A 57671-nucleotide genomic window follows, 5' to 3' on the forward strand; every position below is an offset into this window, starting at 1 on the left:
ATGGCTGGACATTCATCCAGCAAAAAGCAAACTGCGACTCGGGCCGGTATTCTGGCCTTCATCACAACATCTGGACTCCCCCCACCTTACGGCCAGGTTCGTCAAAGCAAGAAATGGTTGAGATTGACGGGTCAGCCTGAGCCTTCCCGTGTCCCAACAAAGGTCGATGCTCCTAACGTTGGAGCTACCCGGACACGAAGTGCGTGTCGCACGATTCCCGGCATTGTAGCGGAATCGCCTCGTGCCAACGGTAACGTCTTGTATGCTCGCAAAATGAAAAAGCGCCCCGATAAGGGGCGCTTTTTTGACTATCCAGGCGCATCACGAACCAAACGCAGCGGATTCAGGACTGGGCCATCTTCAGCCCGCCATCATCATGCAAGGCGTTGCCGGCAGCGGCTGCCGGCTTCGCCTGGCCAGGCGCGGTCGCATGACCCGCACCAGCCGTAGCGCCATGGCCATTACCGGCGCCATGGGTGCTGCCATTCGCACTGCCGTTGCCAACGTGACTTCCATTGGCATTGGCGCCCGTGCCGCCGCTACCTGCCTGCGGCAGCGCCGGGCTGCGATCGACTCGTTCACGCAACTCCTTGCCCGCCTTGAAGTGCGGCACCCGTTTCTCGGGCACCAGCACACGTTCGCCGGACTTGGGGTTGCGTCCCACGCGCGGCGGACGCCGGTTCAGACCAAAACTGCCGAATCCGCGAATCTCGATGCGGTGGCCATCGGCCAGCGCTTCGGACATCGCGTCGAGGATCGTCTTCACCGAGATGTCCGCATCCCGCAGCAACAGCTGCGGGAACCGGGCAGCCAGTTTTTCGACAAGCTCGGACTTGGTCATGGGCATCCGCTAGCAGGCGTAAGAACCAATGCTTACTGGTTGTCCTGGCCGAGCTTGGCCTTCAGCAGCGCGCCCAGGTTGGTCGTGCCAGCCGTGCCGGTGTCGGCAGCGAACTTTTGCATGGCTTCTTGCTGCTCGACGTTGTCCTTGGCCTTGATCGACAGGTTGATGTTGCGCGACTTGCGGTCGACGTTCACCACCAGGGCGGTGATTTGTTCGCCTTCCTTCAGCACGTTGCGAGCATCTTCCACGCGGTCAGCCGAGATTTCGGATGCGCGCAGGTAGCCTTCGACGTCATCAGCCAGTTGCACGACAGCGCCCTTGGCATCAACAGTCTTGATCGTGCCGTTGACCAGGGAACCCTTGTCGTTAGCCGAGATGAAGTTGTTGAACGGGTCGCCCGACAGCTGCTTGATACCCAGCGAGATGCGTTCCTTGTCGACGTCGATGCCCAGAACCACGGCTTCCACTTCGTCGCCCTTCTTGTACTTGCGCACGGCTTCTTCGCCGGTTTCTTGCCAGGACAGGTCGGAAAGGTGCACCAGGCCGTCGATGCCACCGGGCAGGCCGATGAACACGCCGAAGTCGGTGATCGACTTGATCTGGCCGCCCAGCTTGTCGCCCTTCTTGTGGTTACGGCTGAAATCGTCCCACGGATTGGCCTTGCATTGCTTCATGCCCAGGCTGATACGACGCTTGTCTTCGTCGATATCCAGAACCATGACTTCGACTTCGTCGCCCAGCTGGACAACCTTCGACGGAGCGACGTTCTTGTTGGTCCAGTCCATTTCGGAAACGTGGACCAGGCCTTCGATGCCGGCTTCGATTTCAACGAATGCGCCGTAATCGGTCAGGTTGGTCACCTTGCCGAACAGGCGGGTGCTTTGCGGGTAACGACGCGAGATGCCGACCCACGGATCTTCGCCCAGTTGCTTCACGCCCAGCGAGACGCGGTTCTTCTCTTGGTCGAACTTGAGGATCTTGGCGGTGATTTCCTGGCCAACCGACAGCACTTCGCTCGGGTGACGCACACGACGCCATGCCAGGTCGGTGATGTGCAGCAGGCCGTCGATGCCACCCAGGTCCACGAATGCGCCGTAGTCCGTGATGTTCTTGACGATACCGTTGACGATGGCGCCTTCCTTCAGGGTTTCCATCAGCTTCTGGCGCTCTTCGCCCAGGGTCGCTTCCACAACGGCGCGGCGCGACAGCACCACGTTGTTGCGCTTGCGGTCCAGCTTGATGACCTTGAATTCCAGGGTCTTGCCTTCGTACGGCGTGGTGTCCTTGATCGGACGCACGTCGACCAGCGAGCCCGGCAGGAACGCGCGGATGCCGTTGACCATGACGGTCAGGCCGCCCTTGACCTTGCCCGTGACCGTGCCCGAGATGATTTCGCCGTCTTCCAGCGCCTTCTCGAGGTTCAGCCACGATGCCAGGCGCTTGGCCTTGTCGCGAGAGAGAATCGTGTCGCCATAGCCGTTCTCGAGCGCGTCGATGGCCACGGAGACGTAGTCGCCGGCCTGCACTTCGAGTTCGCCCTGGTCGTTCAGGAACTCCTCCACCGGCACAAAGGCTTCCGATTTGAGGCCGGCGTTGACGACCACGAAATTGTGGTCGATGCGCACGACTTCAGCGGAAATCACTTCGCCAGCCTTCATATTGGAGCGGGCGACGGATTCCTCGAACAGTGCGGCAAAGGATTCGTTAGTTTGCAGGTCGGACATAAACTTGAGTATCAATCCGCAGTACTCGGGCCGGCGCGTGGATCGCGCTCAGTCTGCACCGGGCAGCGGGGTCAGGTTGAACAACACCGGCGGATCTGCGCTTGCAGGCTCTGCCGGCACTTCGGTGTTGCAGCGGCTGGACCAGCGCGGGTCAGGAACCCGGCGCGCCATACCATTGCAGCACCTGCGCCACCGCCTGATCCACCGTCATGTCGGAGGTATCGAGCAAGTGCGCATCCTCTGCGGGACGCAGAGGCGCGGCCGTGCGGGAGCGATCCCGCTGGTCGCGCGACTCAAGGTCTCGCAAAAGGTCTTCGATATTAGCAGAAATTCCCTTATCAATCAATTGTTTATAGCGCCTGCGAGCGCGCGCCTCGACACTTGCCGTCAGGAACACCTTCAGCCGGGCATCCGGGAAAATCACGGTGCCCATGTCGCGGCCGTCGGCAACCAGGCCGGGCAGCTTGCGAAAACCGCGCTGCAGCGCCGTCAGGGCGTCGCGAACCGGCTGGTGGACGGCGATCGCAGAGGCCCGGTTGCCGGTGGCTTCCGCGCGGATGGCCAGGCTGACCTCCTCTCCGCGCAGCCAGACACGGTCAGGCCCGAACTTCACATCGAGGCGGGTAGCCAGGCTGGCCAGCCCCTCCACATCCTGCATGTCGATGCCCGCACGCTCGCTGGCGAGCGCCACCAGACGGTACAACGCACCGCTGTCCAGCAAATGGAAGCTGAGCGCATCGGCCACCTTGTGCGCTACGGTGCCCTTTCCCGACGCGGTGGGCCCGTCGATGGTGATGACGTCGACGATAGTCATTGTTTATTAAGACAGAACAAAATATTGATTTCTTAAATCAATTGAGAATCATTAGCATGTAGTTCATGACAGGCACCGGACAAGATCGCGGGCCCAAGCAGCAAACGACCGACATCTTCGCGAGGCAATCTACCATGGCTAAGACCCTGTCGTTTGGCATCATGCACGTTGCCATTGCCTTTGGCGTCACTTATGCGCTGACCGGCAATCTGGCTGTCAGCGGCGCCGTGACGTTCATCGAGCCGGCAGTCAACACTGTGGCGCATTACTTCTTCGACCGCTACTGGGAACGGCGCGAACCCGGGGCGAAGCACGAGACCCTGCCCCAAACCGGGTGCGGCGGCGATAGCCTGCCACTGGCCGCGTGATCAGCGCGCCACCGCGCCAAACACCTCGAAGTAATCCGGGAACGTCTTTGCAACGCAGCCAGGCTCGTTGATGCGCACCGGCAGCGGACCGAACGCGGCCAGCGAAAAGCACATCGCCATGCGGTGGTCATCGTAAGTATCGATGCCGGCGGCCGGGGTCTGCCAGGCGGATTGGGCCGGTGGCGTCACCTTCAGGTAATCCGAACCCTCCTCCACTTCGACGCCTAGCTTGCGCAACTCGGTGGCCATGGCGCTGATGCGGTCGGTTTCCTTGACTCGCCAGCTGGCGATATTGGTTAGCGTGGTAGGCCCCTCGGCGAACAGCGCCGCCACCGCCAGGGTCATGGCAGCGTCCGGAATATGGTTGCAGTCCAGCTCGATGCCGCTCAAGCGGCCATCGTCGCGCTCGGTGCCGCGGACCTCGATCCAGTTGGCGCCGGCCATCACGTTGGCGCCCATGCGGTTAAGCGCCTCGGCAAACTTGACGTCGCCCTGGATGCTGGCCATGCCCACGCCCTCGACCCGCAGCGGGCCGCCGCCGATGGCGCCCGCAGCCAGGAAGTAGGAGGCCGAGGACGCGTCGCCCTCGACAAAAATCTCGCCTGGCGAGCGGTATGCCGCGCGAGCCGGCAGGATGAAGCGTGACCAGCCCTCGCGCCGGATCTCGATGCCAAAGCGCGCCAGCAGGTTGAGCGTGATCTCCACATAGGGCTTGGAAATCAGCTCGCCCACCACTTCGATCTCGATGGTGTCGCCAGGCGCATCGGCCAGCGGCAAGGCCATCAGCAACGCCGTCAGGAACTGGCTGGACACGTCGCCACGCACGCGGATCGGCGCATCGATGCGAATCCGCGCGGGAGAAATCTGCAAGGGCGGATAGCCCTCGGTGCCAAGGTAGGCGACGCTCGCGCCAATCTGGCGCAGACCATCGACCAGATCGCCGATCGGCCGCTCATGCATGCGCGGCACGCCGGACAGCTTGTAGCTCCCGCCCTGCAGCGCCAGCGCCGCGGTCAGCGGGCGAATGGCCGTCCCCGCATTGCCCATGAACAGCTCGGCTGCCTTGTTGGGAAATTTGCCGCCCACGCCGCGCACCACGCAAGCACCTTCCTCCTGGCGCCATTCCACGCCCAGCGTGCGCAGCGCCTGCAGCATCACGCGCGTGTCATCCGAGTCGAGCAGGTCGCACACGCGGGTCTCGCCCTCGGCCAGCGCCGCCAGCAACAGGACCCGGTTCGAGATGCTCTTGGAACCCGGCAGGCGAACCGTGCCCGAAGCGCGAGTGAAGGGACCGAGCGTGAGATGTTCCATGGTTTCCATGCTAGTTGGCGGGTGGCTTTCGATGAAAGGCGCGCCGCTTTCGTTGGTGACGTGGCGTTCGTGTAGCGCCGGATTGCGTGGCGATCAGGGCTCGGCGTTGACAGCCGGCGCGCGCTGCGCGCCCCATTGCTGCCGCACTTGGCTGGCGCGCTGGAAAATACGCTCCAGGCCCTCGCCGTTGCTGTTTTCGATCAGGGTCTTCAGATGCGCCAGCATGGCCTGGTAGGTGCTGAGCTCGCTCAACATCGCCTCGCGGTTGCCAACGCAGATATCGCGCCACATCTCCGGCGACGACGCCGCGATCCGGGTGAAATCCCGGAAGCCGCCGCCCGCGAAATCGAGCTTGAGCGCCGCGTCTTCGGCATTGGCCACCTGGGCCACCAGCGCATAGGACAGCAGGTGCGGCAAATGGCTGACGGCGGCGAACACGGCATCGTGCTGCACGGCCGACATCACGCTGCACTTGGCGCCCGCGGTCTCCCACATGGCGCGCACGGCCGCAACGTCAATGCGGCTATTTTCCTGCAGCGGGCACAGCACGACTTTCTTGCCAACATAGAGATCGTCCAGCGCCGCTTCCACGCCATGCAGCTCGCGCCCGGCAATCGGATGCGCTGGCACGAACTGGGCCGCCTTGTCGCCCAGCGCGGTCTTGGCCGCCATGATGACGTCGGACTTGGTGCTGCCGGCATCCGTGATGATCGTAGCTGGCTCCAGATGCGGCTCAAGTGCATGGAGCAGCGCAAAGGTCTGCGCCACCGGCGCGCATAGCACGATCATGCTAGCGCCCTTGGCGGCGTCTTCCAGCGTGGCCGCCTCGTCGATCACGCCCAGCTTGAGCGCACGCTCGAGCGAAGCTTGCGAGCGGCCGACGCCGACCACCGTGCCGACCGCACCCGCACGCTTGAGCGCGAGTGCCAGCGAGCCGCCGATCAGGCCGACGCCGACAATGACGACACGGGAAAAAAATGGAGCGGACGCAGGAACGGTCACGGGGATACGCTGCCAGGCAAGGAAGTTCGGGAATCCGATATTGTAACTTCTCCGCCGGAGGGCGGCGCCGCCATTGCGCCTTTGCGTGAGCTTGCATGGCGCCGGCCCGCAGAGGGCCGGGACATTGCTTGCAACAGCGCTTACTTGAGGGCCTTTTCCAGCGCCGCGATAAACGCCGCGTTTTCCTCGGGCAGGCCGATGGTGATACGCAGCCATTGCGGCAGGTTGTAGTTGCCCACCGGCCGTACGATCACGCCTTGCTTGAGCAGCGCCAGGTTGACGCGCGCGCCGGCGCCATCATCCCGCCCCACGCGCACCAGCACGAAATTGCCCGAGGACGGCACGTATTGCAGGCCAAGCCGGTCGAACGCCGCCACCAGTTGTGCCTTGCCGGCACGGTTCAGCTCGGCGCTGCGCTGCAGGAAGGCCGCATCGCCCAGCGCCGCCACCGCCGCTGCCTGGGCCAGGCTGTTGACATTGAAGGGTTGGCGGATACGGTTGAGCAGATCGGTCAGCGCGGGCTGCGCCACGGCGTAGCCAATGCGCAGCCCGGCCAGGCCATAGGCCTTGGAGAAGGTGCGCGATACCAGCAGGTTGGGATACTTGCGGACCCACGCGATCGAATCGTACTGCTGCGCGTCGTCCAGGTATTCGTTGTAGGCCTCGTCCAGCACCACCACGACATCGGTCGGCACCTTGGCCAGGAAGGCCTCGATCTCGGCGGCCGGCAGGAAGGTGCCGGTCGGGTTGTTAGGATTGGCGATAAAAACCAGGCGCGTGTCCGGGGCGATGGCCTCGGCCATGGCATCGAGATCGTGGCCGTAGTCGCGCGCCTTGACCTCGATGGCACGCGCGCCGACTTCCTGCGTGGCCAGCGCGTACACCGCGAAAGAATGCTCGGCATAGATGATCGACTCGCCCGGCTTGACCAGCGCATGCGCCGCGATTTCCAGGATATCGTTGCTGCCGTTGCCCAGCGTGAGCCAGTCGGCCGGCACGTCGAAGCGGGCCGACAGCGCGCCCTTCAAGGCGAAGCCGTTCGCGTCCGGGTAACGGCCCAGGTCGGCCACGGCGGCAGCGATGGCAGCCCGGGCCGATTCGGGCATGCCGAGCGGATTCTCGTTCGAGGCCAGCTTGACGATAGTGGACTCGACCAGGCCAAACTCGCGCGCCACTTCGGAAATCGGCTTGCCCGCCACGTACGGGGAAATCGCCCGCACATACTCGGGACCGAACTGCTTGCCCTGCTCTGCCATGTTCATTCCTTCTCTGAAACGTTGTTCGCGGATCGCCGATCCTGTTACCGGCTGGACGGATACGAGCCCAGCACCTTGAAGTAAGCCGCGTTGCGGCGCAGCTCTTCCAGCGCGCGCGCCACTGAAGCATCGTGCTGGTGGCCTTCGACGTCGACGTAGAAGTAGTACTCCCACGCGCCGCTGCGCGCGGGGCGCGACTCGAACCGGCACATCGACACGCCGTTGTCGGCCAGCGGCGCAAGCAACTGGTAGACCGCACCGGCCTTGTTGGGCACCGAGAGGATCATCGAGGTCTGGTCACTGCCGGAGGGCTCGGTCTCGTAGCAGCCGATCACGGCGAAGCGCGTGCGGTTATGCGGATCATCCTGGATGTGCGTGCGCACCAGATGCAGGTGGTAGCGATTAGCCGCCGACTCGCCGGCGATGGCCGCCACGGTGGGATCCTCGCTGGCCATGCGTGCCGCTTCCGCATTGCTTGACACCGCCTGGCGCTCCAGGTGCGGGTAGTTGGCCGTGAGCCAGTGCTGGCACTGCGCCAGCGCCTGCGCATGCGCGCGCACCACGGTCACGCCCTTCATATCGGGCGACGACGCCATCAGGTTGTGGTGCACCTTCAGCGCGATCTCGCCACTGATCTTCAGCGAGGTCTGCAGGAACAGGTCCAGCGTGCGCGAGACCGCGCCCTCAGTGGAATTTTCCACCGGCACTACGCCGTACTCAACAGTGCCGGCTTCCACCGCGCGGAACACCTCATCAATGCTGGGGCAGGGTACGCCGCTGACCTCGTGGCCAAAGTGCGCGTACAGCGCCTGCTCCGAGAAGGTGCCTGCCGGGCCGAGGAATGCCACCTCGAGCGGCTTCTCCAGCCCGCGGCAGGCCGACATCACTTCACGCCAGATTGCCGCCACGCTGTCGTCTAGCAGGGGGCCGGGGTTGGCCCCCTGCACCTTGCGAATCACCTGCAGCTCGCGCTCGGGGCGGAACACCGGCGCGCCGTACTTCTTCTTGACCTCGCCCACATCGAGGGCAAGTTGCGCGCGGCGGTTCAGCATCGCCAGCAGCTCGCGGTCGAGCGTGTCGATCTGCTCGCGCAGCGGCGCCAGCTCGACGCCCAGCGCCTTTTCGGCCGCGCCATTGTCCTGCTGCGCCTCCCCCTGCGCGCCTTGCTTGTCTTGATTTGTCATTGTATGAATCCGCTACGCCACGCCATTGCGCAGTGCCAATGGCAGTGAAATGGCCTTGGGAAAAAACCGAATCGGCACCGCTGCGGCATCGCCACGCGATGCCGCAGCGAACAAAGGATCAGGCCGCGGTCCGCTCGAACTCGCGCATGTACTCAATCAGGGCGGCAACGCCCTCGATCGGCATGGCGTTGTAGAGGCTGGCGCGCATGCCGCCGACCGACTTATGGCCCTTCAACTGCACCAGGCCATTGGCACGCGCACCCGCCAGGAAGGCGTCGTTGCGGGATTCGTCGGCCAGGAAGAACGGCACGTTCATGCGCGAGCGGCTGCCTGGATCGATCTCGTTGCGGTAGAACGCGCTCTGATCGAGGAACTCGTACAGCGCGTGCGACTTGGCAATGTTGCGTTGCTCGATGGCGCCTACGCCGCCCTGCGCCTTGAGCCACTTGAAAACCAGCCCGGCGATATAGATGGAATAGGTCGGCGGCGTGTTGTACATCGAGTCATGCTCGGCCACCAGGCGCCAGTTGAAGGCGGACGGGCACAGGGGATGCGCGTGGCCCAGCAGGTCCTCGCGCACGATCACGATGGTCAGGCCGGCCGGCCCGATGTTCTTTTGCGCGCCGCCGTAGGCTACCTGCACGCGCGACCAGTCGACCGGGCGCGACAGGATGTGGCTGGAAACGTCAGCGACCACGACCGGTCCGCCGTCGCGGTGCTGGCCGATGTCGGGCACGTCCTGGAACTCCACGCCAACGATGGTTTCGTTGGTGCACAGGTGCACGTAGGCAGCATCGTCCGACAGCTTCCAGTCAGCCACATCCGGGATGCGGGCGAACTTTTGCGCGGTGCTGGTGGCTGCGATATTCACCTCGCCGTAGCGGCGCGCTTCCTGCTCGGACTTGACCGACCAGGTGCCGGTGACGACGAAATCCGCCTTGGGACGATCCGCGTTCACGCGGCGCATCAGGTTCAGCGGCACGATGCCGTTTTCGCCGATGGCACCGCCCTGCAGGAACAGGATGCGGAAGTTCTTCGGCACCTGCAGCAGCTCGCGCAGGTTGGCCAGCGCCTCGGCCTGGATGCTCTCGAACTCGCGGCTGCGGTGGCTCATTTCCATCACCGACACGCCGGATCCGTGCCACGACAGCATCTCGTCGGCTGCCTGCAGCAGCACTTCGGTCGGCAGGGCCGCCGGACCCGGCGAGAAGTTATAGACACGCTCGGCCACGGCGCGCTGCATCATGGCGGCAAGTGCTGGATTCTGGGGTTCGTTCATGGATCGGGATGGAAATGAAAAATGGCTGCCGGATTACCCAAGCAGCCATTATCCATCAAACCCGCGCCAGATTGGGGAGGCGAGGACAGTGCCCCGCCCGCCCAGCCTGCCCGCCGGTGAATTACTTCGCCGCGGCGGCGATTTCCTTCTCGGCGGCGTCGCGCATCGACTTGCCGACTTGCGGGCCGTACTTTTGCATCATCGAGCCCCAGATTTCCTGGGTCGCCTTGCCCTGGTTAGCCATGAACTTCTGGCCGGTCGGCGACTTCAGGAACGTGGTCAGGTCCTTGATTTCCTGGGCGCTGTAGTACTTGCCGAAGGCGTCGTAGTGGGCCTTCATGGCATCGGTCTTGAAGCCATCGGTGGTGAACGCCGTGCCGGCGCCATCAACCATGCGCTGCACCGCGCCGTTCTTCTTGAGCTTCTCGACAGCAGCTTGCTTTTGCTTGTCGTTGAGCGTCTTGTTCTCGACCAGTACCTGCTCCAGGACCATGGGCGCTTCCTGCTTGGCGCCTTGCTGCCAGTTCTCGGCCTGGCCCTTGACGGCCTGGTCGGCTTGCATCACGGTCAGTAGTTCCTTGATGGCAGCGGTCTTGTCGGCGTCCTGGGCATGCGCCGCGTTGGCCAGCATCATGGCCGGTACGAAGGCAGCCAGAACAGCGATACGTCGATAGGTTTTGAGCATTGTGACTCCCTTGTAAATATGTCCGTTTTAGTCCCGCAGCCGGCAATCGAGTTCCGGATAACGGGTCAATGTTGCAACAACTTACGAATTTGATCCTGTGTCAGGCGTGCCAGCGTCGGTGCCGTCCTGCGCACCTGCCTGCTCACCGTCGGCAGCCGGAACCGCCGCATCCACCGCGTCAGCCCCTTCTTCGAGTTCGTCGCCCGCCACACCGTTGTCGGCATCGCTTTCGACGATTCGCTGCAGGCCGGACAGCTTGGTGCCCTCGTCCACATTGATCAGGGTCACGCCTTGCGTGGCACGCCCCATCTCGCGGATTTCAGACACACGTGTGCGGATCAGCACGCCGCCGGTCGTGATCAGCATGATCTCGTCCTCCGGCGACACCAGCGCGGCAGCCACTACCCGGCCGTTGCGCTCGCTCGTCTGGATCGCAATCATGCCCTTGGTGCCACGGCCGTGTCGAGTGTACTCGGCGATCGGGGTGCGCTTGCCGTAACCGTTTTCGGTGGCGGTCAGCACGCTGCCCACTGCGACGGCCTGCTCGCTGGTCTCAGCCGGGGCCACCAGCATGGCGATCACCGTCTGGCTTTCTTCCAGATTCATGCCGCGCACGCCGCGGGCCTGGCGGCCCATCGGACGCACGTCGTTTTCGTCGAAGCGCACGGCCTTGCCGGAATCCGAGAACAGCATCACGTCGTGCTGGCCATCGGTGACGGCAGCGCCGATCAGGTAGTCGCCCTCATCGAGGTCGACAGCGATGATGCCGGCCTTGCGCGGGTTCGAGAACTCGGTCAGCGCCGTCTTCTTGACAGTGCCGCGCGCGGTGCTCATGAAGATGAAGTGCTCGGCGTCGAACTGGCGCACCGGCAGGATGACGTTGATCTTCTCGCCATCGGACAGCGGGAACATATTGACGATCGGCCTGCCGCGCGAGTTGCGCGACCCCTGTGGCACCTCGTACACCTTCAGCCAGTACAGCCGGCCGCGATTCGAGAAGCACAGGATGTAGTCGTGCGTGTTGGCGACGAACAGCGTGTCGATCCAGTCGTCTTCCTTGGTGGTGGTCGCCAGCTTGCCGCGGCCGCCGCGCTTTTGCGCGCGGTACTCGGAAATCGGCTGGCTCTTCATATAGCCACTGTGCGACAGGGTCACCACCATGTCCTGCGGGGTGATCAGGTCCTCGGTATCGAGCTCGGTCGCGTTGAGCTCGATATGCGAGCGGCGCAGGTCGCCGAACTCGGCGCGGATGGCGGTCAGCTCGTCGGTGATGATGGTGCTGATGCGCTCCGGGCGCGACAGGATGTCGAGCAGGTCGGAGATGACCGCCATGACATCGCGGTATTCCTGGACGATCTTGTCCTGCTCCAGGCCCGTAAGGCGCTGCAGGCGCATCTGCAGGATTTCCTGGGCTTGCGAGTCGGACAGGCGGTACAGCCCGTCGGTTTGCATGCCGAAGATGGCCGGCAGGCCGTCCGGGCGGTAGGACGCCCGGCCGCCGGCGGTGTCGCCTTCAGCGCGTGCCAGCATTTCGCGCACCAGGCTGGAATCCCAGGCCTTGGCCATCAGCCCTTGCTTGGCGATGGGGGGCGTGGGCGCGGCCTTGATGATCGCGATGAACTCATCGATGTTGGCGAGAGCCACCGCCAGGCCCTCCAGCACGTGGCCGCGCTCGCGCGCCTTGCGCAGCTCGAACACGGTGCGGCGGGTGACGACCTCGCGCCGGTGCGACAGGAAGCAATCCAGCATCTGGCGCAGGTTCAGCAGGCGCGGCTGGCCATCGACCAGCGCCACCATGTTCATGCCGAAGGTGTCCTGCAGCTGGGTGTGCTTATATAGATTGTTAAGCACCACTTCCGGCACTTCGTTGCGCTTGAGTTCGATCACCACGCGCATGCCGGATTTGTCGGACTCGTCGCGGATATCGGAGATGCCCTCGACCTTCTTGTCCGTCACCAGCTCGGCGATGCGCTCGAGCAGGGTGCGCTTGTTGACCTGGTAGGGCAGCTCGTCGACGATGATCGCCTGGCGCTGGCCACGGTCGATATCCTCGAAGTGCGTCTTGGCGCGCATGACGACGCGGCCGCGGCCGGTGCGGTAGCCTTCGCGCACGCCCTGGATGCCATAGATAATGCCGGCGGTCGGGAAGTCTGGCGCCGGAATCAGCTCGATCAGTTCGTCAATCGTAGCTTGCGGATTACGCAGCAGATGCAGGCAGCCATCGACCACTTCGTTAAGGTTATGCGGCGGGATATTGGTGGCCATACCCACCGCGATACCCGACGAACCATTAATCAGCAGATTCGGGATACGTGCCGGCAGAATCAGCGGCTCATGTTCGGAGCCATCATAATTCGGCCCGAAATCGACAGTTTCCTTATCGATATCGAGCAGCATCTCGTGGGCAATCTTGGACAGGCGGATTTCGGTATAACGCATGGCTGCCGCGTTATCCCCGTCCACTGAACCGAAGTTACCCTGGCCATCGACCAGCATGTAGCGCAGCGAGAAATTCTGCGCCATCCGCACGATCGTATCGTATACAGCAGTGTCGCCGTGGGGGTGATACTTACCAATCACATCCCCTACGATACGGGCCGATTTCTTGTACGGCCGGTTCCAGTCGTTGTTAAGCTCATGCATCGCATAGAGCACACGCCGGTGTACCGGCTTCAAGCCATCCCGCACATCGGGAAGCGCGCGCCCGACGATCACGCTCATGGCGTAATCGAGATAGGAACGGCGCATTTCCTCTTCGAGGGAGACCGGAAGGGTTTCTTTGGCGAATTGATCCATTGCGGCGTGGGTTATCCGGCGAATTTAAACAGAAGGCACCCAGGTGAATCGCCATTCGCCAAAGCGGCGTCTGACAGGTGGGCAACGTGACATTCTAACATGCGCGGCTGCCCTCTCCCGCAGCCGCGGCGCCCCCCTTGGCAGGGGCTTCGGCAGCGCCCGGAAAGCACGCGCAAGGCCGAGTCGAAAATCCTGCAAGCACGGCCTGGCAAGGGTTTGCGGGCATCGCAAGGGCCATGTTGCACAAACACCACAGGCCTAAAACCCATTGATGGAATCGAATATATTTACTTCTTAGGAAACGACCCTTGTGGCACAATTCCCCAGCGAAGAGCCAGACATTGTTCGAAGTGGAGCATACACCGCATCGAGAATGTTATACTCCGAAGAATGTATGACTTGTTTCCGTCCATTTGCTCGCAGTAACCCTGCGGTGATCTCATCCTGAGAGGAGAAATATGAAAAAATTTGCCAAGCTCGCGCTCGTTGCAGCTACCGCAGTAATGGCTGCATCCGCTCAAGCCCAGTCCGTCCCCTACGAAAAGAAGGCTGTGAACGATAACTGGGGCAACGGTACGAGCGAGTACGTGTGGAAGAATGGCACGAACGAGCTCTGCTGGCGCGACAGCTCGTGGACCCCGGCCACCGCCAACGCCCTGTGCGACGGCGCCCTGGCTCCGGCGGTCGCTCCGGTGGCAACGCAACCCCCGGCAGCTGTTCCCCCGGTTGTTTCCAGCGAAAAGGTCACTTTCGCTGCTGACACCCTGTTCGATTTCGACAAGGCCGTGCTGAAGCCGGAAGGCAAGGCCAAGCTGGACGACCTGTCCTCCAAGCTGTCGGGCATCACCCTGGAAGTGATTATCGCAGTTGGCCACACCGACTCGTTCGGTTCGGACAAGTACAACGATCGCCTGTCGATCCGTCGTGCTGAAGCCGTCAAGGCCTATCTGGTCAGCAAGGGCGTGGAAGCCAACCGTGTCTACACGGAAGGCAAGGGCAAGCGTCAGCTGAAGGTTGACCCGAAGTCGTGCAAGGGCAATCGCAAGGCACAAATCGCTTGCCAGCAGCCGAACCGTCGCGTGGAAGTCGAAGTGGTCGGCACCCGCAGCGCACGTTAATCGGAACCTTTCCGATGAAAGAAAGCCCAGCGCAAGCTGGGCTTTTTTTTTGATACAGTCGCGGCATACCCTCCGCCTTCACGCTGCCGCACTGGTGGCGCGCCAAACTCCATGACGCAGATATCCTCCCCACTCCACCCAACCGTTGAAACCACCTTGATCGGCAAGAACGCCGACGCGCGCGAAATCGACAAGTTCAGCGAGCTGGCCCATCGCTGGTGGGATCCTGAAAGCGAGTTCAAGCCGTTGCACGAGCTCAATCCGCTGCGGCTCGGCTGGATCGACGGCATCGCCAGCCTCAAGGGCAAGGACGTTGTCGACATCGGCTGCGGCGGCGGCATCCTGGCGGAGAGCATGGCGCGCACCGGTGCCACGGTGCGCGGTATCGACCTGTCCACCAAGGCACTGAAGGTCGCCGACCTGCACAGCCTGGAGTCCGGCGTGACAGTGACCTACGAAGAAATCGCTGCCGAAGCGCTGGCGGCGCGCATGCCCGCCAGCGTCGATGTGGTGACCTGCATGGAAATGCTGGAGCACGTGCCCGACCCGCAATCGGTCCTGCGCGCCTGCGCCACGCTGGTACGCCCAGGCGGCTATGTGTTCTGCTCCACGATCAACCGCAACCTCAAGGCCTATCTGCTGGCCGTGGTTGGCGCCGAATACGTGCTCAAGATGCTGCCGCGCGGCACGCATGACTACGACAAGTTCATCACGCCGTCCGAGCTCGCCCGCTACGCCCGCAACACCGGGCTCGAGCTGGTCGAGATGCGCGGCATGACGTACAACCCGCTGACCCAGGTCTACTCGCTGGGCCGGGACACCGATGTGAACTATATGATGGCATTTCGCCGGGCCGCCTGAACATGCGCACCTACGACGCAGTCTTCTTCGATCTCGACGGCACGCTCGCCGACACCGCCCCCGACCTGGCCGCGGCAGCGAACCGGCTCGTCACCGAGCATGGCCGCCCGCCCGTGGACTACGAAAAACTCCGTCCGGTGGCCTCGCACGGCGCGCGCGGGCTGATTGGCGCCGCCTTCGGCAAGAGCCCGGCCGACCCTGAGTTCCCCGCCCTGCGCGACACCTTCCTCGATTACTACGAGGCCGACATCGCGGTGCATACGCGCCTGTTCGATGGCATGGCCGAGGTGCTTGACGCGCTGGAAACCGCCGGCATCCGCTGGGGTATCGTCACCAACAAGATCACGCGCTTCACCGCGCCACTGGTCGCCGCCATCGGGCTGGCGCCGCGCGCCTCGGCCGTGGTCAGCGGCGACACCACGGCGCATGCCAAGCCCCACCCCGCACCGCTGCTGCATGCCGCCGAAGTCAGCGGCGTGGCGCCCGGGCGCTGCGTGTACGTTGGCGATGACGTGCGCGACATCCAGGCCGGCAAGGCTGCCGGCATGATCACCATCACCGCTGCCTACGGCTACTGCGGCGACGGAGAGCCGCCCGAGGCATGGGGCGCCGACTACCTGGTGCGCCATCCCAGCGAGCTGATCGCGCTGCTGGCCCCTGGCGCACAGCGCTGACGCGGGAGGCGGCGCGACAGGCATTTACACCTGAAGCCGCCAACGGAGTACAATCTCTCTTCTTGACACTGTTCACACAGTTCACGCAGGGGCCGACCTGGTTTCGACGTGGGTTACAAAGCAGTGGAGGGCATACCGAGGACCCGTCACCTCGTTAATCAATGGGAATGCAATAACTGCTAACGACGAACGTTACGCACTGGCCGCTTAATTGCGGCCGTCCTCGCACTGGCTCGCTGGCGGGCTAGAGTCGCAAGACTACGCGAGGTCATTAACGCCAGATAAGCCCTGAGTTTGTCACGGACCTAGGGACGAAAATTTAGTGACTCGCCGTTGTAGAGCGTGTCCGTCCGCGATGCACCGGTTAAATCAAATGACAGGACTAAGTATGTAGAACTCTCTGTGGAGGGCTTGCGGACGCGGGTTCGATTCCCGCCGGCTCCACCAATATTCAGTCCCGGTTATTTCCGGGACTACCGAAACCCCGAGGATAAGCATTCTCGGGGTTTTCTTTTTTCCGGCTTTGATAATGAGGGCGGTGCCCCCCATCCCCCGAGAAATTGCTAGAAATGCGGGAAATTTCCACCGAATTAAGATTTGTCCGATTCACATAACACCCCCAAGCCTGCATCATCTACACAAGCTGCCTCTGCAGAGGCAGACTTCCCGACGCGAGCCTTCGTAGCTTCACGTCCGGAGTTACCCTCCAGCGCCCGCTCAGTCCTGTGCGGGCGTCTTTTTTTGCGCGCTCGAACAGGCTCAGCCCGGGCACAGACGCAAGGTCATCAGCAAATTGTAATCATCTGTTACAGTCGAGATTTTTTCGGCAACCGAAAAGCGGCGCCAGCGGCGCCCATGCGCACCGGAGCGGGCAAAGTACAAATGAAGAAACTGATTGGGGCTGCAAGCATTGCGCTGGCCCTCGCAGGCTGTGGCGGATCGGGCGACAACAGTGACGGACTGGCGATCGTGCGCACGCCTCCCGCCGCCGTACCTACAACACCAACGACGCCGGCGACGCCAGTGATCCCGGCAGCACCCGACACCATCGCGCTCGGCTCCGGCTTCTACATCGGCACCTCCGCCGCAGGCGAGCGGTTCAACATCCTGGTACTGGACGAAAACGTCTATTACGCCTTCTACGCGATGGCAGGCATACCGGACGTATCAGCCGGAGTCCTGACCGGCAACTACAGCTCGGGCAGCGGCGCGCTCACCACCAATAACAACGGATTGGATTTCAATCAGGAGGCGGCGGGCTACAGCCTGACCGCAGCGAACCTGATGGCGGCCTACGTGCCGGGCAAGTCGATCCAGGCACAGGTCACCTATCGCAACGGCAGGAACACGGTCGTCAATGCCGCCTACAGCACCGACTACAACTTCATCGCGACCACCGACGGCCTGAAGGGGACTTACTATGGCACGTCGAACATCATCGACACGACCGGAATCACGGCGGGTGCTGTAAGGCTGGCCATCGACGCCAGCGGTAACCTCACGCTAGACGGCAGCAGCTCGGGCTGCAGCTTTACCGGGACCGCCACGCCGCGGCGCCAGGGCAAGGTCTACAACGTCGCCTTGCAGCTGACGGGGCCGACTTGCCCCTACGCGAACACACCCATGACCGGCATCGCTTACTACGACCCCACCACCACGCATAGCTTGCCCACGCCCGGCCAGATCTACCTGATTGCGATGCGCCCCGACCGCCAGGTCGGGGTGATCTTCACTGGCAAGCTCTGAAGCGCAGCCTAGAGAAAGCGGTCGAGGATCTTGCGGCTGCCCTTGTCCAGGCTGGCCAGGTTGCGCACCAGGTAATGGATGCCGTGGCTATCGGAGATCAGCAACGTAGAGCCGGCGAGGCGGCGGATGTCTTCCTCGCCACGCAGCACCAGCGACGTGAGGCCACGATCCGTCTCCACCTCCCAGGTGCTGGGGGTGGCGTAGGTCGATACCGAGCGGATGCGGCGGATCTCCGGCATGAATTCGCGGCTGGCCAGCTCAGCCTCGATCATTTCGCGCACCGGGGCGGGCAAGGTATCCAGCCGGGGCAGCCAGGCCAGCTCGCGGCCATCGGCACTGACCAGGCCGACACCATCGTCGGGCGCGGCGATGGGGAAGGCGCGCACGGGAACGACACCATCATGCACAACGCCATCCGCCGTGGTCATCACCAGGCGGCCAAGGGCATTGCGGGAGAGCTTGAAATCGACTTGCTGCATGTGGGCTCCCATCCTTATTGCACGTTGACCGCATCGGCGGAGGTGAGATCCGCGTCGGCATCGACATTGCGGGCCTGCGCCTGGTAGAGCTTGTAGTAGGCGCCTTCGCGCGCCAGCAACTCATCGTGGTTGCCAACTTCCACGATCTGTCCGCGGTCCATTACCACCAGGCGGTCCGCCTTGCGCAGCGTGGACAGGCGGTGGGCGATGGCGATGGTGGTGCGGCCTTGCACCAGGTTGTCCAGCGCCTTCTGGATTTCCTTCTCCGTCGTCGTATCCACCGACGAGGTGGCCTCGTCCATGATCAGGATGCGCGGGTTGATCAGCAGCGCGCGAGCGATGGAGATACGCTGGCGTTCGCCACCGGACAGCGCTTGCCCGCGCTCGCCCACGAGAGAGTCGTAGCCGTGCGGCAGGCGCAGGATGAACTCGTGCGCATGGGCGGCGCGCGCCGCGGCGATGATCTCTTCGCGCGAAGCACCTGGCTTGCCGTAGGCAATGTTCTCGGCAATCGTGCCAAAGAACAGGAACGGCTCCTGCAGCACCAGCCCGATATGACTGCGGAACTCCGAGACCGGCAGCGAGCGGATATCGACGCCGTCCAGCCGGATCGCGCCTTCGGAGACATCGTAGAAGCGGCAGATCAGGTTGACCAGCGTGCTCTTGCCCGACCCGCTGTGTCCCACCAGGCCAATCATCTCGCCCGGTGCGATCGACAGGTTGAGCCCGCGGATCACGGCACGGTTGCCGTAGCGGAAGCCCAGCTCGCGCAGCTCGATGGCGCCCTCCACACGCTCCAGGTGCACCGGCCGCGTGGGTTCCGGCACGCTGGAGACATGATCGAGGATATCGAAGATGCGCTTGGCGCCAGCGGCGGCCTTCTGCGTGACCGAGACGATGCGGCTCATCGAATCCAGGCGTGTATAGAAGCGGCTGATATAGGTGAGGAAGGCCACCAGCACCCCGACCGTGATCGCGTTGTGCGAGACCTGCCAGATGCCGAAGATCCACACCACCAGCAAGCCGATCTCGGTCAGCAGCGTGACGGTCGGGGTGAACAGCGACCACACCGCATTGACCCGGTCATTGATGGCGAGGTTGTGCCGGTTGGCTTCGCGGAAGCGCTCCACTTCGCGCTTTTCCTGCGCGAAGGCCTTGACCACGCGGATGCCCGGGATGGTATCGGCCAGCACGTTGGTGATCTCCGACCAGATCCGGTCGATCTTCTCGAAGCCGTGGCGCAGCCGGTCGCGCACCAGGTGGATCATCCACGCGATGAACGGGAGCGGCACCAGGGTCACCAGCGCCAGCCACGGGTTGATCGAAATCAGGATGGCCGCCGTCATGACGATCATCAGCACGTCGGTGGCGAAATCCAGCAGATGTAGCGACAGAAACACGCAGATGCGATCGCTTTCCGAGCCGATGCGGGCCATCAGGTCGCCCGTGCGCTTGCCGCCGAAGTACTCCAGCGACAGGCGCAGCAGGTGCTCGTAGGTGGTGGTGCGCAGGTCCGCGCCGATGCGCTCGGACACCCGCGCCAACAGATAGGTGCGAGCCCAGCCAAGGCTCCACGCCACCAGCGCAGCACCCAGCAGGCCGGCCAGGTACAGCTTGACCCGGTCGTAATCGATGGGCAGCCCGTTCTGGTATGGGATCAGCACGTTGTCCATCAACGGCATGGTCAGGTACGGCGGCACCAGCGTCGCGGCGGTGGACAGCAGCGTCAGCAGGAAACCGGCCAGCAACTGGAAGCGGTACGGCCGGGCAAACCGCCACAGGCGCAGTAAGGCCCAGGTCGACGGCGGCGTTTCCAGGTCACGGCTGCATTGCGGGCATTGGTCGTCGTCCGGGGGCAGCGGGGCCTTGCAGGTCGGGCAGACCGCTTCGGCATCCAGATCCAGCTGCCCTGCCCGGCCCGAGGCCGACAGGTCGCGCTGCGCGTGGAACTGGTCGATCAGGCGCAACGCGGCCGGGTTGTGGCCCAGCGTGTAGCGCCAACTGGCCAGCAATCGCCCGTTGTCTTGCAACTCCAGCGTGCCGACCCCCGCATGATCGACGTGATGCAGCGATAATCCGGGCTGGATCGCCCATTCCTGCCAGTCTTTTTGCTCCGGCATGCGCGCCAGCAAGCGACGATCCGTCACAAGTACCCAGCCTTGGGTAAAATGCAGCTTTGCGTCAAGGTCGACTTCGAGCCAGGCAAGCACGGCTTCGCCAGGTTGCAGGCGGGTGCCGAGTTCGTTACGCCACGGCTCGTTCTGGGCGTCGCTGTCAATCACGGGCAAGGAAGGTTGGGTCATCGTTGGTACGGCATGCTGCGTCCTTGGGCTATGGACATAACTTGAAACAATTTAGAGCGGGCGCGCCCTGGCGGCCCGCCGATTTGCCCGCAGTATACATAAGGCCAAACACACGGGCGTCCCTGATGCACTGCACAATCGCTTTTTAATCAAGAAAGTCAACCGGCTGACCGTTGTAACGTTACTGAAAGGTTAGGCTTCTATTTCTCGGGCACTCGCCCACTGCCTCAAGCTAAATCAATGAAAAAGAAGGACATTGAGATTTTCGATGTCATGTCGCTGCGCGGCCCGAATATGTGGACATATCGGCCTGTGCTGGAGGCGTGGGTCGATATCGGGGAACTGGAGGATTTTCCCTCCAACACGATTCCGGGGTTCTACGAGCGCCTGTCGGCATGGCTGCCCTCGCTGGTCGAGCATCGCTGCAGCATCGGCGAGCGCGGCGGCTTCCTGCAGCGGCTCAAGGAAGGCACGTGGCCTGGCCACATCCTGGAACACGTCACGCTTGAGCTGCAGAACCTCGCCGGCATGCCCGGCGGCTTCGGCAAGGCGCGCGAGACCCCGATCCGGGGTGTCTACAAGGTGATCGTGCGGGCCTGGCACGAGGATGTCACCCGTGCCGCCCTGTTCGCCGCCCGCGACCTGGTGATGGCTGCCATCGAGGACCGCCCCTATGACGTTCAGGAGACGGTGGATCACCTTCGCCGCCTGGTGGACAAGCACTGCCTGGGTCCGAGCACTGCCTGCATCGTCGATGCAGCCGACGACCGCGACATCCCGGCGCTGCGCCTGTCCGAGGGCAACCTGGTGCAACTCGGCTATGGCAGCCGCCAGCGCCGCATCTGGACCGCAGAGACCGACCGCACCGCCGCCATCGCCGAGAGCATCTCGCGCGACAAGGACCTGACCAAGAGCCTGCTGGAATCCTGCGGCGTGCCCGTGCCCGAAGGCCGGCTGGTGGAAAGCGCCGCCGACGCCTGGGACGCCGCCGAGGACATCGGCCTGCCGGTGGTGGTCAAGCCCTATGACGGCAACCACGGCCGCGGCGTGTTCACCAACCTGACCACGCGCGAAGAAGTCGAGACCGCCTACGGCGTCGCCATCGATGAAGGCAGCGGCGTCATCGTCGAGCGCTTTGTGCTGGGCAATGAACACCGCCTGCTGGTGGTGGGCGGGCGCCTGGTGGCCGCCGCCATGGGCGAGACCGCCAGCGTGACCGGCGACGGCAAGTCGACCATCGATGAGCTGATCGAGTCGCAGATCAATTCCGACCCGCGCCGAGGCAGCACCGAAGACCACCCGCTCAACAAGGTGCGGCTGGATTCGGCCGCGCGCCTGGAACTCAAACGCCAGGGCTTCGACGCCACGTCCGTACCGCCCGAGGGCAAGCATGTGCTGATCCAGCGCAACGGCAACGTGGCCTTCGACGTGACCGACCGCGTGCACCCGAGCGTGGCCGCGCATGCCTCGCTGGCCGCCCGCATCGTGGGCCTGGACATCGCCGGCGTCGACCTGGTGGCGCAGGACATTTCGCGGCCGCTCGCCGAGCAGCGCGGCGCCATTGTCGAGGTCAATGCCGGCCCCGGCCTTCTGATGCACCTGAAGCCCTCCAACGGCGAAGCCCGCCCGGTGGGCCGTGCCGTGGTGGATCACCTGTTCCCGGCTGGCGAAGGCGACGACAACGGCCGCATCCCCGTGGTCGGCATCACCGGCACCAACGGCAAGACCGTGGTGGCCAAGCTGGTCGCGCGCCTGCTGCAGCTCTCGGGCAAGCACACCGGCCTGGCTTGCAGCGACGGCCTCTACCTGGACCGCCGCCAGGTGCAGGGCGGCGACCGCGCCAACTGGGACGCGGCCCGCCGCATCCTGATGAACCGCGCGGTGGATGCCGCCGTGATCGAGAACGACAGTGGCGCCATCCTGTCCGAAGGCCTCGCCTACGACCGTTGCCAGGTCGGCGTGGTGACCAATATCGATGTGCCCGACCACCTTGGCCAGTATTACGTCGAGGAAGTCGAGAAGATGTACAACGTGCTGCGCACCCAAGTCGACGTGGTGCTGGACGGCGGCGTGGCGGTGCTCAATGCGCGCGACCCGCTGGTCGTGGAGATGGCGGAGCTGTGCGATGGCGACGTGATCTTCTTCGGCATGACGGCCGACCTGCCCGCCATTGCCGCGCATCGCGCGGCGGGCCGCCGCGCGGTCTACGTGCGCGACGGCAAGGTGGTGCTCGCCACCGGCAGCCGCGAGGTGCCGCTGGCCGATGTGGCCGCGATCCCCCTCACCTATGCGGGCCGCGTGGCCTTCCAGGTCGAGAACGTGCTGGCGGCTGTGGCCACCGGCTGGGCGCTGGGCATCTCCAACGACCTGATCCGTGCTGGCGTGGTGACATTCGATGTGGGCCAGGTGGATGTGCCCGGACGCTTCACGCTGTTCGAGCGCAACGGTGCCATCGTGGTGATCGACGACGCCCACAATGCACCCGCGCTGGAGGCGCTGGTGGCATCGCTGGAACGCTTCCCGAGCGAGCGCCGCGTGGTGGTGTACGGCGCCGGCGCGCCGCGCCGCGACGAAGACATGGTCAAGCAAGGCAAGGTGCTGGGCGCCGCGTTCGACCGCGTCTTCCTGTGCGAAGACACCTCGGTCAAGCGCGCGCTGCCGGACGCCGAGGCACGCGCGCTGCTCAAGCAGGGCCTGTATGAAGGCCGCCGCGTGACCAAGATCATCGACGAGGGCTCGCGCCGCCAGGCGATCGAGGCCGCGCTCGCGCAAGTAGTGGCCGGCGACCTGCTGGTCCTGCAATGCGATGAGGCGACGACCCTGCCGACGATCGACCTGGTGCACCAGTGGATGGGCCAACCGGGCCGCCGCGCCTGATCCGCAAGGAAACTGATTTCATGGAAGTCTCACGTATCCGGGCCCTGCGCGGCCCTAACCTGTGGTGCCGCCACACCGCCATCGAAGCCATCGTTTCTTGCTCCGACGAGGCCCACACGCTGGCACAGCTGCCCGGTTTTGAAGAGCGCCTGCGCGCGCGCTTTCCCGAGGTAGGCCCGCTGCGGCCCGATGACAACGAAGGCGTGGTGTCGCTGGCGCACGCGCTCGAATGCGCGGCCATGCGCCTGCAAGCAGAGGCCGGCTGCCCGGTCAGCTTCAGCCGCACCGCACCCACCGTCGAACCCGGCACCTATCAGGTGGTGGTGCAGTACAGCGAGGAAGAAGTCGGCCGGCTGGCGCTGGAACTAGCCGCCACGCTGTGCCGCGCCGCGCGCGATGACATGCCGTTCGACCTGGCCGATGCACTGCATCGCCTGCGCGAGCTCGACGAAGACGTGCGCCTGGGGCCGAGCACCGGCTCCATCGTCTATGCGGGCGTGGCACGCGGCATTCCGTATCGCCGCCTGACGCAAGGCAGCATGGTCCAGTTCGGCTGGGGCAGCAAGCAACGCCGCATCCAGGCCGCCGAAACAGACATGACCAGCGCGGTCTCGGAATCGATCGCGCAAGACAAAGAGCTCACCAAGAAGCTGCTGCACGCCGCCGGCGTGCCGGTGCCGATGGGCCGCTCCGTCTCGGACCCCGACGAAGCCTGGGCCGCCGCGCAGGAAATCGATGCGCCGGTGGTGGTCAAGCCGCGCGACGGCAACCAGGGCAAAGGCGTGGCGGTGCGCATCCGCACCCGCGAGGAAGTCATCGCCGCCTATGAAGTCGCCGCCGAGATCAGCTCCGACGTGATCGTCGAGCGCTATATTCCCGGCCACGATTTCCGCCTGCTGGTGGTGGGCAACCACCTGGTCGCCGCGGCCCGCCGCGATCCGCCCCAGGTCACCGGCGATGGCAAGCACACCGTGCGCCAACTGGTCGAGGAAGTGAATCGCGACCCGCGCCGCGGCGAGGGACACGCCACCTCGCTGACCAAGATCCGCTTTGACGATATCGCGCTGGCCACGCTGGCCAAGCAGCATCTCACCGCGGATGCGGTGCCGCCCAAGGGCACCCGCGTGGTGCTGCGCAATAACGCCAAYCTGTCSACSGGCGGCAGCGCGACSGACGTSACCGACGAYGTSCACCCGGACATSGCMGCCCGCGCCGTGGCGGCCGCGCGCATGGTTGGCCTGGACATCTGCGGCGTCGACGCGGTCTGCGAGACCGTGCTCAAGCCGTTCGAGGAACAAGCCGGCGGCATCGTCGAAGTCAATGCGGCACCAGGCCTGCGCATGCACCTGCAGCCCTCCTACGGCAAGGGCCGTGCGGTGGGCGAAGCCATCATCTCCACGATGTTCGGCGACGGCGACGATGGCCGCATCCCCGTGGTGGCGGTCTCCGGCACCAACGGCAAGACCACCACGGTCCGCCTGATTGCCCACCTGCTGGCCGGCAGCGGCCTGCGCATCGGCATGACCGGCACCGACGGTGTCTACGTCAAGGGCGAGCGCATCGACACCGGCGACTGCAGCGGCCCGCGCAGCGCCCGCAATGTGCTGATGCACCCCGATGTGGACGCCGCCGTGTTCGAGACCGCGCGCGGCGGCCTGCTGCGCGAAGGCCTGGCCTTCGACCGCTGCGACGTGGCGGTGGTCACCAATGTGGGTGAAGGCGATCACCTCGGGCTGTCCTTTATCAGCACCGTGGAAGACCTCGCCGTGCTGAAAAGCGTCATCGTGCAGAACGTGGCACCGCACGGCATGGCCGTGCTCAATGCCGCGGACCCCATGGTGGTGCGCATGGCCGACGCCTGCCCGGGCGCCGTGACATTCTTCGCGGCCGACCTCAACAACCCCGTGATGGCCACGCACTGCGCGCAGGGCAAGCGCGTGGTGTACGTCGAGGATGGCCATATCGTGGCCGCCGAAGGCGAGAACCAGGTGCGCATCGCGCTGTCGAGCATTCCGCTGACGCGCGGCGGCTCGATCGGCTTCCAGGTCGAGAACGCCATGTCCGCCACCGCGGCGGCGTGGGCACTGGGCATCGACTGGGAAGTGATCCGCCGCAGCCTGGCGACCTTCGTCAACGATGCAGCCACCGCCCCCGGCCGCTTCAACGTGTTCGACTACAAGGGCGCAACGCTGATCGCCGACTACGGCCACAACCCGGATGCGATCCAGGCGCTGTGCAACGCCATCGAAGGCATGCCCGCCGAGCGCCGCTCGGTGGTGATCAGCGGCGCCGGCGACCGCCGCGACGTCGATATCCGCCGCCAGACAGAGATCCTTGGCGATGTGTTCGACGAAGTGATCCTGTACCAGGACCAGTGCCAGCGCGGACGCGAGGACGGCGAAGTGCTGGCCCTGCTGCGCGAAGGCCTGGAGGGCGCGAAACGCGCCAGCGCGGTGGAAGAGATCCGTGGGGAGTTCCTTGCTATCGATACTGCGTTGTCGCATTTGCAGTCGGGGGATCTTTGCTTGATTTTGGTGGATCAGGTGGAGGAGGCGCTGGCGCATATTGAGCAGAGGATTGCTCAGGGGTGAGTTGGGTAGCCTCGCGGTAAACAAGAAAGCCAGCCTCATCGGCTGGCTTTCTTGCATTCTGATTTTGATTGGCGTTGGTGTCTTGTACCCAAAGACCGTAGGACGGCGCTCTGCGGGGTTGGTCGCTGTTTGTTTCATCGGCGTTGGTTTTTGGACCCAAAAGCCAACGCCGCCAACAAAAAACATAGCCCCCGCAGAGCAACGTCATACGGCCATTGCGCACAAGCCACCACCGCCGCCCAAATCCCCCCTATCCCCCCACCCCTAATGCCTCCCCGGCAAAGACAGCCGCCGCTCCAACAACCGCTGCACATGCGCCAGCGCCGTACTAAGCATCCAATAAATAGCAGCAACGGCAAGATAAAGCGGCAACGGCTGGTAGGTCGCGGCAATCACCTCCTGCGCCGTGCGCAGCAACTCCGTCACCGTGATCACAGACACCAGCGAGGTGTCCTTGATCAGGCTGATCAGGCTGTTCGACAGGCTCGGCACCGCCAGCCGCAGCGCCTGAGGGCCGACCACGTAGCGCAAGGTCTGGCCTTGCGTCAGGCCCAGGCTGTAAGCCGCCAGCCACTGCCCGCGCGGGATGCCGAGGATGGCGCCGCGCATGCTCTCCGAGAGATACGCCCCTACGTTCAGGCTCAGCGTCAACACGCCCGCCGGGGTGGGTTCCAGCGCGATGCCGATGCCCGGCAAGCCGTAATACACCACGAAGATCTGCACCAGCAGCGGCGTGCCGCGCATGATGCTGACGTAGGCCCGCGCGACGGCCTTCGGCACGGGCCGGTGGCTGATGCCCATCAACGCCACCACGGTGCCGATCACCAGCCCGAAGATCATCGACAGCAGCGCGAACTTGATAGTCAGCAGCATGCCCTGCAGCAGCACGGGCAGCGATGCGGCAACGAGTTGGAGTGCGGACATGGAAAGCCCTGGCGGGAGGCGTGCCCGCGCTTATCTGGCCGGCTTGGTCACGTCACCGCCGAACCATTTCGCCGAGAGCTTGCCGAGGCTGCCGTCCTTGCGCATCTCGTCGAGCGCGCGGTCGATGGCCTGCGCAAACTTCGGATTGTCCTTGCGAAAGGGGATCGCCACCTCGGAATTGCCGCCCTCCACAATCGCGCCGGGCCGCAGCGGCAGGTTTGACGTCTTGATCAGGTAACCGATCATCAGGCGGTCGTTCAGCGCGGCATCCACGCGCTGCGCGGCCAGGTCGCGCAGGTACTCGGGCGCGCCCGGATAGGTCTTGACGTCGATGCCGGCAACCGACTTGGCCAGTTCGTTGTAGTTGCTGCCCAGGCTCACGCCGAGCTTCTTGCCTTTCAGGTCCTCGAGGGACTTGAACTGCCGGCTGTCATCCTTGCGCTGGATCAGCTGCGCCGCCGAATACACGTAAGGCGTGGAGAAATCCAGCACCTGCTTGCGYTGCGGCGTYACCGCGACCTGGTTGACGATCACGTCGAACTTGCCGGCCTGCAGCCCGGCAATGATGCCGCTCCACTCGGTAGTGACAAACTCCGGCTTGACGCCCAGCTTGGCCGCCACGCCCTTCGCCACATCGACGTCGAAGCCTTCCAGCTGGTTGTTGCTGCCGCGGTAGTTGAATGGCGGATAGGTGCCTTCCAGCCCGATCTTGAGCACGCCGGCCTGCTTTACGGTATCGAGCAGGTCGGCGGCCTGCGCGGCGGCGCCGGCCGCCAGCAGCGAAACGGCGAACAAGGCGTTGAGACAGCCAGTACGAAGCGATCGCATATGTTCTCCAGTCAGCACAGCCGACGCGGACGGCGTCCGCAACGGTCCGGCAAGCGTTGGCCCAGCGTTGGTCCGCCAAGCACGCAAGCCGGCTTTTAGCCTAGCGCAATTTCGCGTCGAACAGCAATAACGATTCGCCCTGCCCCGCCCTGCCTACTGGAACGCCTTGTCGTTAGGATGGGCGTAGAGATCCTTCATGTCGGCTGACAGCGGATAGTTCAGGTTGATGTTGCGCGGCGGAATCGGCGACTGGAACCACTTCCTGTACAACTGCTCGGCGCGGCCGCTGGTCATCAGGTCGGCGATCACCCCGTCGGCCAGCGCCTTGAACGATGGATCATCCTTGCGGAACATGCAGGCGTAGTTCTCGGTCTGCAGCGGCGTGCCCACCACGGTCCAGTCATTGGCGCTCTTGGCCTTGGTCAGCTCGCCGTAGAGCAACGGCTCATCCATCACGAAGGCCACCGCGCGCCCCGTCTCCAGGATCAGGAAGGACTGCCCGTGGTCCTTGGCGCTGATCAGGTTCATGTTCATGGTCTTCTCGCCATTCATCTTGACCAGCAGGCGCTCATCCGTGGTGCCAGCGGTGGTCACCACGTTGCGGTCCTTGAGATCCGGGAAGTCTTTCACGCCCGAATCCTTCCTGGTCAGCATGCGCAGCCCGTAGACAAACAGGCTGTTGGAAAACGCTACCTGCTTTTGCCGCTCCAGGTTGTTGGTGGTGGTGCCGCACTCGATGTCGATGGTGCCGTTCTGCATCAGCGAAATGCGATTCTGCGACGTGATCGGCACCAGCTTGATATCGAGCTTGGGGTTTTGCAGTTGCGCCTTCACCTTGTCGACGATCTGCAGCAGGATCTCGTGCGAGTAGCCCATCACATCGCGTCCGTTGGTATAGGAGAACGGGATGGAGGACTCGCGATAGCCCAGCGAGATCACGCCGGTTTCCTTGATCTTGCGCAGCGTATCGCCGTCGGCGGCGTGCGCATTGCTGACAGCGCCCGCGGTGCCAGCCAGCATGGCAACCGCCAGCAGGCAACGGGAGAATCGGTTGGAGTGGACCTGCGATTTCATATCGTTTTCTCCTTGGGTGGGAATGGCTCGAGGTACTGCTTAGTTGTGAAGCGGTGTTTCTCAGCGGTAATGCAAACGAAAAGACTGTCCCGGAACGCTGCCCATCAAGCCAGCGTCGCGGCGAAATCCGTGTCATCGATGGCCGGCTTGCGCCCGGCCAGGCCATCGGCCAGCAAACCCGCGCTGCCCATGGCCAGCGTGAAGCCAAGCGCGCCGTGGCCAATGTTGAGCCACAGGCCACGCACGCCCGACCGGCCCACCATCGGCAGGCCGGTCGGCGTGGCCGGGCGCAGGCCCGCCCAGGGCTGCAACTGCTCCGGCTCCACGCCCGGCGCCATGTTGCCAAACAGCGCACGGGTCTCAAAGGCCAGCGTGGCGATGCGGGCACGGTCGATGACGGTATCCGCGCGCACCAGGTCGGCCATGCCCGCCACGCGCAAGGTGTTGCCGATGCGGGCATAGACAATCTTGCGCGCAGCATCGGTGATGCTGATGTGCGGCGCGCGCTCGCCATCGCGGATCGGCACCGTGATGCTGTAGCCTTTGAGCGGCCACAGCGGTGCCTGCACGCCCAGGGGCTTGAGCAAGGCCACGCTGCCGATGCCGCCTGCCACCACCACGGCATCCGCCCGCTCGATGCCGGCGTCGGTACGCACGCCGGTCACGCGATCGCCTTCGCGCTCGATGCCCAGCACGCCGGTGCCAAAGCGCAGCGACACGCCAGGACGATCACGCAGCAACTGTGCCAACGCCAGGCAGAAACGATGGCAATCGGCCACTTCCTCGCTCGGCGTGTGAATCGCSCCGGCAATCTCGCCGCGGATGCCGGCCAACGCCGGCTCCAGCGCCACGCACGCGTCGCCGTCCAGCGCCTGCTGCTCGCAGCCCAGGCTGGCCTGGTAATCGAGCAGGCGGCAGGCGGCATCGAAGCCGGCCGCGTCGCGGTGCACAATCAGCTTGCCGCGCCGGGCAAAGCCGAAGTCCACCGGCTGGCTGTCGACAAAGGCCTGCATCAGGTCGCGGGAGTAGAAGGCCAGCCGCAGCAGCTTGCGCGTGGTGGCCTCGCTGGCCGAGGCATTGCAAGCCCGTGCAAACGCAGCCAGCCAGCGCCACTGCGCCGGGTCACCCGATGGGCGGAAACGCATCGGAGAATCAGGGCGCAGCAGCCACCCGGGTACCTTGGCCAGCACGCCCGGCCCGGCGAGCGGCGCCACATAGCTATAGCTGAGCTGCCCGCCGTTGGCGAAGCTGGTTTCTTCGCCCGGGCCGTCGCGCCGCTCCAGCACGGTCACCTCGTGCCCGTCGCCCGCCAGCCGCCACGCCGTGCTCATCCCGATCACGCCCGCCCCTACGATCACAACCTTCATTACCCGCCTCTTTGATCCGGTCCTTTTCGACCCGACACAGGGTAGACCACGCAGCCCGCCTTGCCCAATGCGAATACGTGCAAGAATATGTCTTTAGGCTATGGGTGCCGCTTTGCTGCAGCGCCCTCCCCTGCCACATGCGATTGCGTCAGATCGAAGTCTTTCGCGCGGTCATGCTGACCGGCACCGTCAGCGAGGCCGCGCGCCTGCTGCACGTCTCCCAGCCGGTGGTCACGCGCGTGCTCCAGCATGCCGAGGCCACACTCGGCTTCCGCTTGTTCGACCGGGTGAAAGGCAGGCTGCAGGCCACGCCGGAGGCCGGCGCGCTGTACGGCGATGTCGAGCGGCTATATGGCGAGATCGAGCGGGTGCGCCGCGTCTCCGAAAGCCTGCGCCACAAAGGCGCCGGCCGCCTGCGCGTGGCGGCCACGCCCAGCCTGGCCAATCCGCTGCTGGTGCCAGCCGTACGCCGCTTTTGCGCGCGCCATCCCGACACCCAGGTGCAGGTACTGACCCACCACACCGAAGAGATCGTGCAAGGGCTGCTGGCTAACCAGATCGACCTGGGCTTCGCCTTCTCGCCACCGCGCCACGAAGCCATCATCAGCGAGCCGGTAGCTGGCGGCCAGATGCTGCTGGCGGTGCCGCGCGGCGAGCCGCTGGCGGCCCGCGGCCGGCGGGCCGACGTGCCGATGCACAAGGTGGTTGAGCGCCCCTTCATCGCCTACGACGACAACAGCTCGCTTGGGCTGCTGGTGCGCCAGACGCTGGCGCGCAATGCGCTTGAGCCGCGCTCCACGCTGGAAGTCCAGACCTATTCGCTGGCGCTAGCCCTGGTCGATGCGGGCCTGGGCCTTACCTTGCTCGACCAGTACACCGCGCTGGGCGCAAGCCCGGAGCGTGTTTCGTTGCACGAGGTCAAGCCCGCGTTGCCTTTCGAGATCCAGCTGCTGCGCGCCAGCCACCGCGGCAGTTCCAGCCTGGCCGACGCTATGCGCGAACAGTTTGCCGCCGCCGCGCGGGAGCTGGCTGCTGCGCTGCCGCGGCGGCTGGAAGCGCCGGCGGTCAGTTTTGAGCATGCGCCTAGATGAAACGTCCCGCCGCCCTTGCGGAATTTGACAGTTCCGTGCGCCGTGCACCATCATCAAAGTGCCTGAACGGTGCTTTCCCAAACCTATGTTCGCCCTAATCCTGCTTCTCCTCATCCTGATCAGCGCCTTCTTCTCGATTTCCGAGATCGCGCTGACCGCATCGCGCCGCACCAAGCTGCAGACGCTGTCCGAGCGTGGCGACCGCCGCGCCACCAAGATCATGCTGCTCAAGGAGGAGCCGGGCAACTTCTTCACCATCGTGCAGATCGGCGTCAACAGCGTGGCCATCCTGGCCGGTATCGTCGGCGAGAAGCATGTCTCCGACCTGTTGCAGACGGCGCTGCTGCCCTACCTGGACGTGGTCACTACCCAGCGCATCGCCAATGTCGGCTCCTTCCTGATCGTCACCCTGCTGTTCATCCAGTTCGCCGACCTGATCCCCAAGCGCATCGCCATGACGTTTCCCGAAGCCTGCGCGCTGGCGGTGATCGGGCCAATGCTCACGCTCATCAAGATCTTCAAGCCGCTGGTCTACGTGTTCAACGGTGCCGCCAATGCCACGCTGCATCTGTTCGGCGTGCCCACCAAGCACATCGACCAGATCACCTCGGAGGACATCGCCGCCATGGTCGATGCCGGGGCGGAGGCAGGTGTGCTGCACAAACACGAGATCCACCTGATCGAAAACGTGTTCGAGCTGGACGCGAAGAACGTCACCGCGGTGATGACCCCGCGCGACGATGTGGTCTACATCGGCCTGGACGAATCCCCCGACAGCCTGCGGCGCAAGCTGGTCAACTATCCGCACGCGCAATATCCGGTGTGCGGGCACAACCTCGACGACGTGCTGGGCTACATCGATTCGAAGGACATCCTGCAGCTGTTCCTTGCCGACGATTCCACCGGTGTGATCGGCAACATCGGCAATATCGGCAAGCACCACGACAAGAACGTGCTGGTGATTCCGGACACGCTGACGCTCACCGAATCGCTCACGCGCTTTCGCGAGATGCACCAGAACTTTGCGGTGGTGATGAACGAGTACGGGCTGGTGGTGGGCATCGTCACACTGGACGATATCGTCGGCGCGCTGATGGGCAACATCATCTACTCCACCGAGGATGAACAGATCGTGCGGCGCGACGAAAGCTCATGGCTGGTCGACGGCGTCACGCCGCTGGTGGACCTGAAGAAGGCGCTGGAGCTCGACGAGCTGCCCGGCGAGGATTACGTCGACACCGCCGCCGGGCTCGTCATCTACACGCTCAAGCGGATCCCGAAGAAGTCGGAAGCGATCGAGGCTGCGGGATTCCGCTTTGAAGTGCTGGACATCGACCATCACAAGATCGATCAGTTGCTGGTTTCGCGGCTGCCGCCGGCGGCGCCGTTCCAGCCGTAAGCGCGCGGCGATACCGCTCGACCGTGCCGGGCAGCTGGAACACCACGATCCACGTGCCAACCACCACCACCGCTGCGGCGGCAACTGCGCCCAGGCGCAGCGGCGCCAGGCGTTCCGGTGCATGCAGGGTGGCATAGGCGGTGCCTAGCAGCACGATCCAGGCAAAGCCAAGCGCGCAGCCCGCCAGCACGTCGGACAGCCAGTGCATGCCAAGGTAGAGCCGCGACAGGCAGATCAGCGTCACCACCACCGCCGTCAGCGCCACCACCGGCATCCGTACCCGCCACGGCTGGCGCAGGCACAGCAGGAAGGCCAGGAAGCCATAGGTCACCATGCTGCTGGTGGCGTGGCCGCTGGGAAACGAGAACGACTCCAGGCCGCCGTAGATGCTGGCCGGCCGGCTGCGCTCAAGGGCAAGCTTGAGCACCATCACGCAGGCGCGCGCGCCAACCAGCGCCCCCACCCAGTAAGCTGCCGCCACCCAGGCGCGGCGCCACGCCAGCCAGCCAAAGACCGCCACGCCCACTGCCACGGACACCCGCGCACCGCCCAGCTCGGTCAGCGCCACCATGGCCGTATCCAGCCAGCCCTGCTGCCACGCGCGAAGCTGCGCGAACACCGCCTGGTCCACCTGCACCAGCGGCGCGCCTTCGGCGATGGATTCACCCAGCCACAGCAACACGGCCGCGCAAGCCAGCAACAGCACACCGCCTGCTGCCAGCAGGAGCAGCTCGACAATATCGCGCTCCAGCATGCTGGCCACGCGCGGCCACGGCTGCGTGTCCCGCTTGCGCAGCGCATCGCGGCCACGCAAGCGCGCGGCATCGAGCCTGCGCACCAGCGGGCGGATCACCAGCAGCAAGCCGCGCACCACACAGAGCAGCAACAACGCGAACAAAGCGAGAAGGCCCACCACGCCCAGCGCGGTTGCCGGTGTGAGCCAGGACGCGCCAGCCGGCTGAACCGCCGCGAGCGCTTGAACGGGAGCAGCCACCATCGGCTCAGCCCCCCGCCGCCATGCGCGCGATATTGGCGCGTGCCGGCGCTTCGCAATCGGCAAAGGCTGGCGTGAGGAACAAGTGTGGCCGCTGCGCCATTGCCTGCAGGAACGCGATCCGCCGCTGCATGAATGCCGCGTACAGGGCATCGCCAGAAAGGCCAGTGCGATTGGCCAGCAGCGCCTTGTTTTCCTCGAACACAGCGACAGTCCACGCGTCGAATTCCGCGTCAGGCACAGCCAGCCGGAACAGATCCAGATCCAGCACCGCCTCGGACTCCGGCACCGATGCACGATGCCCGCAGGTATCCATCACGATGCGCGCGGCCAGCGCTGTCACCGCCACATCGACCCCGCTCACCATGGTCTCGATCAACGCGGCCGACGCCGCTTCGTTATGCTCGCAGCCCGGCACGTAGACCGCGTCGTGGAACAGCACGGCAAGCGCCTGCGCGGGCATGAGCGCAATGCCGCGCGCCTGCGCCAGCGCGAACATCTCCAGCACATGGCGGCGATCGTGGTAATGCCGGTAAGGCGCGTCGTAGCAGGCCAGCACCTGCAACACCGCCGCGCGCGGCAAGAAGTCCAGGCAAGCCAGCGCGGCCGGCCAGTCCGGCGCGAAACGCGCTTGCATGCCCTGCGGCGTGTCCACGCTTTCACCGAACACATCCAGCGGCCGCACCCACAAGCGGGAACGATCCCGCATCGATTCGTACACCACCACCTGCGACAGGTCAGACTCGATCACGCCGAGGCCAACCATGGCATAGGCGCCACCCTTGTAATGGCGATAGGGCATGCCGTGGAGATAGTCGGAGGACCCATCTGCGCCGGGCACGGCGTGCGGGGAAGACTGGCAAGAAGACTGTGTCATGAGCGGCTGTTCAAATCGGAGCAGCGTCATGATAGTGCATTGACTGCGCGGGGCCACTTGCGGGCCCCGCGCGGGTGCGCAGCGTTGACTGCGTGGTTGGCTACGCGTTGGCTACATTACTTGCGATGCGTGCGCTGACGCATTGCGCCAGGTTCAGCCATCTTCGGGTCCTTGAGAGACATCTCCTGCACCTCGCTCTCCTTGCTGTGCCGTTTCTCAAATCGGATGTTCGGGGATGGCCGCTTCGAATTGGAGTGAGCGTTCCGGCTCATGCCTTACCTCCATTCTGGTCGACGTGGCGGTTGCCACTTAACCAATATAGAGGTCTGGCGGCAGGGTTACCATGCCCGGCGCGCTTCGAGGCGCCGCCACTGTCATTGATTGCGCCGCTCGCCCCGATCCCGCATCTCGACACCAGTCGGGGTGGGCAGGTGGGCGGGCGCAAGGCAAGGTTGGCGTACCGGCGAAAAGGATCCGGCGAGCCCGAAGGCTCCCCTGCCCAGGTCCGCCCAATGAAGGCGGGCAGAGGCATAACGGACCTAAAAAATCGCCTGACGGCGACTGTCCGCCATTTCGTTCGGGACGCCAATCCCGATCGCTGTGGTTGCAGCGATGCGCAGAGTATATCGCGTGAGCTGGCAGGCTCGTTGACCTGCGCAACGATGCCTGCGCCATCGTGCCGACAACGCGTGAAACTGTACCCCCAAAGCAAAAGCCCCACGACTCTTTAGGAATCGTGGGGCTTTGCGTACTGCTGGCGGAGAGGGTGGGATTCGAACCCACGGTAGGCTCGCACCTACGCCTGATTTCGAGTCAGGTACATTCGACCACTCTGCCACCTCTCCGGTAACTGGGTCGCTTGTCGCGAAGAACAAGATTATAGAGGAAATCTCGTTTCCACTGCAAGCCCCTCGCGTGAAAATTTACGCCTCGGGCTCCAGACGCGTCAGGCCGCCCAGATACGGCTGCAATGCGGCCGGCACCGTCAGCGAGCCGTCCGCATTCTGGTAGTTCTCCAGGATCGCCACCAGCGTGCGGCCAACCGCCAGGCCGGAGCCGTTGAGCGTATGCAGCAGTTCCGGCTTGCCCTGGCCTGCGCGGAAGCGGGCCTGCATGCGGCGGGCCTGGAAGTCGCCCATGTTCGAGCAGGAGCTGATCTCGCGGTAGGTGCCCTGCGCGGGGATCCACACTTCGAGGTCATAGGTCTTGGTGCTGCCAAAGCCCATGTCGCCAGTGCATAGCACCATGGTGCGGAACGGCAGGTCCAGCTTGTTCAGGATGGCTTCGGCGTGGCCGGTGAGCTGCTCGAGCGCTTCGAACGAATGCTCGGGCTGCACCACCTGGACGAGCTCGACCTTGTCAAACTGATGCTGGCGGATCATGCCGCGCGTGTCGCGGCCGTAGGAGCCGGCTTCCGAGCGGAAGCAAGGCGTGTGGGCAACGAAGCGCAGCGGCAGCTTGTCGCCGGCCACGATGGCGTCGCGCACGATGTTGGTCAGCGGCACTTCGGCCGTGGGGATCAGGTAGAAGTTCTCGGTGCGCTCGCCACCCTCGCTGTTCTCGCCACCGACCTTGCGCGGCACCTTGAACAGGTCTTCCTCGAACTTGGGCAATTGGCCGGTGCCGCGCATCGAGGCGGCATTGACGATGTAAGGCACGTACATCTCGGTGTAGCCGTGCTCGATCGTGTGGGTGTCCAGCATCAGTTGCACCAGCGCGCGATGCATGCGTGCGATGCCACCGCGCAGCATGGCGAAGCGCGAGCCCGTGACCTTGCTCGCGGTATCGAAATCCAACCCGAGGCGCTCGCCCACGTCGACGTGGTCCTTGACCTCGAAGTCGAAGCTGCGCGGCGTGCCGACGCGGCGCACTTCCACGTTGCCGGTCTCGTCCCGGCCCACCGGCACGCTTTCGTGCGGCAGGTTGGGGATGGCTTCCATGATCTCGGCGAGCTGGGCCTGGATTTCTTCCAGGCGCGTGGCCGAGGCCTTGAGGGCGTCGCCGATGCCGCCGACTTCGGCCATCACCGCCGAGGCGTCTTCGCCCTTGCCCTTGAGCATGCCGATCTGCTTGGAGAGGCTGTTGCGGCGCGCCTGCAACTCCTCGGTCTGGGTCTGCAGTTGCTTGCGCTCGGCTTCGAGTGCCTGGAAGGCCGCTACGTCGAGTTGGAATCCGCGCGTGGCAAGGCGTTGCGCCACGGCGTCGATGTCTTTGCGGAACAGCTGGATGTCTAGCATGTTGCGTGTGAGGGCAGGTGCATTGGCCAGCGACATGCTGGCGGATCTGGCATTTTACTGTACTGGCCCGGGCCCACGCCGATCCGCCGGCTGGAGAACAGGCTGGCGGATCGCCCGCTGTTCGCGGGGACACGCAGCCTGCCAGAGGTGATGCGCGTTATTGTGCTCCGCCGCCCTCGCCGCCGCCTTCGTCCCGGCCCTTGCCTTTGCCCTGCTGCCGGAGCCACTGTGCGTCCAGATCGCGCAGGTGGCGCAGCTTGTCGCTGATCTTGCCCTCCAGCCCGCGCGGCGTGGGCTTGTACCAGCCCGGCCGCTTGAGGTCGTCGGGGAAGTAGTGCTCGCCGGCGGCATAGGCTTCGGGCTCGTCGTGCGCGTAGCGGTAGGCGTGGCCGTAGCCCAGCTCTTTCATCAGCTTGGTCGGTGCGTTGCGCAGGTGCACCGGCACACCGCGCGACTTGTCCTTGGCCACGAAGGCGCGCGCGGTGTTGTAGGCGTTGTAGCCGGCATTGGACTTGGGCGCCACGGCCAGGTAGATCAGGGCTTGCGCCAGCGCGAGCTCGCCTTCCGGCGAGCCTAGCCGCTCGTAGGTCTCGGCGGCATCCAGCGTGATGCGGGCGGCACGCGGATCGGCCAGGCCGATGTCCTCCCACGCCATGCGCACGATGCGGCGCGCCAGGTAGCGCGGATCGGCGCCGCCGTCGATCATGCGGCAGAACCAGTACAGTGTGGCATCGGGATCGGAGCCACGCACGGATTTATGCAGCGCGCTGATCTGATCGTAGAACGCGTCGCCGCCCTTGTCGAAGCGGCGCAGGTTCTCCGACAAGGCGCTGCCGAGCAGCGCGTTGTCGATGACCGGCGCGCCGGCACTGCGCGCGGCGCGCGCCACGATCTCGATATTGTTGAGCAGCTTGCGGCCATCGCCATCGGCTGAGGCCACGATCAGCTGCAGCGCCTCGTCCTCCCACTGCAGGCCGCCCAGCTCTTCGCTGGCGCGCCGCGCCAGCTGCGTCAGTTCGGCGTCGTCCAGGCTCTTGAGCACGTAGACCGCGGCGCGCGACAGCAAGGCGCCGTTGACCTCGAAGGACGGGTTCTCGGTAGTGGCGCCGATAAAGGTGAACAGCCCGCTTTCCACGTGCGGCAGGAAGGCATCCTGCTGGCTCTTGTTGAAGCGGTGCACCTCGTCCACGAACACCAGCGTGCGCCGTCCGTGGGCACGGTATTGCTCGGCGCGCTCGACTGCCTCGCGGATGTCCTTGACGCCGGACAGCACCGCCGACAGCGCGATGAACTCGGCGTCGAAGGCTGTGGCCATCAGCCGCGCCAGCGTGGTCTTGCCCACGCCGGGCGGGCCCCACAGGATCATGGAATGCGGCTCGCCGGACGCGAACGCCACCCGCAGCGGCTTGCCAGCRCCAAGCAGGTGTTGCTGGCCGATCACCTCATCGATATTGCGCGGGCGCAGGCGCTCGGCCAGGGGTTGTTGGGAACGATCGGGAGCTTCGGAAAACAGCGTGTCCGCCACGGTATTCAGGCCTTTAAGTCAGGTCAGGCGCGCACGGTGCGTGCCCGCTGCGCCTAGGAACCTGACAGTGTAGACCATCGCGCGCGGCCGGCCGCGCGGCCCGTTACGGCTGGCGAATCAGCGCGCGGCGCGCTCACTGCGCGTGAAGACATCGAGCACGCCAGCGCGCTCGCTACCCACGCGCGTGCGCCAGGCCGCCACCGCGCCCGCGCCGGCATCGCGTAGCGCCTGCTGCACCGCCGGGGCGGGATTGTCCTGGATGGTTACGCCGTTGGCGCGCATGCGCGTGGTGTTTTCTTCCAGCCGTGTGCCCAGGCGCGCCCACTGCCTTTGCTCGGTCGCCTGCGCGGCTGCGTCTACCGAGGCGCGCAAAGCGGGCGGCAAGGCCGCGTACGCGGCCGCATTGACCGTGGTGAACGACAACGGCATCGCATAGCCGATGGCCGTGAAGTTGGGCAGGTAGTCCCACAGCTTGCGGCCCGCGCCGCCGTCGCCGGAGGACAGCACCGCGTTGACCGAGCCATCCTTCAGGCGCGGCATCGCGTCGGCAAACGACAGGTTGGTCGGCTGCGCGCCGGCAGCACGCATGACTTCGGTGGACGTCTCGTCATAGGTGCGCACCGACAGCGCGCGCAGGTCCGTCAGCGTGGCAACAGCGTTGCGCGACCACAAGCCGGTGGGCGGCCAGGGCGTGACGTAGAGCAGGTGCTGCCCCTGTGCCTCGAAGGCGCGCGCGTAGTCGGCGCGGGCCAGTTCGGCCAGGCGCCTGGCCGAATCCACCGAGGTGGCGACGAACGGCAGCGACGACAGCAGGAACAGCGGATCGACCGCGCCCAGCGCGCCGCCGAAGGCATCGCCGCCCTCCAGCCGCCCTTCTTTCACCGCCGCCGGCATCTGCGCGGATTTGACGCCCGCGCTGGCGTCAAAGCTGGGCTTGACGTCGATCGCGCCTGCGGTGCGCGCCTTGACCTCATCAGCGAAGGTAGCCAGCCCTTCACCAGGCATGGCGCTGGCCGGGTATTCGGTGGCCACCCTCCAGGTGGCCGCAGCAGCTGGCTGGGCCCAGGCCAGGTTTGCGCCGCAGGCCAGCAAGGCTAGCAGCAGGCCGCGACGCAGGCATTGGCGGCGCAGCAGTTGGGATACGCACTTAGGGGAAGCAAACATGACGAGAGTCCTGGAATCTTGAAGCAATGAAGCCGCGAAGCTGTAAAGCCATAGAGCTGTAAAGCTGTAAAGCCGGCAAGGACAAACAAGTAAGCAAGTAGGCCGCCAGGGCCCTGGTGGTGCGCTCAGCCGCGCCGGAACGCCACCACGTCGTCCACCTCCACGCGAATGCCGATGTGCTCGCCGAGCGCATGGTCGTGATGCGAAGGCACCAGCGACAACACCTGGCCGCCGCCGGCCAGGCGTAGCGTGTACAGGATCTCGGCACCGCGAAAGGCCTTGTGCAGGATCTTCGCGCGCAGCGGGCTGTCATCGTCGTGCACGATATCGTCGGGGCGGATCAGCACATCGACCTCTGCCGTTGCGGGTGGTACGCCCAACGGCTCGCTGCTATGCAGCGTGCCGAGTTCCAGCATGACCGAGTGCGGGCTGGCAAGCTGCCCCCGCATCAGCACGCCCTGCCCGATGAAGTCCGCGACCACGCGTGTGGCCGGCCGGTGATAGAGGTTGTGCGCGCTGTCCCACTGCTCGATGGCGCCGGCGTGCATCACGCCGATCTCGTCGGCCATGGCAAAGGCTTCGTACTGGTCGTGGGTGACCAGAATGGCGGTGGCACCCTGAGCTTTGAGGATGTCGCGCACCTCCAGGCTCAGGCGCTCGCGCAGGTCGATGTCGAGATTGGAGAACGGCTCGTCGAGCAGCAGCAGCTCCGGCTTCGGCGCCAGTGCGCGCGCCAGCGCCACGCGCTGCTGCTGTCCGCCCGAGAGTTCGTGCGGGAACTTGCCGCCGGAACCGGCCAGGCCCACCAGCGTGAGCATTTCCTCGACCCGCGCCGCGCGTTCGCCGCGGCGCACGGCATGCAGCCCGAAGGCGACGTTGTCCGCCACGCTCAGGTGCGGGAACAAGGCGTAGTCCTGGAACACCATGCCGATGCGCCGGTGCTCGGGCGCCACGGCAAACCCCGGCGACGACATCACCTGCCCTTGCAGCAGGATGCGGCCTTCGCGCAGCGGCTCGAATCCGGCGATGGCGCGCAGCACCGTGGTCTTGCCGCAGCCGCTGGGGCCGAGCAGGCAGGCGATGCTGCCGCGCGCGAGGGTGAAGGACAGGTCGTTGACAACGCGCTGGCTGCCGAAGCCATGGTGGATGCGATCGACCTCGATCACGACATCGGATCGTGCTGGCATGGATGAATTGGAATGCGGGTGGCCTGGCATGCCGAGCATTATATGGACGCGGGCCCTGGATGTCTGTCACATGCGGATGCGTCGCCCGGCGTATCCGCATTGCTAGAATGCAGGGCTTGCCCCATGGCCTGCCGACCGCGCCCCCGCCGCCGGGCCTCACCCTGTCCCGCACCAATACCGACACCCACGCCGCTGCCGCATGAGCCTGCTTCGCCCTAGCCGTACCCGCCGCCTGCACCCGTTAGCCTTGGTTGCCGCCCTGGCCGCGCTGCTGATCGCGCTGCCGATCGCGCAGGTGGCTGGCAGCCTGCTCGAGCCCAGCGGCGACACCTGGCGGCATCTGGCCGACACAGTCCTGGCCGAGTACGTTGGCAATACGCTGTGGCTGCTGGCCGGCGTCTGCGCCGGCGTGCTGCTGGTGGGCGTGCCCGCCGCGTGGCTGGTCAGCACCTACCGGTTCGCCGGGCGGGCCTGGCTGGAATGGGCGCTGGTGCTGCCGTTGGCGATGCCGGCCTATGTCATCGCCTACGCCTATACCGATGCCCTGCAGTTCGCCGGCCCGGTGCAAAGCTGGCTGCGCGAGCTGACCGGCTGGCGCGCGCGGGAGTACTGGTTCCCGGATATCCGCTCGCTGGGCGGCGCCATCGTGTTGTTCACGCTGGTGCTCTATCCCTACGTCTACCTGACCGCGCGCGCGGCCTTCCTGCAGCAAACCCTGAACACGCTGGAAGCGGCAAGGCTGCTTGGCTATGGCACCTGGGGCAGCGTCTGGCGCGTGATGCTGCCACTGGCGCGCCCCGGCATCGTGGCCGGCACAGCGCTGGCGCTGATGGAGACGCTGGCCGATTTCGGCACCGTGGCCTACTTCGGCATCCCGACCTTCTCCACGGGCATCTACCGCGCCTGGTTCTCGCTGGGCGACAAGAATGCGGCAGCGCAATTGTCGGCCTGCATGTTGCTGTTCGTGATCGGTATCCTGCTGGTCGAGCGTGCCAGCCGGGGCCGCGCCCGCGTGCACGGCGGCCAGCGCCGCGCGCCGGCTTACCGGCTGCATGGCTGGCGCGCCGCGCTGGCGCTGCTGGTATGCGCGGTGCCGGTGCTGCTGGGCTTTGCCATCCCGGCGCTGATGCTGTGCAAGATGGCGCTGGCCGAAGGCGACGCGCAGTTCGGCCCGCGCTTTGTCGGCCTGGTGCGCAACAGCTTCCTGCTGGCCAGCGTGACCGCGCTGATCGCGGTGCTGGCCGCGCTGGTGATCGGCTATGCCGGGCGCGGCATGGCCGCCGGCCGGGGCTGGCTGCTGCGCGCGCTGACGCGGGTGTGCGGCATGGGCTATGCCCTGCCCGGCTCGGTGGTGGCGGTCGGCGTGCTGGTGCCGGTGGCGCGGCTGGACAATGCCATGTCGGCGTGGCTGCAGCAGCATCTGGGATGGTCGGCCGGGCTCCTGCTGACCGGCGGCATTGCCGCACTGGTCTATGCCTACCTGGTGCGCTTTCTCGGCGTGGCGCTGCAAACCGTCAACGCCGGCCTGGTCAAGATCACGCCGGGCATGGACGCGGCGGCGCGCAGCCTGGGCCACGGCCCCGGCGCCACGCTGCGGCGCGTGCACCTGCCGATGCTGCGCGGCAGCCTGCTGACCGCGGCGCTGATCGTCTTCGTCGACGTCATGAAAGAGCTGCCCGCCACCTTCGTGATGCGGCCGTTCAATTTCGACACGCTAGCCGTGCAGGCATACAACCTGGCCTCCGACGAGCGGCTGGCCGAGGCCGCCACCGCCTCGCTGGTGATCGTGGCGGTGGGCCTGTTGCCGGTGATCCTGCTTTCGCGCTCGATACGGCGGGATGCGCGGGAGTAGGCCGGCCGAGTCGCCCACGATTTTTCTAAAGTTCTTCAACGCCTTGCCGATATCCCCCTAGTCCGAAGCTGCGCCCCGGCCCGCCGCACCCTTTCTGGCGTGAGCCAGGCGGTCTGCCCCCACCGCTGGCGTGCTTCGCGCCGCACCATGACTGTGCCGGCCGCAATCCTTGCCCGGCATTTGTTCGCAGCGTTTTCAGGGAGTGTTATGCAGCTTCGTTACCGCATGCTCGTGTTCAAGCTGAACCGGATGACCCGGCAAGACCGGATCAGTGCCGTCGAGGAAATCGCCCTGGCGGGCCAACTGGCTGAGCAACTGGAAAAACCCGGCATGGTCGAGCGCCTGGTGGCGGACCTGTTCGATCACGAGAACTCCCATGTCAGGCGCATCGCGCTCAACGCGGTACGGCGCGCGCATGGCTACCGCCAGGCAGATATCTCGCTTGCCCTGCTGCGCAAGCTCGGCGACCCGGAGCCGTGGCTGCGCCATGACGCGGCATGGGTGCTCCATGAGGCCGGGCTGGACAGCCCGCACATCCGTGCAGCGCTGCGCCAGCTTGCCGGGCCGGTCATGCTGCCTTACGACTTGAACCGCGCCAAGGCCAATCCTTCGGACGCGCTGCTGCACGCCCAGGTACGCGCGCGGCAAGCGCTGGACGTGCTCCTGGCGCGCCAGACCGCGGGCAAGGTGGTGGCCAAGCTGCCGTACGCGGCTGGCACGTTGGGCCACTCGCACAAGAAGCGGCGCGAGCAGCTGAAGGTGACCTTCGAGAAGCACAGGGAGCGCGGCGCAAAGCTGAACTTCCGCCGCCTTGAACCTGGCGAAGGCAGCGAGAGCAACGCCGCCAAGCGGCCAGGGTCCAAAGCCAGGCCCGTGCCCAAGCCGTAGAAATGGAAAATGGCGGCTCGCGCCGCCATCCCCGTCCCGCCAGCCAGGCCGCGCTGGCGCCTTCTTGCTTTCTTATTTGTAGCCAGCCTTGTCCGCCAGCTTCTGCGCTTGCGGCTGGTGCTTGCCCAATTCGGCCACGCTGATCTTGTCCGCCTTGAAGCTGCCCAGCGCTTCCAGCGCCGGATTGCTGATCTTCACGCTTTCCACCACAGGCCACTCATTGTTGCCATCGGCAAAATAGCGCTGCGCGTCATCGCTGGCCAGGTACTCCAGGAACGCGCGCGCGGACGCCTTGTTGGGCGCATGCTTGAGCATGCCGCCGCCGGAGATGTTCATGTGCACGCCCTGGCTGGCCTGGTTGGGCCACAGCACGCCGAGCTTCTCCGCCACGGCCTTGTCCTCGGGCTTGGTCGACTTGAGGATGCGGGCGATGTAGTAGGTGTTGGCCACCGCGATATCGCACTCTCCCGCTGCCACGGCCTTGAGCTGGTCGGTGTCGCCACCCTTGGGCGCGCGGGCCAGGTTGGCCACCACGCCGCGCGTCCATTGCTCGGTCTTGGCCTCGCCGTCATGGGCGATCAGGCTGGACATCAGCGACAGGTTGTACACGTGGCCGCTGGAGCGGATGCACAGCTTGCCCTTCCACTTGGGATCGGCGAGATCTTCGTAGGTCTTGATGTCGCCGGGCTTGACCGCGGCCTTGTTATAGGCGATTACGCGGGCCCGAGCCGAGAAACCGAACCAGTCGCCGTTCGGGTCGCGGTAGTTGGCGGGGATGCGCGACTCCAGCACGCTCGATTTGAGCGGCGCGAACACGCCCGCCTGCTGGGCCCGCCACAGCCGGCCGATGTCGACGGTGATGAACACATCGGCCGGGCTGTTGGCGCCCTCGCTCTTGATGCGCTCCAGCAGCGGGTCTTCCTGGCCTTCGATGCGGTTGATCTTGATGCCGGTCTGCTTGGTGAAGTTGGCGTAGAGCGCTTCGTCGGTCTGGTAGTGGCGCGCGGTGTAAAGGTTCAGCACCTTTTCCTGGGCGTGCGCGGCGAGCGGCAGTGCCAGAACAGCGAGCGCGGCGAGCGCTGTGGCTCGTGGCAGCAAGCGGCGGAATACGGTCATGACTCTCCCCTTCGATGATTGTTGTATGCCGTCCTGACGATGCCATCCATGCATCCTGGACAAGGCAAGCTGGAAACAATAATCATTCCCGTTTCTACAGTCAAGTTACAACGTTGTCATTTTTCTTGCGGTAAGCCCGGGGAGATAAAAGTGCTGATTGAGACTCTTATACGCAAACCGGAATGACAGATACCGCCGGGTCTTCGATTGCGCCCGGCATTATCCGTGCATCACATTCAGGTACTGGCGCGTTCCACCAATGCCTTCATGGCATCGGCAGGCAGTGGCCCATGGCAGGTCCGCTCGCCACCGGCCTTGCTGACCACCAGCCACACCTTGGCCGGGGCGCCAGCCGGATGCAGCAGCCAGGCGGGCCCATGTCCACTGCCGGTGGGCGGCAGCCCTTCCAGCACGCCGCTGTTGACTGACTGCAGCAGCACGGCGCAATCGTTGGCACTGGCCTGCGTGGCGGAGAGAAAATCCGGATTGGCAAGCACTTCCGGCAGCGCCGTATCGGAGGCGCGCAGGAAGGCATCCACGTCGAACTGCTTGCTGGCGCCGGGGCTGGCGCAGGCGGCCAGCAACGCAGCGGCGGCAATGCCTGCAAGGGCACCGCAACGGCGCCAGGCCGGCCGGGTCAGGAATGCGGGGATCATGGCGCGCCTCATTGCTTGAGCACGTCGGCGCCCTTGGGCACCGCAAACCGGAAGGTGTCGGCCGGCAGCACGGGGTTCTTCTGCATCGCGCTGAAGGTCAGGAGCGTCGTGTTGCCGAAGGCATCGCGCAACTCCATCGCTTCCAGGTTGCCGCTCTTGAAGCCGATGCCGATGCGCTCGAACTGCGTGTCCTTGGCTCTGGGCGTAAGCTCAAGCCACTCCACGCCGTCGCGCGTGGGGCCGTTCTTCACGACAAAGTTCTTTTCCAGGTCATTGCTGCCGAACAGGATCGCGGCAGGGCTGGACCCCAGGGCGCCATCGAGCTTGCGCTCGGTGACCTGGTTGAGGTCCTTGTCGTAGATGTAGAGCGTCTGGCCGTCGGCCTGCAGCAACTGGTCGTACGGCTTGACGTAGCGCCAGGTGAACTTGCCAGGGCGCGAAAAAGCAAAGGTGCCGCTGGAGGTGCCGGCCACCTTGAGGCTATCGCCCTGCCCCTTGACCTGGCGCTGGGTAAATTCGCCCTTGGCGCTCTTCACGCCCGCCACGAAGGCCTGGAGCTGGTCGGTGCCGGCCGCCATGGCCGCCGTCGCTGTCAGCGACAGCATGGCCGCCGCGGCGCATGCCGACGCGAGAATGCGGATTCGCATGGTGTTGTCCTTGCTGGGTTGGAGGGTACGCACCGCCGGGGCGGCTGCACTGCCTGTCCGGTTAGAGCGGCGCGCGGGCGCCGGATTCCGCAACGATGTGCTTCGCACGTAACAGCATGTTACGCGCGGCAGCTTATTCTTCCTCGCGGGCGGTGCCTGCCGGGGCCAGGATGTCGCGATTGCCGTTGCCCGACATGGCGGAGACCAGGCCAGCCTTTTCCATGTCCTCCAGCAGCCGCGCGGCACGGTTATAGCCGATGCGCAGGTGGCGCTGCACCAGGGAAATCGAGGCGCGGCGGTTCTTCAGCACCACGTCGACAGCCTGGTCGTAAAGCGGATCGGCCTCGCCACCGCCGCCAATGCCCGCGCCACCGCCCATGCCATCGCCGCCCAGGTCGCCCTCGGCCACGCCGCCTTCGAGGATGCCCTCGATGTAGTTGGTTTCGCCGCCTTCCTTGAGCTTTTCGACCACGCGGTGCACTTCATCGTCGGAGACAAAGGCGCCGTGGACGCGGATCGGCACGCCGGTGCCCGGCGCCAGGTAGAGCATGTCGCCCATGCCGAGCAACGCTTCCGCGCCCTGCTGGTCGAGGATGGTGCGCGAATCGATCTTGCTGCTGACCTGGAAGGCGATGCGGGTCGGMACGTTGGCCTTGATCAGGCCGGTGATSACGTCSACCGACGGRCGCTGSGTRGCCAGSAYCAGGTGGATGCCTGCGGCGCGGGCCTTCTGTGCGATGCGCGCGATCAGCTCTTCCACCTTCTTGCCCACCACCATCATCAGGTCGGCCAGCTCGTCGATCACGATCACGATCATCGGCAGCTTCTCGAGCGGCTCAGGCGCGTCCGGGGTCAGGCTGAACGGGTTGGGAAGCTTCTCCTCGCGCGAGGCGGCTTCGTCGATCTTCTTGTTGTAGCCGGCCAGGTTGCGCACGCCCAGCTTGCTCATCAGCTTGTAGCGCCGCTCCATCTCGCCGACCGCCCAGTTCAAGGCGTTGCCGGCCTGGCGCATGTCGGTCACCACCGGGCACAGCAGATGCGGAATGCCTTCGTAGACGCTCATTTCCAGCATCTTGGGGTCGATCAGGATCAGCCGCACCTGCTCGGCCTTGGCCTTGTAGAGCAGCGACAGGATCATGGCGTTGATGCCGACCGACTTGCCGGAGCCGGTGGTGCCCGCCACCATGCAGTGCGGCATCTTGGCCAGATCGGCCACCATGGGCTTGCCGGCGATGTCCTTGCCCAGTGCCATCGTGAGGTTGGACGCGCTCTCGTTGTAGACCTGCGAGCCGAGGATCTCGGACAGCCGCACCGTCTGGCGCTTGGGGTTGGGCAGTTCCAGCCCCATGTAGATCTTGCCGGGGATGGTCTCCACCACCCGGATGGAAACCAGCGACAGCGAACGCGCCAGGTCGCGCGCCAGGTTGACCACCTGGCTGCCCTTGACGCCGGTGGCCGGCTCGATTTCGTAGCGGGTGATGACCGGGCCCGGGTAGGCCGCCACCACCTTGACCTCGACACCGAAATCCTTGAGCTTCTTCTCGATCAGGCGCGAGGTGAATTCCAGCGTTTCGGCGCTGACGGTTTCCTGGTGCGTGGGGATGGGGTCCAGCAGCGCCAGCGGCGGCAGGTCGGAGTCCTGGATATCGGCGAACAGCGGCTGCTGCTTCTCGCGCTCCACGCGTTCGTGCTTGGGCACCGCCTGGGGCCGCACGATCTGCACCGGCGCGGCCTCCTCGATCTTGACCCGCTGCACTTCCACGGTTTCGGTGCGCACGACCTTGGCCGCCTCGCCGATGATGCGATCCTGCTTGCTTTCGCGGCGCGCCTTGAAGCCGAGGAAGAGCGTCTCGACGAAGCCGCCCACGTGCTCGGCCACCGACAGCCACGAGAAATGGAAGAACAGCGACAGGCCGATGGCCAGCGTCAGCAAGAGCAGCAGCGTGGCGCCGGTGAAGCCCAGCGCCATCTGCATCCAGCCACCGAGCAGGTCACCCAGCACGCCACCCGGGGCGCGTGGCAGCGCGGCGCGCAGCGGATACATGCGGATGGCCTCCAGGCCCATGCTGGCGGTCAGCGACAGGCCAAAGCCGATCCAGCTCACCACCAGGCCCTGCCGGGCCTCGCCGTTGCGCTCGGGCAGCTCGGCGGTCAGCGCACGCCAGCCGCGCCAGCAGCGGCGCACCAGCAACACCGCCCACCAGTAGGCGGAGAAGCCGAAGATAAAGAACAGCACATCGGCCATCCAGGCGCCCACGCGGCCGCCGAGGTTGTGGATGTCGGCCACCTGGTTGGCGTGCGACCAGCCAGGATCCGCCTTGCTGTAGCTGGCCAGGATGCAGACGAAGGCCAGTGTGACCGCCAGCAACAAGAACCAGCGCACTTCGCCCAGCAGCTTGCCGATGCGCGAGGGCAGCGCGGAAGGATCAGTACGTGTTGTGGTAGTAGCTCGGGCCATGCCTGGATCTGGGTTGCCAACTGAAGAGGGTGGTGCCGGCCATTTTAACCTTGGCCAGGGCTATCGCTCCCATTGGAATTTGCAACAGTGAGCAAACGCCGGTCCACTTATAATGCTGGTTTCGATTCACGCTAGTGCGCATCAAGGCGCACCAGCCATAGGAAAGCATCATGGCCAAACACGCAAAAGTGCTGATTCTCGGTTCCGGCCCCGCCGGCTATACCGCCGCCGTCTATGCGGCCCGCGCCAACCTGCAGCCGGTGCTGATCACCGGACTGGCCCAGGGTGGCCAGCTGATGACCACCACTGACGTGGAAAACTGGCCCGCCGACGCCAACGGCGTGCAAGGCCCGGAACTGATGCAGCGCTTCCTGGAGCATGCCGAACGCTTCAACACCGAAATCATCTTCGATCACATCCATACCGCCAAGCTGACCGAACGCCCGATCCGCCTGGTGGGCGATGCCGGTGAATACACCTGCGATTCGCTGATCATCGCCACCGGCGCCTCGGCCCAGTACCTCGGCCTGCCGTCGGAAGAGCTGTTCATGGGCCGCGGCGTGTCGGCCTGCGCCACCTGCGACGGTTTCTTCTACAAGAACCAGGAAGTGGCCGTGGTCGGCGGCGGCAACACCGCCGTGGAGGAAGCCCTCTACCTGTCCCAGATCGCCAGCAAGGTGACCGTGCTGCATCGCCGCGACAAGTTCCGCGCCGAGCCGATCCTGGTCGACCGCCTGCTGCAGCGCGAGAAGGAAGGCCGCGTGGAAATCCGCTGGAACTCCGTGCTGGAAGAAGTGACCGGCGACGACTCCGGCGTGACGGGCCTGAAGGTGCGCAACGTGAACACTGACACGGTCGAAGACCTCAAGCTGGCGGGCGTGTTCGTGGCCATCGGGCACAAGCCGAACACCGAACTGTTCGAAGGCCAGCTCGAGATGCACAACGGCTATATCGTCACCAAGAGCGGCCTGGCCGGCGATGCCACGGCCACCAGCATCCCGGGCGTGTTCGCAGCTGGTGACGTGCAGGACCACATCTATCGCCAGGCGATCACCAGCGCCGGCACGGGCTGCATGGCAGCCCTGGATGCACAGCGCTACGTGGAAGCCCTGCAGTAAAGAGACAAAGACTGAAGGCTCAGGCCGGGCTTGCCCGGCCTTTGTCTTTTTCAAGCCGGTGATGCCGCCGCGCGCACCAGCCACGCCCCGCCCTGCCACCCTATAATCACGCCGAGCACCCCGGAGACTCGCCATGACGCACGGCGCCAGAAAGCCCACTAAACCTGCCACCCCCGCCGCCAGCCCGCCCAAGCGTTTCGGCCTGACCGACCTGTCCGGCTTGCGCGACTCCCTCAAGGCCGACACCGAGCGGCGCGAAGCCGAGCGCCGCGCGGCGGACGAAGCCGCGCAGCGCGCCCGCGAAGAAGCCGACGTATTCCGCAGCAGCGTTGGCAACGTCAACACCCTGCGCGACCGCAACCGCGTCACTCCCGCGCCTCGCCATCCGGCGCCCGTGCCGGTGCAAACCCAGCTGGACGACAAAGCCGTGCTGGCCGCGTCGCTTTCCGACGAGTTCGACGTCGAGAACCTGCTCGATACCGACGAAACCCTGTCGTTCCGCCGCCCCGGCATTGGCATGGACGTGGTAAAGAAGCTGCGCCGCGGCGAATGGGTGCCCCAGGACAAGATCGACCTGCACGGCCTGCGCAGCGAAGAAGCGCGCGAGGCACTGGCCGAGTTCGTGCGGCGCTCGGTCAAGCGTGGCGTGCGCTGCGTGCGCGTGATCCACGGCAAAGGCAACGGCTCGCCGGACAAGACGCCCGTGCTCAAGGGCAAGGTGCGCAGCTGGCTGGTACAGAAGGAAGAAGTGCTGGCCTTCGTGCAGGCACGCGGCGCCGAGGGTGGCGCCGGCGCGCTGATGGTGCTGCTGCGCCAGCCGCACGCCTGAGACTGCGCGCACGATGCATCTGCCGCTCGATCTCCTGATGGGGCGGTTGCCCCTGATCCTGCATGTCATGGAAGTGGTGGGCGTGCTCGCCTTTGCCGTCTCCGGCGTGGTCGATGCGCGCAAGCAACGCTTCGATGCCGTGGGCACCTTTGTGGTGGCGTTCGCCACCGCCTTCGGTGGCGGCACGGTGCGCGACGTATTGCTGGACCGCCGCCCCTTCTATTGGGTCGACCACGAAGGCTATGTGATCTTGATCTTCGTGATGTCGCTCGGCGCGTCGTTCGTGCTGCGGGTGGTCAGCCGGGTGGCGTCCGAGCGCACCATGATCACGGCCGATGCGATCGGCCTGGGGCTGTTTTCGGTCACCGGCACATCGCTCGCGCTGGTGGCGCAGATGACCCCGACCGTGGCGGTCATGATGGGCATCATCTCTTCGGTGTTCGGTGGCGTGGTACGCGACGTGTTGTGCAACGAGGTGCCGATGATCCTGCGTGACCGCTCGCCCTATGCCACCTGTGCCTTCGTCGGCTGCTGTGTCTATGTTGGCCTGACCTGGCTGCAGGCCGAGCAGGAACTGGCCCTGCTGGCGGGCGCCATCACCATCACGGCGGCGCGCCTGCTGTGTGTGCGTTTCGGCTGGAAGTTGCCGAGCTAGGCAACAACAACAGCGGCAATCCAGGCGCCCCCTCCCGTGGGATCGCCAGGATTGCCCGCCGACGCTTGAACGCTAAAGAAGCCTGAGCGCCCGAATGCTTAAACGGCGGCTTCGTCCTGCTCGCCGGTGCGGATACGGATCACGCGCTCGATCTCGGTCACGAAGATCTTGCCGTCGCCGATCTTGCCGGTGTGCGCTGCCTTGACGATGGCGTCCAGCACGGTGTCGAGCTGGTTCTCGGCAACCACGACCTCGATCTTGATCTTGGGCAGGAAGTCGACCACATACTCAGCGCCGCGATACAGCTCGGTATGCCCCTTCTGGCGGCCAAAGCCCTTCACCTCGGTTACCGTCAGGCCGGTCACGCCGACGTCAGCCAGCGCCTCGCGCACTTCGTCCAGCTTGAACGGTTTGATGATGGCGGTAATCTGCTTCATATTGGCCCCTTATATAGTCGTTGGTTAGTGAGAGATTTTAGCCTGCCTGCCGGCCGCGGGATGTGGCCTGCCGCACCGCGCCATTTCCGGTAGACTCAACCGTCGCCGCGCCCGCATCTGCGCGGGCGCGGCGTGATCARCCATATCAGCCAAAGCAGCCATGCCGGAACAAGGGCGCCGCCCGAGGGCAGCGCCAATGATGAGCAAATCTAGCGCAATGCAGTCTGAATCTTTCAAGCCCGGCTCCGACCAGCCTGACGCGGCCACCCCGGGGGCGGCTGCGGCACGAGGCCGGCAGGAACACGAGCGGATGGAGAATTATCGCACGCAGATCGTTTTCGATCTGTCCGAGCTGCCCGAGGCCGAGTGGGACACTCTGGTGGCGGCCCAGCCCGGGGCCACGCCGTTCCTGCGCCACGCCTTCCTGCACGCCTTGCATGCCAGTGGCAGCGCCTGCGACGAGACCGGCTGGAGTCCGCGCTACCTGACACTATGGGCGCCGCGCGCCGAGGGTGGCGAGCGCTTGGCGGCGGCCATGCCGCTGTACGCGAAGTCGCACTCTTATGGGGAATACGTGTTCGACTGGGCCTGGGCCGACGCCTACGCGCAGCACCGCCTGCCCTACTACCCCAAGCTGCTGTCCGCGGTTCCCTTCACGCCCGTGCAGGGCGCGCGGCTGCTGGCCGAGGACGAAGACGCGCGCCGCTGCCTGCTGCAATGTGCGCTGGCGGTGGCGGAACAAAGCCAGCTGTCCTCCCTGCACGTGCTGTTTCCCGACGAGCACGAGGCCGCGCTGATGGAAGACGCCGGCATGCTGATGCGCCACGGCGTGCAGTTCCACTGGACCAACCCGGGCTATGAGAGCTTCGAAGCGTTCCTGGCCACGCTCTCGCAAAAGAAACGCAAGAACATCCGCGCCGAACGGCGCCGTGTGGCCGACGCCGGCATCACCTTCCGCCAGTTGCGCGGGCCCGAGATCGACGAGGCGCAATGGCGCTTTTTCAACCGCTGCTACCGGCAAACGTACCGCGAGCATCATTCCACGCCCTACCTGAACCTGGATTTTTTCCAGCGCATCGGCGCCGCCATGCCGGAGAACCTGCTGCTGGTGGTCGCCGAGCGTGCCGGCCAGCCGATTGCCGCTTCCCTGGTGGTCTATGACGACGACCCCGCACGCAGCACCCTGTTCGGGCGCTACTGGGGCGCGCTCGAGCACCACCCCTGCCTGCATTTCGAGACGGCTTACTACCAGCCGCTGGAGTTTTGCATAGCCCAGGGCATCCGCACCTTCGAAGGCGGCGCCCAGGGCGAGCACAAGATGGCACGGGGCTTTCTGCCAGTGGCGACCCGCTCCGCTCACTGGCTGGCGCACCCGTCCTTTGCCGATGCCGTGGAGCGTTTCCTGGTGCGCGAGCGCCAGGGCATCGATGCCTACCTGGACGAGCTCAACGACCGCACGCCGTTTGCACGCAGCTAGGGCGGGCTTGCCCGCCGCATGTCTAGCGCCACATGCGCCGCAGCGTGTTATCGCCCAGCATGTAGTGGTGGAACAGCGCCGCGATGGCGTGCAGCCCGATCACCGTGTAGAAGGCGGTGCCCAGTGTGCCGTGGACGTCCTCGAGGATCTCTTTCAGGTCCTTGCTTTGCGCCACCAGCGAGGGCAGCTCGATGCCAAGGCCTGGCACCGTCAGCAGGTGGCCGCCGGCGTTGAGGGCCAGCAGGCCCAGCACGGGCTGCACGAAAATGAACAGATAGAGCACGAGGTGCATGGCACTGCCGAGCAGCTGCATCCAGCGCGGACCGGGCTCGGGCGCCGGCGCGCCGCGCACCAGGCGCCACAGCAGGCGCGGCACCGCCAAGACGAGCACCAGCGCGCCAGCCCATGTGTGCACCGACATCGACAACGCCCGGGAAGCGCTACCCTTGGGCAGAAAGCCCTTGAGCTCGATCGCGGCGTACGCGGTGGCGATCAGCAGGAATACTGCCCAGTGGAAGAACACCGCCGGGCCGGAATACCGTGCCAGGGTGGACGGCGTCGAAAAGGTAGCGGACATGGGGAATTGGCAGTTCGCCTGCCGAGTTGTTCTGTGATTGAAGCTTAACCCACCGGCTTTATGGTGTCTTTGGTTTCCATCAAGCCTGGCGCAACAAAAAACCCCGCCGCAGCGGGGTTTATTCAGCATCGGTTCAGCCACGCGCCGGATTCCGGCATGACTGGCCATGGATGCCGGTGCTTACTTGGTGTAGTTCGCCACGCCGTCGGTGATTTCCTTGTGGGCTTCTTCAATGCCGGCCCAGCCTTCCACCTTGACCCACTTGCCTGCTTCGAGTGCCTTGTAGTTCTCAAAGAAGTGCTTGATCTGGTCCAGCAGGTTCTGCGGCACGTCCGACAGGCCCTTCATGAAGGCGGTGGCGGGCGACAGCTTGTCCAGCGGCACGGCGACCAGCTTGGCATCCACGCCCGACTCGTCGGTCATCTTGAGCATGCCCAGCGCGCGGCAGCGCACCACGGCGCCGGCCAGGATCGGGAACGGCGAGAGCACCAGCACGTCGACGGGGTCGCCGTCGCCCGACAGAGTCTGGGGAATGAAGCCGTAGTTGGCCGGGTAGCGCATGCCGGTGCCGATGAATCGGTCGACGAAGAGCAGGCCGGTTTCCTTGTCGGCTTCGTACTTCACCGGATCGCTCTGGGCGGAGATTTCGATGATGACGTTGAAATCGTTCGGGATGTCCTTGCCGGGGGAAACGAGGTTGAAGCTCATGCTTGCTCTCCAGATGCCTGTGTTTGAGGATGGCGGGCATTATAGCGTTTCGAAGCTGACCCAGGCCTGACGCGCGCGTGCCTTGCGCGTCTCGCGCCGTGAGTGATAATGGCGGATTGTCCGCAAGCCGCATCGACAGGCGCACTGCCAGCCACAACCTGGCAGTCGCATCCAGCCGGAGCCATCCAATGCACGCCCAGCACTTCGTTGCCAACCGCCTGATCGCGCCGGACTCCGGCTTGCGCATCAAGGTATTCGACCCATCCAGCGGCGAGCCTTTCGCCGAAATTGCCCGCGGCAACGCGGTCGACATCAACGTGGCCGTGCACGCCGCGCGCCAGGCGGCCGACGGCGCCTGGCGCGCGATGGCGCCCGCCGAGCGGTCCCGCCTGCTCAACCGCGTGGCGCTGACGCTGATCGAGCACGAGGCCGAGCTCGCCGCGCTGGAAGCGCGCGATACCGGCAAGCCCCTGCGCCAGGCCACCGCCGACGCGCGCGCCGTGGCGCGCTACTTCGAGTTCTACGCCGGCGCGGTCGACAAGCTGCACGGCCAGACCATCCCCTACCAGCCCGGCTTTACCGTGCTGACCGTGCGCGAGCCGCATGGTGTGACCGGCCACATCATCCCGTGGAACTACCCGCTGCAGATCTTCGGGCGCAGCGTGGGCGCGGCGCTGGCCACGGGCAATGCCTGCGTGGTCAAGCCCGCCGAAGACGCCTGCCTGTCGCTGCTGCGCGTGGCGGAGCTGGCGGCCGAAGCCGGCCTGCCCGAGGGCGCGCTGAACATCGTCACCGGCTACGGCCATGAAGCCGGCGCCGCGCTGGCGCGCCACACCGGCATCAACCACATCTCCTTTACCGGCTCGCCGCAGACCGGCAAGCTGATCGCGCAGATGGCGGCCGAAAACCACGTGCCGGTCACGCTGGAGCTCGGCGGCAAGTCACCCCAGATCGTCTTTGCCGATGCCGACATCGACGCCTTGGTGCCGGTCATCGTCAACGGCATCGTGCAAAACGCGGGCCAGACCTGCTCGGCCGGCAGCCGCGTGCTGGTGGAACGCCCGCTTTACAACGCCGTGCTCGACCGCCTGGCCACGGTGTTCGAGTCCTTGCGCGTCGGGCCGTCGGAGCTGGACCTGGAATGCGGCCCGCTGATCAACCGCAAGCAGCAGCAGCGCGTCTGGGATTTCGTCTCCGATGCGCAGCACGCCGGCATTACCGCCATGGCGCAAGGCCAGATCGTGGCGCAAGCGCCGGAGTCCGGCTATTACCAGGTGCCGATGCTGTTCCGCGACGTGCCGCCCACGCACCGGCTGGCGCAGGAGGAAGTGTTTGGCCCACTGCTGGCCGCCACGCCGTTCGACACCGAGGCAGAAGCCATCGCGCTCGCCAACGGCACGCCCTACGGCCTGGTCGCCGGCATCTGGACTCGCGATGGCGCGCGCCAGCTGCGCCTGGCGCACAAGCTGCGCGCGGGTCAGGTCTTTATCAACAACTACGGTGCCGGCGGCGGGGTAGAGCTACCTTTCGGCGGCAGCGGGCAGTCCGGCTACGGCCGCGAGAAGGGCTTCGAAGCCCTGTACGGATTCACCACACTGAAAACCATCGCCATTCAACATGGGTAATATCAATTTCCTGTCCGTCGCCTTCGCCATTTTCTTCTTCTGGATGGCGTGGCACGTCAGAAACAAACGCGCCACCAACCCCTCGGCCATGCCACGCCTGCAGGTCTTCAAGCGCAAATGGGGCGACACCGTGGGGGACCGCGTGCACTGGTGCCTCTACGTGGCACTGCCCTTCCTGCTAGCGCTGATGATGGTCGCCAACGCGCTGCGCGGCCGCGGCCCGTTCTCGCATTAAGGCATTCGCCCAGACATGGCAGACGTTTTTTCCGGCGCCGCATGCGGCAAGCGGCGCCACCCCGGCGGTATCGTGCAACCAGAAAAATAGATCCATGTAGATCTACAGATCCAAGAGGAGACAGCATGACAACAACCGCAGTACACTCCGGCGCCGCCGACCCCGCGTTCGAGGACGCCACCTACCGCAAGGTGACCTTGCGCCTGGTGCCGTTCCTTCTGCTTTGCTATGTGGTGGCGTACCTGGACCGCGTCAACGTCGGCTTCGCCAAGCTGCAGATGCTCGGCGACCTGAAGTTCAGCGAGACCATCTACGGCCTCGGCGCGGGCATCTTCTTCATCGGCTACTTCCTGTTTGAAGTGCCCAGCAACGTGATCCTGCACAAGGTCGGCGCGCGCATCTGGATCGCGCGGATCATGATCACCTGGGGCGTGATCTCGGCGGCGATGATGTTCGTCACCACGCCGACGATGTTCTACGTGCTGCGCTTCTTGCTGGGGATCGCCGAGGCCGGCTTCTTCCCCGGCATCATCCTCTATCTGACCTACTGGTACCCGTCGCACCGGCGCGGGCGCACCACCACCTTCTTCATGACCGCGATTGCGCTCTCCGGCGTGATCGGTGGGCCGCTGTCGGGCTGGATGATGCAATCGTTCGACGGCCGCAACGGCTGGTCCGGCTGGCAATGGATGTTCCTGCTCGAAGGCATCCCGTCGGTGCTGGTAGGGCTGGTGGTGCTGGCCTACCTGGACGACCGCATCGTCCACGCCAAGTGGCTGAGCAACGAAGAGAAGGCCCTGCTCCAGCGCAATATCGCCGCCGAGGACATGCACAAGGAAGACGCGCCGATCGGCAAGGTGCTGTCCAGCCCGCGCGTGTGGCTGATGAGCGCGATCTACTTCAGCTTCGTGATGGGCCTGTATGGCGTGAGCTTCTGGCTGCCCACCATCATCAAGCAGACCGGCGTGAAGAGCCCGCTGGACATCGGCCTGCTCACCGCCATCCCCTACGGCTGCGCGGTGGTTGGCATGGTGCTGGTGGCCTACAGCGCCGATCGCACCCGCGAACGCCGCTGGCATATCGCCGTTCCCGCGCTGCTGGGCGCAGTCGGCCTGGTGCTGTCGGTGCAATGGCACAACAATACCGTGCTGGCACTGCTCGGCCTGACGCTGGCCACCATCGGCATCCTGACCACCCTGCCGCTCTTCTGGAGCCTGCCGACGGCCTTCCTGGCTGGCACAGGCGCGGCCGCGGGGATCGCACTGATCAACTCGCTGGGCAACCTGGCTGGGTTCATCAGCCCGTATGCGGTGGGCTGGTTGAAAGACATGACGCAGAGCACGGACTCCGGGATGTACTTGCTGGCGGCGTGTCTGGTGGTGGGTGCGGCGTTGACACTCTCGGTGCCGGCGCGGATGGTGAACAAGTAGGAGAATGACGGCGAGCGCCACATCGAGCGCCCGCCCTCTCCCCCAGCCCCTCTCCCGCAGGCGGGAGAGGGGAGCCAACCAGCGGGACCAGAAACGACGCGATCAGACAAACGATTCGGTGTAGCCGTGATTTCCGCCCGAAGGGGCGGGAATCACCCACGGCGATGCGAAGCGAGCCGTCAAGGTGTGCCAAGGCCGTATGGGGCGCCTCGGGATTCGGCGAAAAGAGAGGAAACGAGGGACCCATGTCTGAGTATCGCCTTAAGGCGATGCGAGTTTGGGTCCCGGCCGCTCTTTTCGCCGAAGCCCGAGGGGGTAGTCGCCCCATCCGGCGCGCCTTCTTTGCCTACTTTCTTGGCAAGACAAGAAAGTAGGTCGCCGCCC

General features: G+C 65.1%; 46 protein-coding genes, 1 tRNA gene, 1 other RNA gene and 1 pseudogene. 19 read left to right on the forward strand and 30 right to left on the reverse strand.

The window, feature by feature from the left end; all coding sequences use genetic code 11:
* Nucleotides 1-343: 343 nt before the first annotated feature.
* From AC1DQR_RS32365 to cmk, 3 genes are all read right to left on the reverse strand, one after another.
* A complete protein-coding gene (locus AC1DQR_RS32365) occupies nt 344-841 on the reverse strand; it encodes an integration host factor subunit beta (RefSeq protein ID WP_416047848.1) in 498 nt (165 codons plus the stop codon).
* A 32-nt stretch (nt 842-873) separates the two neighbouring features.
* Nucleotides 874-2568 carry a 30S ribosomal protein S1 gene (gene rpsA / locus AC1DQR_RS32370; protein WP_006158411.1) on the reverse strand — a complete coding sequence of 565 codons (1695 nt, stop codon included), beginning with the start codon at nt 2566-2568 and terminating at the stop codon, nt 874-876.
* A gap of 151 nt (nt 2569-2719) precedes the next feature.
* Nucleotides 2720-3382, reverse strand: a complete 663-nt coding sequence (gene cmk / locus AC1DQR_RS32375; protein ID WP_416047847.1) for a (d)CMP kinase — start codon at nt 3380-3382, stop codon at nt 2720-2722.
* Between the two features lie 134 nt (nt 3383-3516).
* Between cmk and AC1DQR_RS32380 the strand changes: the two genes are divergently transcribed.
* Nucleotides 3517-3750 carry a DUF2061 domain-containing protein gene (locus tag AC1DQR_RS32380; protein WP_477134461.1) on the forward strand — a complete coding sequence of 78 codons (234 nt, stop codon included), beginning with the start codon at nt 3517-3519 and terminating at the stop codon, nt 3748-3750.
* Here AC1DQR_RS32380 and aroA read toward each other — a convergent pair whose 3' ends face one another.
* The 7 genes from aroA to gyrA form a co-directional block, all read right to left on the reverse strand.
* Nucleotides 3751-5061: a 3-phosphoshikimate 1-carboxyvinyltransferase gene (gene aroA / locus AC1DQR_RS32385; protein ID WP_477134473.1), complete on the reverse strand. Its 1311-nt coding sequence runs from the start codon at nt 5059-5061 to the stop codon at nt 3751-3753.
* 93 nt (nt 5062-5154) lie between these two features.
* Nucleotides 5155-6063, reverse strand: coding sequence for a prephenate dehydrogenase (locus tag AC1DQR_RS32390; protein WP_416047845.1), 909 nt, complete (start codon nt 6061-6063; stop codon nt 5155-5157).
* A gap of 140 nt (nt 6064-6203) precedes the next feature.
* Nucleotides 6204-7319 carry a histidinol-phosphate transaminase gene (hisC, locus tag AC1DQR_RS32395; protein ID WP_477134474.1) on the reverse strand — a complete coding sequence of 372 codons (1116 nt, stop codon included), beginning with the start codon at nt 7317-7319 and terminating at the stop codon, nt 6204-6206.
* A 44-nt stretch (nt 7320-7363) separates the two neighbouring features.
* Entirely contained in the window at nt 7364-8503 is a 1140-nt protein-coding gene (gene pheA / locus AC1DQR_RS32400) for a prephenate dehydratase (RefSeq protein WP_477134462.1), read from the reverse strand.
* Between the two features lie 118 nt (nt 8504-8621).
* A complete protein-coding gene (gene serC / locus AC1DQR_RS32405) occupies nt 8622-9782 on the reverse strand; it encodes a 3-phosphoserine/phosphohydroxythreonine transaminase (RefSeq protein WP_043344478.1) in 1161 nt (386 codons plus the stop codon).
* A gap of 121 nt (nt 9783-9903) precedes the next feature.
* Nucleotides 9904-10467 (reverse strand): DUF2059 domain-containing protein, encoded by a 564-nt coding sequence (locus AC1DQR_RS32410; RefSeq protein WP_043344476.1) that lies wholly within the window; start codon nt 10465-10467, stop codon nt 9904-9906.
* An 81-nt stretch (nt 10468-10548) separates the two neighbouring features.
* Nucleotides 10549-13263 (reverse strand): DNA gyrase subunit A, encoded by a 2715-nt coding sequence (gene gyrA / locus AC1DQR_RS32415; protein WP_477134463.1) that lies wholly within the window; start codon nt 13261-13263, stop codon nt 10549-10551.
* A gap of 458 nt (nt 13264-13721) precedes the next feature.
* Between gyrA and ompA the strand changes: the two genes are divergently transcribed.
* The 5 genes from ompA to AC1DQR_RS32440 all read left to right on the forward strand — a co-directional run bounded on the left by ompA (nt 13722) and on the right by AC1DQR_RS32440 (nt 17662).
* Complete coding sequence (ompA, locus tag AC1DQR_RS32420; RefSeq protein ID WP_416047843.1) at nt 13722-14381, forward strand: outer membrane protein OmpA; 660 nt, start codon at nt 13722-13724, stop codon at nt 14379-14381.
* 111 nt (nt 14382-14492) lie between these two features.
* On the forward strand, nt 14493-15242 hold the full coding sequence (gene ubiG / locus AC1DQR_RS32425; protein WP_416047842.1) for a bifunctional 2-polyprenyl-6-hydroxyphenol methylase/3-demethylubiquinol 3-O-methyltransferase UbiG: 750 nt from the start codon (nt 14493-14495) through the stop codon (nt 15240-15242).
* Nucleotides 15243-15244: 2 nt separating this feature from the next.
* Entirely contained in the window at nt 15245-15916 is a 672-nt protein-coding gene (gene gph, locus AC1DQR_RS32430; protein WP_416047841.1) for a phosphoglycolate phosphatase, read from the forward strand.
* Nucleotides 15917-16004: 88 nt separating this feature from the next.
* Nucleotides 16005-16363, forward strand: a transfer-messenger RNA (tmRNA) gene (gene ssrA, locus AC1DQR_RS32435).
* Between the two features lie 435 nt (nt 16364-16798).
* Nucleotides 16799-17662 (forward strand): hypothetical protein, encoded by an 864-nt coding sequence (locus AC1DQR_RS32440; protein ID WP_416047840.1) that lies wholly within the window; start codon nt 16799-16801, stop codon nt 17660-17662.
* An 8-nt stretch (nt 17663-17670) separates the two neighbouring features.
* Here AC1DQR_RS32440 and AC1DQR_RS32445 read toward each other — a convergent pair whose 3' ends face one another.
* Nucleotides 17671-18141, reverse strand: coding sequence for a cyanophycin metabolism-associated DUF1854 family protein (locus AC1DQR_RS32445; RefSeq protein WP_144409738.1), 471 nt, complete (start codon nt 18139-18141; stop codon nt 17671-17673).
* 14 nt (nt 18142-18155) lie between these two features.
* Nucleotides 18156-20444, reverse strand: a complete 2289-nt coding sequence (locus tag AC1DQR_RS32450) for a cyanophycin metabolism-associated ABC transporter (RefSeq protein WP_416047839.1) — start codon at nt 20442-20444, stop codon at nt 18156-18158.
* Nucleotides 20445-20684: 240 nt separating this feature from the next.
* Between AC1DQR_RS32450 and cphA (AC1DQR_RS32455) the strand changes: the two genes are divergently transcribed.
* Both cphA (AC1DQR_RS32455) and cphA (AC1DQR_RS32460) read left to right on the forward strand, forming a co-directional pair.
* Nucleotides 20685-23321 carry a cyanophycin synthetase gene (gene cphA / locus AC1DQR_RS32455; RefSeq protein ID WP_416047838.1) on the forward strand — a complete coding sequence of 879 codons (2637 nt, stop codon included), beginning with the start codon at nt 20685-20687 and terminating at the stop codon, nt 23319-23321.
* Nucleotides 23322-23341: 20 nt separating this feature from the next.
* Complete coding sequence (cphA, locus tag AC1DQR_RS32460; RefSeq protein ID WP_477134464.1) at nt 23342-25912, forward strand: cyanophycin synthetase; 2571 nt, start codon at nt 23342-23344, stop codon at nt 25910-25912.
* Between the two features lie 264 nt (nt 25913-26176).
* On the opposite strand, the gene AC1DQR_RS32465 is transcribed toward cphA (AC1DQR_RS32460), so the two are convergent.
* The 4 genes from AC1DQR_RS32465 to AC1DQR_RS32480 form a co-directional block, all read right to left on the reverse strand.
* On the reverse strand, nt 26177-26836 hold the full coding sequence (locus AC1DQR_RS32465) for an amino acid ABC transporter permease (RefSeq protein WP_416047836.1): 660 nt from the start codon (nt 26834-26836) through the stop codon (nt 26177-26179).
* Nucleotides 26837-26866: 30 nt separating this feature from the next.
* Nucleotides 26867-27664, reverse strand: a complete 798-nt coding sequence (locus tag AC1DQR_RS32470; protein WP_416047835.1) for a transporter substrate-binding domain-containing protein — start codon at nt 27662-27664, stop codon at nt 26867-26869.
* A 153-nt stretch (nt 27665-27817) separates the two neighbouring features.
* Entirely contained in the window at nt 27818-28738 is a 921-nt protein-coding gene (locus AC1DQR_RS32475) for a glutamate/aspartate ABC transporter substrate-binding protein (RefSeq protein WP_416047834.1), read from the reverse strand.
* A gap of 104 nt (nt 28739-28842) precedes the next feature.
* A complete protein-coding gene (locus tag AC1DQR_RS32480) occupies nt 28843-30105 on the reverse strand; it encodes a D-amino acid dehydrogenase (RefSeq protein ID WP_416047833.1) in 1263 nt (420 codons plus the stop codon).
* A gap of 137 nt (nt 30106-30242) precedes the next feature.
* Here AC1DQR_RS32480 and AC1DQR_RS32485 point away from each other — a divergent pair, with 137 nt between their 5' ends.
* Together AC1DQR_RS32485 and paeA are read left to right on the forward strand one after the other, a co-directional pair.
* Entirely contained in the window at nt 30243-31196 is a 954-nt protein-coding gene (locus AC1DQR_RS32485; protein WP_477134465.1) for a LysR family transcriptional regulator, read from the forward strand.
* A gap of 85 nt (nt 31197-31281) precedes the next feature.
* A complete protein-coding gene (gene paeA / locus AC1DQR_RS32490; protein WP_416047831.1) occupies nt 31282-32595 on the forward strand; it encodes a polyamine export protein PaeA in 1314 nt (437 codons plus the stop codon).
* A 157-nt stretch (nt 32596-32752) separates the two neighbouring features.
* Here the strand turns inward: paeA and AC1DQR_RS32495 are convergent.
* From AC1DQR_RS32495 to AC1DQR_RS32525, 7 genes and pseudogenes are all read right to left on the reverse strand, one after another.
* Nucleotides 32753-33592, reverse strand: a pseudogene (locus AC1DQR_RS32495) (phosphatase PAP2 family protein); the annotation flags it as partial.
* A gap of 4 nt (nt 33593-33596) precedes the next feature.
* The gene (locus tag AC1DQR_RS32500; protein WP_477134466.1) at nt 33597-34466 is read right to left on the reverse strand and encodes a DUF1653 domain-containing protein; all 870 of its coding nucleotides are present in this window, start codon (nt 34464-34466) and stop codon (nt 33597-33599) included.
* A 755-nt stretch (nt 34467-35221) separates the two neighbouring features.
* Nucleotides 35222-35311 (reverse strand) — tRNA-Ser (locus AC1DQR_RS32505).
* Between the two features lie 78 nt (nt 35312-35389).
* Nucleotides 35390-36703: a serine--tRNA ligase gene (gene serS, locus AC1DQR_RS32510; protein WP_477134467.1), complete on the reverse strand. Its 1314-nt coding sequence runs from the start codon at nt 36701-36703 to the stop codon at nt 35390-35392.
* A 157-nt stretch (nt 36704-36860) separates the two neighbouring features.
* Nucleotides 36861-38228, reverse strand: a complete 1368-nt coding sequence (locus AC1DQR_RS32515) for a replication-associated recombination protein A (RefSeq protein ID WP_416047828.1) — start codon at nt 38226-38228, stop codon at nt 36861-36863.
* Nucleotides 38229-38345: 117 nt separating this feature from the next.
* Nucleotides 38346-39392: a TRAP transporter substrate-binding protein gene (locus AC1DQR_RS32520; RefSeq protein WP_477134468.1), complete on the reverse strand. Its 1047-nt coding sequence runs from the start codon at nt 39390-39392 to the stop codon at nt 38346-38348.
* A gap of 125 nt (nt 39393-39517) precedes the next feature.
* On the reverse strand, nt 39518-40579 hold the full coding sequence (locus AC1DQR_RS32525) for an ABC transporter ATP-binding protein (protein ID WP_416047826.1): 1062 nt from the start codon (nt 40577-40579) through the stop codon (nt 39518-39520).
* A gap of 199 nt (nt 40580-40778) precedes the next feature.
* Here AC1DQR_RS32525 and AC1DQR_RS32530 point away from each other — a divergent pair, with 199 nt between their 5' ends.
* Nucleotides 40779-42431: an ABC transporter permease gene (locus tag AC1DQR_RS32530; protein ID WP_416047825.1), complete on the forward strand. Its 1653-nt coding sequence runs from the start codon at nt 40779-40781 to the stop codon at nt 42429-42431.
* 207 nt (nt 42432-42638) lie between these two features.
* A complete protein-coding gene (locus tag AC1DQR_RS32535) occupies nt 42639-43319 on the forward strand; it encodes a hypothetical protein (RefSeq protein ID WP_416047824.1) in 681 nt (226 codons plus the stop codon).
* A gap of 72 nt (nt 43320-43391) precedes the next feature.
* On the opposite strand, the gene AC1DQR_RS32540 is transcribed toward AC1DQR_RS32535, so the two are convergent.
* The 4 genes from AC1DQR_RS32540 to AC1DQR_RS32555 form a co-directional block, all read right to left on the reverse strand.
* Nucleotides 43392-44435, reverse strand: coding sequence for a Fe(3+) ABC transporter substrate-binding protein (locus tag AC1DQR_RS32540; protein WP_416047823.1), 1044 nt, complete (start codon nt 44433-44435; stop codon nt 43392-43394).
* Nucleotides 44436-44671: 236 nt separating this feature from the next.
* Entirely contained in the window at nt 44672-45091 is a 420-nt protein-coding gene (locus tag AC1DQR_RS32545; RefSeq protein ID WP_477134469.1) for a hypothetical protein, read from the reverse strand.
* Between the two features lie 8 nt (nt 45092-45099).
* Nucleotides 45100-45738 (reverse strand): outer membrane lipoprotein chaperone LolA, encoded by a 639-nt coding sequence (gene lolA, locus AC1DQR_RS32550; protein WP_043351351.1) that lies wholly within the window; start codon nt 45736-45738, stop codon nt 45100-45102.
* Between the two features lie 133 nt (nt 45739-45871).
* A complete protein-coding gene (locus AC1DQR_RS32555) occupies nt 45872-48196 on the reverse strand; it encodes a DNA translocase FtsK (protein ID WP_477134470.1) in 2325 nt (774 codons plus the stop codon).
* Nucleotides 48197-48366: 170 nt separating this feature from the next.
* Between AC1DQR_RS32555 and trxB the strand changes: the two genes are divergently transcribed.
* The 3 genes from trxB to AC1DQR_RS32570 all read left to right on the forward strand — a co-directional run bounded on the left by trxB (nt 48367) and on the right by AC1DQR_RS32570 (nt 50798).
* A complete protein-coding gene (gene trxB, locus AC1DQR_RS32560) occupies nt 48367-49314 on the forward strand; it encodes a thioredoxin-disulfide reductase (protein WP_416047821.1) in 948 nt (315 codons plus the stop codon).
* 133 nt (nt 49315-49447) lie between these two features.
* Complete coding sequence (locus AC1DQR_RS32565; protein ID WP_477134471.1) at nt 49448-50143, forward strand: Smr/MutS family protein; 696 nt, start codon at nt 49448-49450, stop codon at nt 50141-50143.
* Nucleotides 50144-50156: 13 nt separating this feature from the next.
* On the forward strand, nt 50157-50798 hold the full coding sequence (locus AC1DQR_RS32570) for a trimeric intracellular cation channel family protein (RefSeq protein ID WP_150992623.1): 642 nt from the start codon (nt 50157-50159) through the stop codon (nt 50796-50798).
* A 98-nt stretch (nt 50799-50896) separates the two neighbouring features.
* On the opposite strand, the gene glnK is transcribed toward AC1DQR_RS32570, so the two are convergent.
* Nucleotides 50897-51235, reverse strand: coding sequence for a P-II family nitrogen regulator (glnK, locus tag AC1DQR_RS32575; RefSeq protein WP_006162803.1), 339 nt, complete (start codon nt 51233-51235; stop codon nt 50897-50899).
* A gap of 310 nt (nt 51236-51545) precedes the next feature.
* On the opposite strand from glnK, the gene AC1DQR_RS32580 reads away from it, so the two are divergent.
* Nucleotides 51546-52712, forward strand: coding sequence for a GNAT family N-acetyltransferase (locus AC1DQR_RS32580; protein ID WP_416050442.1), 1167 nt, complete (start codon nt 51546-51548; stop codon nt 52710-52712).
* Nucleotides 52713-52734: 22 nt separating this feature from the next.
* Here the strand turns inward: AC1DQR_RS32580 and AC1DQR_RS32585 are convergent, their stop codons facing one another.
* Together AC1DQR_RS32585 and ppa are read right to left on the reverse strand one after the other, a co-directional pair.
* On the reverse strand, nt 52735-53289 hold the full coding sequence (locus tag AC1DQR_RS32585) for a cytochrome b (protein WP_416047819.1): 555 nt from the start codon (nt 53287-53289) through the stop codon (nt 52735-52737).
* A gap of 180 nt (nt 53290-53469) precedes the next feature.
* Nucleotides 53470-53997, reverse strand: coding sequence for an inorganic diphosphatase (ppa, locus tag AC1DQR_RS32590; protein WP_043344428.1), 528 nt, complete (start codon nt 53995-53997; stop codon nt 53470-53472).
* 188 nt (nt 53998-54185) lie between these two features.
* Here ppa and AC1DQR_RS32595 point away from each other — a divergent pair, with 188 nt between their 5' ends.
* The 3 genes from AC1DQR_RS32595 to AC1DQR_RS32605 all read left to right on the forward strand — a co-directional run bounded on the left by AC1DQR_RS32595 (nt 54186) and on the right by AC1DQR_RS32605 (nt 57287).
* Nucleotides 54186-55622 carry an aldehyde dehydrogenase family protein gene (locus AC1DQR_RS32595; RefSeq protein ID WP_477134472.1) on the forward strand — a complete coding sequence of 479 codons (1437 nt, stop codon included), beginning with the start codon at nt 54186-54188 and terminating at the stop codon, nt 55620-55622.
* Entirely contained in the window at nt 55615-55857 is a 243-nt protein-coding gene (locus tag AC1DQR_RS32600) for a hypothetical protein (RefSeq protein WP_006162792.1), read from the forward strand. Before AC1DQR_RS32595 ends, AC1DQR_RS32600 begins: the two co-directional genes overlap by 8 nt.
* A 125-nt stretch (nt 55858-55982) precedes the next feature.
* Nucleotides 55983-57287, forward strand: coding sequence for an MFS transporter (locus AC1DQR_RS32605; protein WP_416047818.1), 1305 nt, complete (start codon nt 55983-55985; stop codon nt 57285-57287).
* The last annotated feature ends 384 nt before the right edge of the window (nt 57288-57671 follow it).

Source organism: Cupriavidus sp. 05L411, assembly GCF_056398045.1.

Bases quoted from the DNA above. Each gene is read 5' to 3' on its own strand.
- AC1DQR_RS32365 (WP_416047848.1), bottom strand. From the start codon at position 841: ATGACCAAGTCCGAGCTTGTCGAAAAACTGGCTGCCCGGTTCCCGCAG.
- rpsA (WP_006158411.1), bottom strand. From the start codon at position 2,568: ATGTCCGACCTGCAAACTAACGAATCCTTTGCCGCACTGTTCGAGGAA.
- cmk (WP_416047847.1), bottom strand. From the start codon at position 3,382: ATGACTATCGTCGACGTCATCACCATCGACGGGCCCACCGCGTCGGGA.
- AC1DQR_RS32380 (WP_477134461.1), top strand. From the start codon at position 3,517: ATGGCTAAGACCCTGTCGTTTGGCATCATGCACGTTGCCATTGCCTTT.
- aroA (WP_477134473.1), bottom strand. From the start codon at position 5,061: ATGGAACATCTCACGCTCGGTCCCTTCACTCGCGCTTCGGGCACGGTT.
- hisC (WP_477134474.1), bottom strand. From the start codon at position 7,319: ATGGCAGAGCAGGGCAAGCAGTTCGGTCCCGAGTATGTGCGGGCGATT.
- pheA (WP_477134462.1), bottom strand. From the start codon at position 8,503: ATGACAAATCAAGACAAGCAAGGCGCGCAGGGGGAGGCGCAGCAGGAC.
- serC (WP_043344478.1), bottom strand. From the start codon at position 9,782: ATGAACGAACCCCAGAATCCAGCACTTGCCGCCATGATGCAGCGCGCC.
- AC1DQR_RS32410 (WP_043344476.1), bottom strand. From the start codon at position 10,467: ATGCTCAAAACCTATCGACGTATCGCTGTTCTGGCTGCCTTCGTACCG.
- gyrA (WP_477134463.1), bottom strand. From the start codon at position 13,263: ATGGATCAATTCGCCAAAGAAACCCTTCCGGTCTCCCTCGAAGAGGAA.
- ompA (WP_416047843.1), top strand. From the start codon at position 13,722: ATGAAAAAATTTGCCAAGCTCGCGCTCGTTGCAGCTACCGCAGTAATG.
- ubiG (WP_416047842.1), top strand. From the start codon at position 14,493: ATGACGCAGATATCCTCCCCACTCCACCCAACCGTTGAAACCACCTTG.
- gph (WP_416047841.1), top strand. From the start codon at position 15,245: ATGCGCACCTACGACGCAGTCTTCTTCGATCTCGACGGCACGCTCGCC.
- AC1DQR_RS32440 (WP_416047840.1), top strand. From the start codon at position 16,799: ATGAAGAAACTGATTGGGGCTGCAAGCATTGCGCTGGCCCTCGCAGGC.
- AC1DQR_RS32445 (WP_144409738.1), bottom strand. From the start codon at position 18,141: ATGCAGCAAGTCGATTTCAAGCTCTCCCGCAATGCCCTTGGCCGCCTG.
- AC1DQR_RS32450 (WP_416047839.1), bottom strand. From the start codon at position 20,444: ATGACCCAACCTTCCTTGCCCGTGATTGACAGCGACGCCCAGAACGAG.
- cphA (WP_416047838.1), top strand. From the start codon at position 20,685: ATGAAAAAGAAGGACATTGAGATTTTCGATGTCATGTCGCTGCGCGGC.
- AC1DQR_RS32465 (WP_416047836.1), bottom strand. From the start codon at position 26,836: ATGTCCGCACTCCAACTCGTTGCCGCATCGCTGCCCGTGCTGCTGCAG.
- AC1DQR_RS32475 (WP_416047834.1), bottom strand. From the start codon at position 28,738: ATGAAATCGCAGGTCCACTCCAACCGATTCTCCCGTTGCCTGCTGGCG.
- AC1DQR_RS32485 (WP_477134465.1), top strand. From the start codon at position 30,243: ATGCGATTGCGTCAGATCGAAGTCTTTCGCGCGGTCATGCTGACCGGC.
- paeA (WP_416047831.1), top strand. From the start codon at position 31,282: ATGTTCGCCCTAATCCTGCTTCTCCTCATCCTGATCAGCGCCTTCTTC.
- AC1DQR_RS32500 (WP_477134466.1), bottom strand. From the start codon at position 34,466: ATGACACAGTCTTCTTGCCAGTCTTCCCCGCACGCCGTGCCCGGCGCA.
- serS (WP_477134467.1), bottom strand. From the start codon at position 36,703: ATGCTAGACATCCAGCTGTTCCGCAAAGACATCGACGCCGTGGCGCAA.
- AC1DQR_RS32520 (WP_477134468.1), bottom strand. From the start codon at position 39,392: ATGTTTGCTTCCCCTAAGTGCGTATCCCAACTGCTGCGCCGCCAATGC.
- AC1DQR_RS32525 (WP_416047826.1), bottom strand. From the start codon at position 40,579: ATGCCAGCACGATCCGATGTCGTGATCGAGGTCGATCGCATCCACCAT.
- AC1DQR_RS32530 (WP_416047825.1), top strand. From the start codon at position 40,779: ATGAGCCTGCTTCGCCCTAGCCGTACCCGCCGCCTGCACCCGTTAGCC.
- AC1DQR_RS32535 (WP_416047824.1), top strand. From the start codon at position 42,639: ATGCAGCTTCGTTACCGCATGCTCGTGTTCAAGCTGAACCGGATGACC.
- AC1DQR_RS32540 (WP_416047823.1), bottom strand. From the start codon at position 44,435: ATGACCGTATTCCGCCGCTTGCTGCCACGAGCCACAGCGCTCGCCGCG.
- AC1DQR_RS32545 (WP_477134469.1), bottom strand. From the start codon at position 45,091: ATGATCCCCGCATTCCTGACCCGGCCGGCCTGGCGCCGTTGCGGTGCC.
- lolA (WP_043351351.1), bottom strand. From the start codon at position 45,738: ATGCGAATCCGCATTCTCGCGTCGGCATGCGCCGCGGCGGCCATGCTG.
- trxB (WP_416047821.1), top strand. From the start codon at position 48,367: ATGGCCAAACACGCAAAAGTGCTGATTCTCGGTTCCGGCCCCGCCGGC.
- AC1DQR_RS32565 (WP_477134471.1), top strand. From the start codon at position 49,448: ATGACGCACGGCGCCAGAAAGCCCACTAAACCTGCCACCCCCGCCGCC.
- AC1DQR_RS32570 (WP_150992623.1), top strand. From the start codon at position 50,157: ATGCATCTGCCGCTCGATCTCCTGATGGGGCGGTTGCCCCTGATCCTG.
- glnK (WP_006162803.1), bottom strand. From the start codon at position 51,235: ATGAAGCAGATTACCGCCATCATCAAACCGTTCAAGCTGGACGAAGTG.
- AC1DQR_RS32580 (WP_416050442.1), top strand. From the start codon at position 51,546: ATGGAGAATTATCGCACGCAGATCGTTTTCGATCTGTCCGAGCTGCCC.
- AC1DQR_RS32585 (WP_416047819.1), bottom strand. From the start codon at position 53,289: ATGTCCGCTACCTTTTCGACGCCGTCCACCCTGGCACGGTATTCCGGC.
- ppa (WP_043344428.1), bottom strand. From the start codon at position 53,997: ATGAGCTTCAACCTCGTTTCCCCCGGCAAGGACATCCCGAACGATTTC.
- AC1DQR_RS32595 (WP_477134472.1), top strand. From the start codon at position 54,186: ATGCACGCCCAGCACTTCGTTGCCAACCGCCTGATCGCGCCGGACTCC.
- AC1DQR_RS32600 (WP_006162792.1), top strand. From the start codon at position 55,615: ATGGGTAATATCAATTTCCTGTCCGTCGCCTTCGCCATTTTCTTCTTC.
- AC1DQR_RS32605 (WP_416047818.1), top strand. From the start codon at position 55,983: ATGACAACAACCGCAGTACACTCCGGCGCCGCCGACCCCGCGTTCGAG.